The 57671-nt window shown below is 63.8% G+C and carries 52 protein-coding genes (2 of these 52 only partly in view); 17 read left to right on the top strand and 35 right to left on the bottom strand.

All coding sequences use genetic code 11. From position 1 onward, the window contains the following. From ABMA59_RS15715 to ABMA59_RS15705, 3 genes are all read left to right on the top strand, one after another. Positions 1-312, top strand: partial view of an ureidoglycolate lyase gene (locus ABMA59_RS15715; protein WP_349006306.1) — the 3' portion only. Its footprint begins 189 nt before the window's first position; 312 of the gene's 501 nt are visible here — the last part of the coding sequence; its start codon lies beyond the left edge, outside the window; the stop codon is at positions 310-312. Positions 313-343: 31 nt separating this feature from the next. Continuing rightward, the gene (locus tag ABMA59_RS15710) at positions 344-937 is read left to right on the top strand and encodes a nucleoside deaminase (RefSeq protein WP_349006305.1); all 594 of its coding nucleotides are present in this window, start codon (positions 344-346) and stop codon (positions 935-937) included. Positions 938-1046: 109 nt separating this feature from the next. Further along, entirely contained in the window at positions 1047-1991 is a 945-nt protein-coding gene (locus tag ABMA59_RS15705) for a cation diffusion facilitator family transporter (RefSeq protein ID WP_349006304.1), read from the top strand. 36 nt (positions 1992-2027) lie between these two features. Here the strand turns inward: ABMA59_RS15705 and ABMA59_RS15700 are convergent, their stop codons facing one another. The 6 genes from ABMA59_RS15700 to bcoG all read right to left on the bottom strand — a co-directional run bounded on the left by ABMA59_RS15700 (position 2028) and on the right by bcoG (position 9505). Next, positions 2028-2867 carry an alkaline phosphatase family protein gene (locus tag ABMA59_RS15700; RefSeq protein WP_349006303.1) on the bottom strand — a complete coding sequence of 280 codons (840 nt, stop codon included), beginning with the start codon at positions 2865-2867 and terminating at the stop codon, positions 2028-2030. 52 nt (positions 2868-2919) lie between these two features. Then, complete coding sequence (locus tag ABMA59_RS15695; protein ID WP_349006302.1) at positions 2920-3702, bottom strand: carnitinyl-CoA dehydratase; 783 nt, start codon at positions 3700-3702, stop codon at positions 2920-2922. A gap of 88 nt (positions 3703-3790) precedes the next feature. Then, a complete protein-coding gene (locus ABMA59_RS15690) occupies positions 3791-6025 on the bottom strand; it encodes an acetate--CoA ligase family protein (RefSeq protein WP_349006301.1) in 2235 nt (744 codons plus the stop codon). A 172-nt stretch (positions 6026-6197) separates the two neighbouring features. Further along, positions 6198-7361, bottom strand: coding sequence for an acyl-CoA dehydrogenase family protein (locus tag ABMA59_RS15685; RefSeq protein WP_349006300.1), 1164 nt, complete (start codon positions 7359-7361; stop codon positions 6198-6200). Between the two features lie 123 nt (positions 7362-7484). Next, positions 7485-8567, bottom strand: coding sequence for a 3-hydroxyacyl-CoA dehydrogenase NAD-binding domain-containing protein (locus ABMA59_RS15680; protein ID WP_349006299.1), 1083 nt, complete (start codon positions 8565-8567; stop codon positions 7485-7487). An 11-nt stretch (positions 8568-8578) separates the two neighbouring features. After that, positions 8579-9505, bottom strand: coding sequence for a 3-dehydrocarnitine:acetyl-CoA trimethylamine transferase BcoG (bcoG, locus tag ABMA59_RS15675; RefSeq protein ID WP_349006298.1), 927 nt, complete (start codon positions 9503-9505; stop codon positions 8579-8581). 70 nt (positions 9506-9575) lie between these two features. Here bcoG and ABMA59_RS15670 point away from each other — a divergent pair, with 70 nt between their 5' ends. From ABMA59_RS15670 to ABMA59_RS15660, 3 genes are all read left to right on the top strand, one after another. Beyond that, positions 9576-10556, top strand: a complete 981-nt coding sequence (locus ABMA59_RS15670) for a GlxA family transcriptional regulator (RefSeq protein WP_349006297.1) — start codon at positions 9576-9578, stop codon at positions 10554-10556. A 103-nt stretch (positions 10557-10659) separates the two neighbouring features. Further along, complete coding sequence (locus ABMA59_RS15665) at positions 10660-10926, top strand: antitoxin (protein WP_349006296.1); 267 nt, start codon at positions 10660-10662, stop codon at positions 10924-10926. Beyond that, on the top strand, positions 10916-11320 hold the full coding sequence (locus ABMA59_RS15660; protein WP_349006295.1) for a type II toxin-antitoxin system VapC family toxin: 405 nt from the start codon (positions 10916-10918) through the stop codon (positions 11318-11320). The genes ABMA59_RS15665 and ABMA59_RS15660 overlap by 11 nt, the downstream gene beginning before the upstream one ends. Before the next feature lie 51 nt (positions 11321-11371). On the opposite strand, the gene ABMA59_RS15655 is transcribed toward ABMA59_RS15660, so the two are convergent. After that, positions 11372-11617, bottom strand: coding sequence for a hypothetical protein (locus tag ABMA59_RS15655; protein WP_349006294.1), 246 nt, complete (start codon positions 11615-11617; stop codon positions 11372-11374). Positions 11618-11742: 125 nt separating this feature from the next. Next, a complete protein-coding gene (locus ABMA59_RS15650) occupies positions 11743-13080 on the bottom strand; it encodes an adenylate/guanylate cyclase domain-containing protein (RefSeq protein WP_349006293.1) in 1338 nt (445 codons plus the stop codon). 307 nt (positions 13081-13387) lie between these two features. On the opposite strand from ABMA59_RS15650, the gene ABMA59_RS15645 reads away from it, so the two are divergent. From ABMA59_RS15645 to ABMA59_RS15630, 4 genes are all read left to right on the top strand, one after another. Beyond that, a complete protein-coding gene (locus tag ABMA59_RS15645; RefSeq protein WP_349006292.1) occupies positions 13388-13591 on the top strand; it encodes a KGG domain-containing protein in 204 nt (67 codons plus the stop codon). A gap of 537 nt (positions 13592-14128) precedes the next feature. Beyond that, complete coding sequence (locus ABMA59_RS15640) at positions 14129-14950, top strand: transporter (protein ID WP_349006291.1); 822 nt, start codon at positions 14129-14131, stop codon at positions 14948-14950. 37 nt (positions 14951-14987) lie between these two features. After that, positions 14988-15689 (top strand): hypothetical protein, encoded by a 702-nt coding sequence (locus tag ABMA59_RS15635; RefSeq protein WP_349006290.1) that lies wholly within the window; start codon positions 14988-14990, stop codon positions 15687-15689. Positions 15690-15755: 66 nt separating this feature from the next. After that, positions 15756-17198 (top strand): DUF1254 domain-containing protein, encoded by a 1443-nt coding sequence (locus ABMA59_RS15630; RefSeq protein ID WP_349006289.1) that lies wholly within the window; start codon positions 15756-15758, stop codon positions 17196-17198. A gap of 229 nt (positions 17199-17427) precedes the next feature. Here the strand turns inward: ABMA59_RS15630 and ABMA59_RS15625 are convergent, their stop codons facing one another. Continuing rightward, the gene (locus ABMA59_RS15625; protein ID WP_349006288.1) at positions 17428-18240 is read right to left on the bottom strand and encodes a L,D-transpeptidase; all 813 of its coding nucleotides are present in this window, start codon (positions 18238-18240) and stop codon (positions 17428-17430) included. 478 nt (positions 18241-18718) lie between these two features. Here ABMA59_RS15625 and ABMA59_RS15620 point away from each other — a divergent pair, with 478 nt between their 5' ends. Further along, the gene (locus tag ABMA59_RS15620; protein ID WP_349006287.1) at positions 18719-19342 is read left to right on the top strand and encodes a LysE family translocator; all 624 of its coding nucleotides are present in this window, start codon (positions 18719-18721) and stop codon (positions 19340-19342) included. Between the two features lie 635 nt (positions 19343-19977). After that, a complete protein-coding gene (locus ABMA59_RS15615; RefSeq protein WP_349006286.1) occupies positions 19978-21294 on the top strand; it encodes a tetratricopeptide repeat protein in 1317 nt (438 codons plus the stop codon). A 144-nt stretch (positions 21295-21438) separates the two neighbouring features. Here the strand turns inward: ABMA59_RS15615 and ABMA59_RS15610 are convergent, their stop codons facing one another. After that, entirely contained in the window at positions 21439-21675 is a 237-nt protein-coding gene (locus ABMA59_RS15610; protein WP_349006285.1) for a hypothetical protein, read from the bottom strand. Positions 21676-22040: 365 nt separating this feature from the next. On the opposite strand from ABMA59_RS15610, the gene xylB reads away from it, so the two are divergent. Then, positions 22041-23492, top strand: coding sequence for a xylulokinase (gene xylB, locus ABMA59_RS15605; RefSeq protein WP_349006407.1), 1452 nt, complete (start codon positions 22041-22043; stop codon positions 23490-23492). Positions 23493-23686: 194 nt separating this feature from the next. Here the strand turns inward: xylB and ABMA59_RS15600 are convergent, their stop codons facing one another. After that, entirely contained in the window at positions 23687-24046 is a 360-nt protein-coding gene (locus ABMA59_RS15600; RefSeq protein WP_349006406.1) for a nuclear transport factor 2 family protein, read from the bottom strand. Positions 24047-24192: 146 nt separating this feature from the next. Between ABMA59_RS15600 and xylA the strand changes: the two genes are divergently transcribed. Then, complete coding sequence (gene xylA / locus ABMA59_RS15595) at positions 24193-25503, top strand: xylose isomerase (protein WP_349006284.1); 1311 nt, start codon at positions 24193-24195, stop codon at positions 25501-25503. Between the two features lie 420 nt (positions 25504-25923). Here xylA and ABMA59_RS15590 read toward each other — a convergent pair whose 3' ends face one another. Continuing rightward, a complete protein-coding gene (locus ABMA59_RS15590; protein ID WP_349006283.1) occupies positions 25924-27030 on the bottom strand; it encodes a DNA alkylation repair protein in 1107 nt (368 codons plus the stop codon). Between the two features lie 135 nt (positions 27031-27165). Then, positions 27166-28452, bottom strand: a complete 1287-nt coding sequence (gabT, locus tag ABMA59_RS15585; RefSeq protein WP_349006282.1) for a 4-aminobutyrate--2-oxoglutarate transaminase — start codon at positions 28450-28452, stop codon at positions 27166-27168. Between the two features lie 222 nt (positions 28453-28674). Between gabT and ABMA59_RS15580 the strand changes: the two genes are divergently transcribed. Further along, positions 28675-29841, top strand: coding sequence for a diphosphate--fructose-6-phosphate 1-phosphotransferase (locus ABMA59_RS15580; protein ID WP_349006281.1), 1167 nt, complete (start codon positions 28675-28677; stop codon positions 29839-29841). Between the two features lie 18 nt (positions 29842-29859). After that, positions 29860-30690 (top strand): potassium channel family protein, encoded by an 831-nt coding sequence (locus ABMA59_RS15575; protein WP_349006280.1) that lies wholly within the window; start codon positions 29860-29862, stop codon positions 30688-30690. Between the two features lie 12 nt (positions 30691-30702). Here the strand turns inward: ABMA59_RS15575 and copM are convergent, their stop codons facing one another. The 3 genes from copM to ABMA59_RS15560 all read right to left on the bottom strand — a co-directional run bounded on the left by copM (position 30703) and on the right by ABMA59_RS15560 (position 34171). Continuing rightward, complete coding sequence (copM, locus tag ABMA59_RS15570) at positions 30703-31086, bottom strand: CopM family metallochaperone (RefSeq protein WP_349006279.1); 384 nt, start codon at positions 31084-31086, stop codon at positions 30703-30705. 32 nt (positions 31087-31118) lie between these two features. After that, positions 31119-31511 carry a Cu(I)-responsive transcriptional regulator gene (cueR, locus tag ABMA59_RS15565; RefSeq protein ID WP_349006278.1) on the bottom strand — a complete coding sequence of 131 codons (393 nt, stop codon included), beginning with the start codon at positions 31509-31511 and terminating at the stop codon, positions 31119-31121. Positions 31512-31687: 176 nt separating this feature from the next. After that, positions 31688-34171: a heavy metal translocating P-type ATPase gene (locus ABMA59_RS15560; protein WP_349006277.1), complete on the bottom strand. Its 2484-nt coding sequence runs from the start codon at positions 34169-34171 to the stop codon at positions 31688-31690. Between the two features lie 175 nt (positions 34172-34346). Between ABMA59_RS15560 and ABMA59_RS15555 the strand changes: the two genes are divergently transcribed. Next, positions 34347-36458, top strand: coding sequence for a calcium-binding protein (locus ABMA59_RS15555; protein WP_349006276.1), 2112 nt, complete (start codon positions 34347-34349; stop codon positions 36456-36458). Between the two features lie 62 nt (positions 36459-36520). Here ABMA59_RS15555 and ABMA59_RS15550 read toward each other — a convergent pair whose 3' ends face one another. From ABMA59_RS15550 to pstA, 19 genes are all read right to left on the bottom strand, one after another. Then, positions 36521-36922, bottom strand: a complete 402-nt coding sequence (locus tag ABMA59_RS15550; protein WP_349006275.1) for a nuclear transport factor 2 family protein — start codon at positions 36920-36922, stop codon at positions 36521-36523. 63 nt (positions 36923-36985) lie between these two features. Continuing rightward, positions 36986-37681, bottom strand: coding sequence for an urea ABC transporter ATP-binding subunit UrtE (urtE, locus tag ABMA59_RS15545; RefSeq protein WP_349006274.1), 696 nt, complete (start codon positions 37679-37681; stop codon positions 36986-36988). Positions 37682-38128: 447 nt separating this feature from the next. Beyond that, positions 38129-38875 (bottom strand): urea ABC transporter ATP-binding protein UrtD, encoded by a 747-nt coding sequence (gene urtD / locus ABMA59_RS15540; protein ID WP_349006273.1) that lies wholly within the window; start codon positions 38873-38875, stop codon positions 38129-38131. A gap of 4 nt (positions 38876-38879) precedes the next feature. After that, complete coding sequence (urtC, locus tag ABMA59_RS15535; RefSeq protein ID WP_349006272.1) at positions 38880-40091, bottom strand: urea ABC transporter permease subunit UrtC; 1212 nt, start codon at positions 40089-40091, stop codon at positions 38880-38882. A 328-nt stretch (positions 40092-40419) separates the two neighbouring features. Continuing rightward, positions 40420-41991 carry an urea ABC transporter permease subunit UrtB gene (gene urtB, locus ABMA59_RS15530; protein ID WP_425475922.1) on the bottom strand — a complete coding sequence of 524 codons (1572 nt, stop codon included), beginning with the start codon at positions 41989-41991 and terminating at the stop codon, positions 40420-40422. A 488-nt stretch (positions 41992-42479) separates the two neighbouring features. Next, on the bottom strand, positions 42480-43784 hold the full coding sequence (gene urtA / locus ABMA59_RS15525) for an urea ABC transporter substrate-binding protein (protein ID WP_425475921.1): 1305 nt from the start codon (positions 43782-43784) through the stop codon (positions 42480-42482). A gap of 340 nt (positions 43785-44124) precedes the next feature. After that, complete coding sequence (mtnA, locus tag ABMA59_RS15520) at positions 44125-45228, bottom strand: S-methyl-5-thioribose-1-phosphate isomerase (protein WP_349006271.1); 1104 nt, start codon at positions 45226-45228, stop codon at positions 44125-44127. After that, positions 45225-46499: an S-methyl-5-thioribose kinase gene (gene mtnK / locus ABMA59_RS15515; protein WP_349006270.1), complete on the bottom strand. Its 1275-nt coding sequence runs from the start codon at positions 46497-46499 to the stop codon at positions 45225-45227. The genes mtnA and mtnK overlap by 4 nt, the downstream gene beginning before the upstream one ends. Before the next feature lie 21 nt (positions 46500-46520). Continuing rightward, a complete protein-coding gene (locus tag ABMA59_RS15510; protein ID WP_349006269.1) occupies positions 46521-48575 on the bottom strand; it encodes a bifunctional aldolase/short-chain dehydrogenase in 2055 nt (684 codons plus the stop codon). An 81-nt stretch (positions 48576-48656) separates the two neighbouring features. Then, entirely contained in the window at positions 48657-49622 is a 966-nt protein-coding gene (locus tag ABMA59_RS15505; protein ID WP_349006268.1) for a sugar-binding transcriptional regulator, read from the bottom strand. A 231-nt stretch (positions 49623-49853) separates the two neighbouring features. Next, positions 49854-50303 (bottom strand): acyl-CoA thioesterase, encoded by a 450-nt coding sequence (locus tag ABMA59_RS15500; protein WP_349006267.1) that lies wholly within the window; start codon positions 50301-50303, stop codon positions 49854-49856. 38 nt (positions 50304-50341) lie between these two features. After that, positions 50342-51664, bottom strand: coding sequence for a UDP-glucose dehydrogenase family protein (locus ABMA59_RS15495; protein WP_349006266.1), 1323 nt, complete (start codon positions 51662-51664; stop codon positions 50342-50344). 197 nt (positions 51665-51861) lie between these two features. Further along, on the bottom strand, positions 51862-53103 hold the full coding sequence (locus tag ABMA59_RS15490) for an MFS transporter (RefSeq protein WP_349006265.1): 1242 nt from the start codon (positions 53101-53103) through the stop codon (positions 51862-51864). Between the two features lie 124 nt (positions 53104-53227). Next, positions 53228-53404 carry a hypothetical protein gene (locus tag ABMA59_RS15485; protein ID WP_349006264.1) on the bottom strand — a complete coding sequence of 59 codons (177 nt, stop codon included), beginning with the start codon at positions 53402-53404 and terminating at the stop codon, positions 53228-53230. 513 nt (positions 53405-53917) lie between these two features. Then, entirely contained in the window at positions 53918-54136 is a 219-nt protein-coding gene (locus tag ABMA59_RS15480; RefSeq protein ID WP_349006263.1) for a hypothetical protein, read from the bottom strand. A 156-nt stretch (positions 54137-54292) separates the two neighbouring features. Further along, a complete protein-coding gene (gene phoB, locus ABMA59_RS15475; RefSeq protein ID WP_349006262.1) occupies positions 54293-54982 on the bottom strand; it encodes a phosphate regulon transcriptional regulator PhoB in 690 nt (229 codons plus the stop codon). Between the two features lie 11 nt (positions 54983-54993). Next, the gene (gene phoU / locus ABMA59_RS15470) at positions 54994-55701 is read right to left on the bottom strand and encodes a phosphate signaling complex protein PhoU (protein WP_349006261.1); all 708 of its coding nucleotides are present in this window, start codon (positions 55699-55701) and stop codon (positions 54994-54996) included. 22 nt (positions 55702-55723) lie between these two features. Beyond that, positions 55724-56548, bottom strand: a complete 825-nt coding sequence (gene pstB / locus ABMA59_RS15465) for a phosphate ABC transporter ATP-binding protein PstB (protein WP_349006260.1) — start codon at positions 56546-56548, stop codon at positions 55724-55726. Between the two features lie 15 nt (positions 56549-56563). Continuing rightward, positions 56564-57671: the 3' portion of a phosphate ABC transporter permease PstA gene (pstA, locus tag ABMA59_RS15460; protein WP_349006259.1), read on the bottom strand. The gene runs 209 nt beyond the window's last position; 1108 of the gene's 1317 nt are visible here — the last part of the coding sequence; the start codon falls outside the window, past its right edge — the gene reads right to left on this strand; the stop codon is at positions 56564-56566.

Below are 57671 nucleotides of genomic sequence, written 5' to 3'. Positions count from 1 at the left end.
ACGCCCTATGAATTCCCGCTGACGCTGACCATGGTCGAGCGCCATCCCTTCGGCAGCCAGGCCTTCATCCCGCTTGGCGCGCGGCCGTTCCTGGTCGTCGTCTGCCATGACGAGGGGGGAAAACCCGGCACGCCGCATGCCTTCCTCGCCGCACCCGGCCAAGGTATTAACTATCCTCGCAATTCCTGGCACGGTGTACTGACGCCGATCGGCGAGCCGCAGGATTTTGCCATTGTCGATCGCGGTGGAGACGGCAATAATCTGGAAGAGTTCTTCTTCGACGAACCCTACGAAGTCCGGCTGCCAGCCTGACCATCACCACTGACCATCACCGGGTGAGGCCATGACCGACGTTTCGCTGATCGACCGGCTTCTCGACGTGATCGAGGGTGACATCGTGCCGAAGACAGCCGAGGGCGTCACCCACGGCAACAAGCTGTTCGGCGCCGCCATCCTGCGCAAGGACGACCGCTCGCTGGTCATCGCCGAGACCAACAACGAGACGGAAAACCCGCTTTGGCACGGCGAAGTCCACTGCCTGAAGCGGTTCTATGAAATGCCGAAGGCCGACCGCCCCGACACCAGGGATTGCCTTTTCATCGCCACGCATGAGCCTTGCTCGCTCTGCCTCTCGGCCATCACCTGGACCGGCTTCGACAATTTCTACTACCTGTTCAGCCACGAGGATTCGCGCGACAGCTTTGCCATCCCGCACGACCTGAAGATTTTGAAGGAGGTCTTCACCCTCGGCCCCGGCGGCTACAACGCCGAGAACGCCTACTGGAAAAGTTTTTCGATCCGCCGGCTGGCGCGCGCGCTTCCCGACGCCGACCGTGAACGCTTGGAATCCCGCATCGCCGGCATCTCGCGGCGCTACGACAGCCTCTCGGCCGTCTATCAGGACGGCAAGACGGACAATGATATCCCCTTGAACTGATCTTTTCGCCTCGCCGGAGTACCTCCGGTTCAGCCGCGCAGGCCTTTCGATGCAACGACTTGCCGTTTGCTTTATTCACTGATGGCAAACAGGCAACGAGGGCGCCGACATGGCCGCGCATTCGGGATCGAAGACCGTCATCTACGCCGCGCTCGCGGGCAATTTCCTGATCGCCGCCACCAAATTCGTCGCCGCCTTCTTCACCGGCAGTTCTGCCATGCTGTCGGAAGGCGTGCATTCGCTGGTCGACACCGGCAATGGCGGCCTGCTGCTGTTCGGCATGCATCGCGCCGCGCGCCCGGCCGATCGCACCCATCCGTTCGGACATGGCCGCGAACTCTATTTCTGGAGTTTCATCGTCGCGCTGCTGGTCTTCGCGCTCGGTGCCGGCGTCTCATTCTACGAAGGCGTCATCCACATCCTCGAACCGGAACCGATCCGCAATGTCAGCGTCACCTACATCGTGCTCGGCTTGTCGATGCTGTTCGAAGGTTTTTCCTGGTTCGTCGCGCTGAAGGAATTCCGCATCACGAAGGGCCGGCTCGGTTACATCGAGGCGGTCCGGCTGAGCAAGGATCCCAGCGTCTTCACCGTGCTTTTCGAGGACAGCGCAGCCCTTCTTGGCCTCGGCATTGCATTCGCGGGCATCGTCGCCTCGCAGATCTTCGAAATGCCCGAACTCGACGGCGTCGCTTCGATCGGCATCGCCGTCATTCTGGGTCTAACGGCCATCTTCCTGGCGCGCGAGAGCAAGGGCCTGCTGATGGGCGAGGCCGCCCTGCCGGAAATGCAGGAGGCCATCCTCGGGATTGCGCAGGCCGACCCGGCTATACGCGGCGCCAACGGTGTCATCACCGTGCATCTCGGCCCCAACCAGATCGTCGCCGCCCTCAGCCTCGAATTCGAGGACCATGCCAGCGCTCCCGACATCGAAGCTTGCGTGATCCGGCTCGAGACGACGGTCCGCACCGAATTGCCGGAGGTCGTTGCCTTGTTCGTCAAGCCCCAGACACCGGCCACCTGGCAGGAGCGCCGCGCGGCCCTGGCGGATTGAAGCCGGGCAACCAGTTGAGGCCGACCTAGCCTCGGCTCAAGTCAGGAACGGCTTAGCCCGCATCGTTTCAGGCACCGGTACACCCAGCCGCGTCAGCACACTCGGCGCAAGCTGCAGCTGATCCAGCAGCACGTCCGACGCCAGCCCCTCGCCGCCGCCGAAATAATAGAGCGCCACGTCCTGCATCTCCTCGTCATGGCCGCCATGGTGGCCGCGATGCGTCTGCCCATGGTCGGCGGTGACGATCACCTCGTAGCCCGCGTCGCGCCAGCGTGGCAGGAACCCGGCAAGCGCCGAGTCGAGATAGTAGAGCGCATTGTCCATCTCCACGCAGTCCTGGCCATAGCGGTGGCCCATGGAATCCACCGTGCAGGTGTGCAGGATGCCGTAGTCGATGCCCTTGACCTCGGCCAGCCGCGTCAGCGTGGCGAACAGGTCGACGTCGCTTGGCGTCATCTGGTTGGTGTGGTTGTAGCCGGTCATGGTGTGGAACCGGCCATGCGTGATCGGCCCTTTGGGCTCGTCATATTCGATATCGCGCACAGGATCGAACGGATAGCGGTTGAAGAATTCCGACCAGTAGGAATGCGTCACCGCGCCAGTCTTGCCGCCGGCCCTCGTCACCTCGGAGAAAATGTCGGGCTGGCTCACCCTCATCCGGAACTCGTTGGAGGTCACGCCATGCACCTGCGGCGAAACGCCTGTGTGGATCGAGGCGTAGCAGCACGCCGAAGTCGACGGCAGCACCGAGCGCATCCGCCATTTGCGCGCCTCGCCGGACTGCACCCAGCCTTCAAGATTACCCATGAACGGCTTCCAGTTTCGCCAGGGCAGGCCGTCCAGGATGATCAGCAGAAGTTTTGAGGACAGGGGCATGGGCGTTCCGAAATGAATTCAGGACGTCTTCAACGATAGAACAGCCGCGCTTTCAACGCCCCTTCCACACCGGATCGCGTTTTTCAGCAAAGGCGCGAAAGCCTTCCTGCCCATCTTCCGAAGCGTAGAGTTCGTCGACGGTGCGGAATTTGCGCTTGGTGATCCAGTTCATCGCGTCTTGGAAAGTCATGGCCTCCGCCTCGCGCGCCACTTCCTTGATCGAAGCGAACACCAGCGGCGGCCCGGAAGCGAGCAGCCGCGCGATCTCCCACACGCGGTCCTCAAGCTTGTCCTTGGGCAGCACCTCGTTGACCAGCCCCCAGCGATGCGCCTCCTGTACATCCATCCAGCGGCCGGTGAGCAGCAGGTCCATGGCGACATGGTAGGGGATGCGCTTCGGCAGCTTCACCGTCGCCGCATCGGCGAGCGTGCCGGCGCGGATTTCGGGCAGGGCAAAACTCGCATGATCGGCGGCGTAAATCAGGTCGCAGGACAGCGCCAGTTCAAAACCGCCGCCGACCGCCATGCCGTTGACGCAGGCGATCACCGGCTTGTTCATGTCGCGCAGTTCCTGCAGCCCGCCGAAGCCGCCGACGCCGTAGTCGCCGTCGACCGCGTCGCCGCCCGCCGCCGCCTTCAGGTCCCAGCCGGCCGAGAAGAACTTGTCGCCGACCGTCTTCACGATTCCCACCCGAAGCTCGGGATCGTCGCGCAGGGCACGGAACGTCTCGCCGAGCAGCCGAGAGGTTTTCAGGTCGATGGCGTTGGCCTTCGGCCGATCCAGCGTAACTTCGAGGATCGCGCCCTCGCGGCGGGTGGTGATGAATTCGGTCATGAAATGGCTCCTGCGTCTCCCTCCCCCTTGAGGGGAGGGTGGCCGGGCAAAGCCCGGCCGGGTGGGGTCATAGCGGCAGCGCGCGACTTCATCTTGTGGCGGCGCGGAGCCCGGAGGTGCCTTCTGCGGCAACCCCCTCCGGTCGCTTCGCGACCACCTCCCCCTCAAGGGGGGAGGAAACAACCATCAACGCATCCGCGACCCAGGCGCCCTGCCCTTCGGCGCAGACGATCAGCGGATTGATGTCCAATTCGTCGATCTCATCGGCATGCGCGAGCACGAAACCCGCCAGGCTTTCGATCGCTCCGATCGCCGCGGCCATATCGGCCTTCGGCCGGCCACGAAACCCGTCAAGCAACGGGAAAAGCTTCAGCCCGCGCAACGCCGCCTCGATCTCGGCCCGCGACGCCGGCAGCAGCAAAGTCGCTGAATCCTTGAGAAGCTCAACCAGCACGCCGCCCGAGCCCAGCGTCATCACCGGCCCGAATAGCGGATCGCGGGTAAAACCGACGATCAGTTCCGCCACACCGCCCTGCACCATGCGCTCGACATAGAGCCCGCTGCCCAGCGGCAGCAGCGAACCGGCTGCCTCTCGGACGGACTCCACGTCGCGCAGGTTGAGTTTCACCGCGCCCGCTTCCGACTTGTGTGCTACGCCCATCGCCTTCAGCGCGACCGGAAAACCCAGCGCCTCGGCGGCGGCCTCGGCCCACGCGATGCTTGCCGCGCGCCGGCCGGCCGGAACGGAGACACCGGACTTGGCGAGAAGCGATTTTGCGGCGGCCTCGTCGAGCGTTCCCTCCCCCTTGAGGGGGTCCGAAGGACGGCCCGAAGGGCCGGGTGGGGTCGCTGCGGCAGCACGAGAGACAAAGGCGGCGCCTTCTGAGAGTACCCCCTCCGCCCGCTTCGCGGGCACCTCCCCCTCAAGGGGGGAGGACCTTCCCCATGCCTCGCCGATCGTCGCCGCCGCTTCCGCCGCGTCGAGCGCCTCGGCAATGCCGTAGAGCGGCACCATGCCGCGCGCCATCAGTTTCGGCGCATAGTCCTCCGGTAAGTTCTCCGGCAGAGAGGCCAGCACCGCGCCCTTGGCGCCATGCGCCTTCAGCCCGCTTTCGAAGGCCGCCAGCGTCGTCCACCAGTCGACATCCGAGCAACGGTCGCGGCGCGGAAAGTCCAGCACCAGGATGTTGAGGTCGAACCCGCCCGACACCATCGCCCCGAAGGTCGCGGTCATGGCCGGTTCGTTGTTCCAGATGAAGGTGTGGTAGTCGAGCGGATTGGCCACCGCCACCAGCGGCCCCAGCGTGGCTTTCACCCGCGCTCGATGTTCATCGGTCAGCGGCGGGAAAAACACCTTTCGACCCTCGGCGCTGTCGGCCATGACGGACGCCTCGCCGCCGGAACAGCTCATCGACGAGAGCCGGTAGCCGCCGAGCGGCCCATGCGCGTGCAGCAGCTTCAGCGCCTCCAGGAAGGATGGGATCGAGTTCACCCGCGCGATGCCCAACCGTTTCAGGAAAGCGTCGGACGCCGCGTCCGACCCGGCGAGCGAAGCAGTATGCGACACCGTGCCGGCGCGCGCCTGCTCGGAACGGCCGATCTTCATGGCAACGATCGGCTTTTTCAGGTCCCGCGCCCGTGCCGCCAGTCTTTCGAACCCGTCGACCTTGTCGAACGCCTCGATATGCAGGCCGAGCACCGAGACGCGGGAATCCTCGATCAGCCCCAGCGCCATTTCAGACAGGCCGGTCTGCGCCTGGTTGCCCGCGGTCATGATGTAGGCGACAGGCAGGCCCCGCGCCTGCATGGTCATGTTGATGGCGATGTTGGACGACTGGGTGATGATGGCGACGCCGGTCGCGCCGTCCTCCAGCCTGATGCCGCCATGCTGGTCGGGCCACAGCAGTGCGCCGTCGGCATAATTGATCAGCCCGTAGCAGTTCGGCCCGATTACGGCCAAGTCGCCGGCCGCTTCCAGCAGCGCGTCTTGCAGACCGTCGCCCTCGGGATCGTAATGACCGGTTTCGCGAAAGCCCGAGGCGAAACACACCGCGCCACCAGAGCCCTTTTCGCGTAGCGCCTTTACCATCTCGATGGTGAGATGCCGATTGACGCCGATGAAGGCCGCGTCCGGCGCGCCGGGCAGTTCGGCCACGGTCTTGTAGGCTTTTACGCCCTCGACTTCCGTCTTGCTTGGATGCACCGGCCATATGTCGCCGGCGAACCCCATCTTCAGGCACTGTTTCACGACATTGGTGCCGAACGCGCCGCCGCCGATGACGGCGACGGATTTCGGCCGCAGCATGCGTTCGAGGCGGTTCATCTTTTCCCTCCCCCTTGCGGGGAGGGTGCCGCGCGCAGCGCGGCGGGTGGGGTCGGTGACGAAATGTGAGGGGCTGACAGGCGTCGGCCCGCTGCCGCACCGACCCCACCCGACCGCTTCGCGGCCGTCCTCCGGACCCCCGCAAGGGGGAGGGAAATCTGCATCAACCCGCTCATCCGCCCACCGCCCTCAGCAGCGCACGCGAAATGATGTGCCTCTGGATTTCGCTCGTCCCCTCCCAGATGCGCTCCACCCGGGCGTCGCGCCAGATGCGCTCCAGCGGCAGGTCGTCCATCAGTCCCATGCCGCCATGGATCTGGATCGCCTCGTCGGCGACATAGGCCAGCACCTCGGTGGCCTTCAGCTTGGCCATTGCCATGTCCTGGTCGGTCACCGTCCCCTGGTCGTATTTCCAGCCGGCCTCGAACACCATCAGGTCGGCGGCCTTCAGCTCGGTCGCCATGTCGGCCAGTTTGAACGACACGCCCTGGAATTTGCCGATCTGCTGGCCGAACTGTTCGCGCTGCGCGGCATATGCGATCGCATGCTGAAGCGCGCGTTCGGCACGGCCGAGACAGGTGGCGCCGACCTGCAGGCGCGTCGCGCCGAGCCAGCTGTTTGCGACCTCGAAACCCTTGTGGACCTCGCCGAGGACCTGCTCCTTCGGCAGCCGGCAGTCGTCGAATTCCAGCACCGAATTGGTGTAGCCGCGATGCGACACGTTGCGATAACCCTCGCGGACGGAAAAACCTTTCGTGCCCTTGTCGACAAAGAACGCCGTGATCTTTTTCCGTTTTCCCCGCGAAGAGTCCTCCTCGCCGGAGGCCATGAAAACGATGGCGAAATCGGCGAGGTCGGCATGGCTGATGAAGTGTTTTGTGCCGTTGAGCACGAAATCATCGCCGTCCTGTACGGCACTCGCCTTCATGCCGCGCAAGTCTGACCCCGCCCCCGGCTCGGTCATGGCGAGACAATCCCACTTCTCGCCACGGATGCATGGGAACAGGTATTTTTCGCGCTGTTCCGGCGTGCCGGCGAGCAGGATGTTGGAGGGACGCCCCACGCAGGTCCAGTGCAGCGCATAATTGGCGCGGCCAAGTTCCTTCTCGTAGAGCAGCCAGGTCACCGTATCGAGCCCCGCGCCGCCGACATCCTCGGGCATATTGGCGGCATAGAGCCCAGCTTCCATCGCCTTCGCCTGCAGCTCCTTGATGAGGTCCATGCGAAGATGGCCGGTGCGCTCAACCTCCCGCTCATGCGGATAGAGCTCGTTCTCGACGAAGGCGCGCGTCGTCTCGACGATGAGTTTTTGTTCCTCGGAAAGGCCGAAATTCATGGCGTCGCTCCCGGGGACAGTTTACTTTTTTCCGCGGAAAGGCGGCGAGGCATCAATGCTCGTGCAGGCGGAAAGAAAGTAAACTGTCCCCTGCACTCTTCCCGAAGAGCGAAATTCATCGCTTCAGCCTTTCTTGCTGGCCTTCGCCGATGCGGCCTTCTTCGGCTTATCAGCTTTTGCCTTGGCGGCGGCCTGCGAGACCTTTGCCTTCGCCGCCTTGCCGAGCTGCTTGACGTAGCTGTTGTGCAGTTCGCCCGCGCCCCAGCCCTTGCCCTTTTCGGCCTTGGCCAACGCTTCCATGATGCCGACCAGATTTTCGTCGCGGATGCGCTCCAGTTCGCGGATCGACCATCGGCCGGACTGGTCGTCGGACTGCGTGGCGATCAGATCGACCAGTTCCTCGTTGAATTCCGGCACGTCCATCAGTTTTGTCCATGGCCAAGCAAGCGCCGGGCCGAACTGGGCCATGAAATGCCGCATGCCGGCCTCGCCGCCGGCGATGCGATACGTCTGGAACATGCCCATCTGCGCCCAGCGCAGGCCAAAGCCGTAGCGCATGATGTCGTCGAGTTCCTCGACCGTGCAGATGCCGTCCTTGACCAGCCACAGCGCCTCGCGCCAGGCGGCCTCCAGCAAGCGATTGCCGACGAAAGCGTCGATCTCCTTGTTGATCACGACGCATTTCATCCCGATCGAGGTGTAGGCCTCGCGCGCCCGCTCGACGAAGCCCTTGCTGGTCTTCTCGCCGGGCACGATCTCGTTGATCGGCAGCAGGTAGACCGGGTTGAACGGGTGCGCGACGAGGAAACGCTCAGGATGCTTCATGTCCTTCGCCATGTCGGTCGCCTTGAAGCCGGACGTGGACGAGCCGATCAGCGCGTCCGCCGGCGCGGCGGCCTCGATCTCGGCCAACGTCTTCAGCTTGAGATCGAGCCGTTCCGGCACACTTTCCTGAATGAAGTCGGCGCCCTTGACCGCGTCCGCGATGGACGCAGTGAAGGTCACCCTGCCTTCCCTCGGCAGGCCTTTGGTCGCCATGCGCTTGTAGGCGCGGCGCGCATTTGCCATCACCTCGTCGACCTTGCGCTTGGCCTCGGGGTGCGGATCGAACACCGCGACGTCGATGCCGTTCAGCGCCAGCCGCGCGATCCACCCGCCGCCGATGACGCCGCCGCCGATGGCGGCTGCTTTCCTGATCGTGTTCATGCGGATGGTCCTTATGCCGCCTTGGCCGCGACGGGCGCGCGCTTGGTCAAATTGAGCTTCCCGCGCACCTCATCCGGCCCGAGCACCCGCGCGCCCATATTCTCCACGATCGACACCGCCCGCTCGACCAGTTGCGCATTGGTCGCCAGCACGCCTTTGTCGAGCCACAGATTGTCCTCCAGCCCCACGCGCACATTGCCGCCGGCCAGCGCAGCCGCCGCCGCATAGGCCATCTGGTTGCGCCCGATGGAGAAGGCCGACCACGTCCAGTCCGACGGCACATTGTTGACCATCGCCATAAACGTGTTGAGGTCGTCCGGCGCCCCCCACGGCACGCCCATGCAGAGCTGCACCAACGCGTCGGGCTTCAAGACGCCTTCCGACACCAGTTGCTTGGCGAACCACAAATGCCCGGTATCGAACGCCTCGATCTCCGGCTTGACGCCCATCTCGGTCATCATGCCGCCCATGGCGCGCAACATCCCTGGAGTATTGGTCATCACATAGTCGGCTTCGTTGAAATTCATCGTGCCGCAGTCGAGCGTGCAGATTTCCGGCAGGCACTGGCGCACATGCTCGACGCGGTTCGACGCGCCGCCCATGTCGGTCCCCTTCTCGGCGAGCGGCAGCGGGCTCTCGACCGGACCGAACACCATGTCGCCGCCCATGCCGGCCGTCAGGTTCAGCACCACGTCGACATTGGCCTCGCGGATGCGTTCGGTCACTTCGCGGTAGAGATGCACGTCGCGGCGCGGCTTTCCCGTCTCGGGGTCCCGCACATGGCAGTGGACGATTGCCGCCCCAGCCTTGGCCGCGTCGATCGCCGAGTCGGCGATCTGCTTGGGCGAACGGGGCACATGCGGGCTGCGGTCCTGCGTTCCGCCCGAACCGGTGACGGCACAGGTGATGAAAACCTCGCGGTTCATTTCGAGCGGCATGAAATCTCCTCCAGTTCGCGCGACAATGCCCCACTTGCGGAGAAACGTCTTTGCATTTTACGAAATGCAGATGGTAAAAAGCGAAAAGCTTTCCATCTTCCAGCCCGAGCGCACGCCGCTATCGGTCACTTTCCTGATTCTGTCGGGCTCCTCCATCATGTGCGTCGCCTCGGCGATCGATCCGCTGCGCGCCGCCAATCGGGTCACCGGCGAGACACTGTTCGACTGGAAGATCGTTTCCGTCGACGGCACCCCCCCGGTCACCACCTCCGGCCTGCCGGTCGCCGTCTCCGGCCGGTTCGACCCGACCGTGCGGACTGACATGCTGGCCATCATCGGCGGATTTGGCTCGCGCGACCACGGCGCGCCGGCGCTGCTTTCCGGTATCCGCCGCGTCGCCCGCTCCGCCCGCGCCTGTGGCGGCATCGAGGCCGGCTCCTGGCTGGTCGCCCGCGCCGGCCTGCTGGAAGGCCGCGCCGCCACCACTCATTGGGAAGACATGGAGGATTTTGCCGCCGCCTTCCCCGGCGCCGACGTTCGCCCCGACCGTTACGTCATCGACGGCCCCGCCTTCACCGCCGGCGGCGCCTCCCCCACCTTCGACCTGATGCTCCACCTCATCCGTTCGCGCCTCGGCATGGCGGTGGCGCTCGATGTTGCGAGTGTCTTCATCTATGATCAGGCGCGCGCCGCGACCGACGCCCAGCCGCTGGTTTCGCTTGGCCGCCTCGACGGCTTCGACCCACGTCTGGCCCAGGCCATCCGGCTGATGGAAACCCACATCGACCAGCCACTCACCACGGCCGCCATCGCCCGGCGCGCCGGCGTGACGGCCCGCACGCTGGAAGGCATTTTCAGCCGCTCGATCGGCGAGACTCCCGGCGCCTATTACCTGCGGCTGCGCCTCCACGCCGCGCGCCGCCTGGTGCTCGACACCCGCCTTGCCATGGCCGACGTCGCCGCCCGTTGCGGCTTCTCCAGTTCCGCCGCCTTTTCCCGCGCATTCTCGCGGGCATTCGGCGAGGCTCCGGTTCGCATGCGGCGTGGATAAGGCGAACGGCCAAGCTGCAGTGCGGCCGGCGGCCGCATATGCCGCGTTGAACACGAGGCGGAAATGGTATATATCATGGTCTATACCAGTCTGGGCACGCCAAATGACCCATGTCGCAAAACTGTTCAAGAATGGCCGCAGCCAAGCCGTCCGGCTGCCCGCGGAATTCCGATTTGAAGGAACCGAGGTCGAGATACGACGCGACCCTGAAACAGGGGATGTGATCCTTTCTCCTGTGAGGAAGGATGCGACGTCCTGGAGTGAATTTTTCCGGCTGCGCGATGAGATCGCGCCGGAGGAACTGAGAAACTTCATGACGGATCGCGAGCAGGGAGCGCAGGAACGCGACGATATCTTCGATGACCTATAGGTTCATGCTCGATACGAATACCGTCAGCATGGCGGCACGTGGAGAGTCCGCTCGCATCGATGAGCGTCTCGCCGGCTACGGATTAGGCGAACTGTGCATCTCCGTCATAACCGAGGGCGAAGTTCTCTTCGGCATCGCAAAATCTCCCGGCGCTACCCGGGTCGCCCGGATGATGGCGGCGATGTTAAGTCGCCTCACGATATTGTCTTGGACACGCGAAACGGCTGCCGAGTATGGGCGACTGAGAGCCGAGATGCGGTTGCATGGCCGTGCTCTAAGCCCTCTCGATATGCTGATCGCGGCTCACGCCCTTTCGCTCGGCTCGACGCTGATTACCTCTGACCGTGCATTTCGGCACGTTCCCGGGCTGCAGGTGGACGATTGGAATGGTTAGTCGAGCGACCCAACAGTCGGTAGCCACGGTCTCTTGGGGAGCAAAAGGGGTTCACGCCGCCCGATCCGTCGAGTGGTCGCCGTGCCCTTCGATCCGTTCGCGCATGCGGTCGGCCAGCACCTTTTCCAGCCGGCGCGCCACGCCGGCGTCCCAGGCGTTGCGTTTGCCTTCGCTTGTCTGCGGCACGACCGGCAACGCAAGCAGGCGGTCGACGATCGAGTCGTCCTCGCCGAAACCCTCGAAAATCTCGGCATCGAGACGGCCCGGCAGCGCGTGATCTGTACGATTCGGTTCCATGGACTAAAGTATAGAAGCGCTTCATGACGGACCGAAGGCACGCCCGTGCCGGAAATGTGGTCCGCCGCGCCGATATGTTTCCAAACCCGTGACATTGCTGGAAAAAATCGCTTCCCGGATTTTTTTCAGAAGGCCGCTGCCCGGTCGGGAATGCGCCCTTCGATCCGCTTCACCGCCTCTGCAAACAGCTCTACCGGTTCGGAGCGGCCACGCAGGTGGCGCGGCCCCATGCTGCGCCATTTGTCCGGCGGCTCGCCGGCCAGCGAAAGCGCATGCGCCGAGATCAGCAACGGTTCGCTGAGCACCTTCGTCTCGCTCTCGACGCGGCTGGCGACGTTCACCGCGTCGCCCAGCACCGCGAATTCGAGCCGGGCAGCCGCCCCGACGATGCCGACGAAGGCCTCGCCCGCATGGATGCCGATGCCGACGCGGATCGGCTGGTCACCATTCAGCCCGCGCGCATCGTTCCAGGCGCGGATCGAGGCCAGGATCGCCCTGGCGCAGCGCACCGCGCGGGCCGCGTCGTCGGGCCGGGCCTCCGGAACGCCGAACACCAGGAAGGCGCCGTCGCCGATGAACTTGTCGACCACGCCGCCATGGGCTGCCGCCGCATCGAGGATCAGTGCCCGGTAGTCACTGATGATGCCCACCAGTTCTTCTGGCTCGGCGTTCTCCTCCAGCGCGGTCGAATCGCGCATATCGACGAACATCAGCGTGACCTCGGCCTTGCGCCCGGTGCGCAGCGCGCCGGCCGTACCCGCCGCCATCAGCGGCGCAAGTTCGGTCGGCACGAAACGGCTGAGGTTGACGCGGTTGGCGGTCTCCTCGACCGCGTTCCTCAGCATGCGGCGGCCGCGCGCGGCGGCCAGGATGAACACGCAGGCGGTCAGCGCAAGCATGACCAGCCGCATGATGTTCGGCGGCAGGCTGAACAGCATGTCCAGTGTTTCGGACGCCTGGTGGAGGGAACCGTCTCCGGGATGAGCCGCCAGCACCGCCACGGTCGACCCCACGGCAAACAGCAGCGATGCACAGACCTGCACGGCCGGCCGGAACCGCAGCATGTTGACGGCCAGGAACAACGGTATGGCGGTGACGATAGGAAAAGCAAAAGCGAAATCGGCGGGAAGCAGCGATACCCAGGAGGTGAAATAGAGCAGGGTCGCCACGAGCACGGCATCGACCAGCGCGGCGAGATAGGCCATCCAGGAACGCCAGATGCCGATCCTCAGGAACAGCAGCGAGGCGAAGCCCGAAGCCACCACGATGCCGGTCATCAGCGTCGCGTTGGCGAGCAGCGGCTCGAGGGCGTCGAGATGCTCCGGGTTCCTGCGGGCCACCGACCGCAGGCCGACCAGCAGCACGAACCCGGCAATGACACGCACCGCGCTGGCGATGCGCTCGGTCGTGGTGTCGGCCTTGGCCAGAAGCGCGGAAGCGGTCTGATCGCTCAGGGATCGCATGGCGGAAACTCCCAAGGATGTCGCCGGGGGAGGGATATGCAGCAGCCATGCGCCTCGGGCAAGCGTCCTGAGACGTCGGCCGAGCGACCGGACAGGAAGCCCGATTAAGGCAATTCACCTCCGCGCGACACGCCGGCGCCGAACCTGGACGGCGGATACGAACAGGCCGCGTGCAATCCTGTCTTCAGAAGATGGAAGGCAGCCGACAGACGTATGATCACGAAATCTTGCAGCCGGAACCGCCGCCGGCCCCACCGATTAGGCTCGCGAGGCGATGGTGCCTCGAACAATCCCCAAGGAGATGAAGATGGCCAATCAAGGCGGAAGTCACGAACAGCATGTGAAAGCCGGCCAGCAGAGCCACAAGAACGATGACAACCGCAAGCGCGACCAGCAGCGGGCCGAAGGCGGCGGCAGCCGTCAGCAAGGCGGCGAGCGTGGTGGCTCCGGCAACTTCGCAAACGACCGCGAACGTGCGTCGGAGGCGGGACGGAAAGGCGGCCAGTCCTGACGATGGCACGGGGCCTCGCAACGAGGCCCCAGCCGTCCCGAAAACGGTTGCCGGCAGGTATGGAAAAAATCACCGCAATCGAAAGAATACGCCGACGACCAAAGTTCCCACGGAAGGCGGCATGTCTGGATTGATCAGCGCGGGAAAATGTCCGCCAAAGGCCCGGTCGCCGATTTACCTTGTTACCCGAATGATCTCGAGCCGGGGTGCGACCGACGAGAGTCTTTCCGATCCCCCTTTATTTCTTCTCCGTCCAGCAAGGCGCGGCGTCGATCGGCATGCTGCAAACAGCCTCCCCTGCACGCCGGACGCGAAAATATCGCTGGCCACGATCGCCCTGAGATAGCTCGGCGTTATTTACCAGACCCCACGTCGTCAGCTGATCATTGCGAAAAACCGGCATTCCGCCGGCAAATCGACGGTAGCCCACGTAAATTACACCCTGCGACTGGCTCCACAATCATGGCGGGCGTAGTCTGGTTGGCAGTCGAAGCCGCGCTGGCGGCCGAGGCAGTTCGTGAATGATCGAGTGTGGCAATGAACCGTCGACCGGCCCGTCTCGCAGCGAAGATCGCGGCTTTCCTTGTGATCGTTCCGTGGTTCGGCGGCCAGGCGCTGGCACATGAGGACACGCAGGAACTCGCCAAGAAACTTGCCAACCCGATCGCCTCGCTGATCAGCGTCCCTTTTCAGTTCAACTATGATGGCGGCTATGGCCCGAACGACGGCGACAAGGCCTATGTCAATGTCCAGCCGGTTATCCCCTTCTCGCTCAACGCGGACTGGAACCTGATCTCCCGGACCATCCTTCCGGTTGCATGGCAGCAGGATATCGCCGGGCCTTCCGGTGACCAGTTCGGCCTCGGCGACACCACGCAGAGCCTTTTCTTCTCGCCCGCAAGGCCGACGCAAGGCGGCATCATCTGGGGCGTCGGGCCGGCTATGCTGCTGCCGACCGCGACCGACGATTTGCTCGGCGGGGGAAAATGGGGAGCGGGACCCACCGCCGTCGTGCTCAAGCAAAGCGGCGGATGGACCGTCGGCATGCTGGCAAACCATATCTGGTCCTTCGCCGGCGAGAGCGACCGGCCGGATGTCAACTCGACCTTCATGCAGCCCTTCGTGTCCTACACGACCAAGGACGCCTGGACGTTCACGCTCAACACCGAAAGCACCTACAACTGGGAAGCGGAGGAATGGTCGGTCCCGATCAACTTCCAGGTTGCCAAGCTGCTGGTCATCGACAAGCAGCCGATCAGCCTCTTCGCCGGCGTCCGCTATTGGGCCGAAAGCCCGGACAGCGGGCCCGACGGGTTCGGGGTTCGCACCGGAATTACGTTCCTGTTTCCGAAGAAATGACCTTTGCGTCACCTTTTCCAACGTGAGGAGTAGTCCAATGAAAATCAAATATGCATCCGGCCTCGCGATAGCGCTCGCGGGCCTGCTGTGTTCGTCGGGACTGGCGCTTGCGCAGGACGCGATTGCCGCGCCCGCGCAAAAGACCATAGGCGCGCACAGCACCCAGATGGTGCCGTCGCTCGCCGTCCTCAACTCCGGCGGCGCCAAGCTCGAGGGCGGCAAGCTGACCATGAGCAGCATCGCCCCCAACTCCATCGTGTTCGCCGATCGCCCGGTGAGAGCGGCGGGGCATGTGCTCACCTCCGAGTTCATCAAGCAATGGGACGAAGGCAACGACAGCTTTGCCAAGGACCCGCCCAATGCGACGATCTCGGTGATGAACAGCGACGGCACGGCCATCGAGGACGCCGTCGTCGTACTGAAGTCGCCAAAACTCGAAGGCAACACTCTGACGTTCGACGTCGCTGTTCTCGAGGGTGAGGTCAAGTCGGCGAACGGACCTGCTTCGCTGTTAATCGACTGGTTTGCCGCGCGCGGCGGTTATGGCCACGTCGCTGTGGCCGGCGGCGTCGGCTGGCATGCTCCCGTGTGGCACGGCGGCTGGTATGCCCATCCCGGCGCCTATTACGGCGCGGGATTGGCCACGGGCGCGATGATCGGGGCGGCCGCCGCCTCCGCCTACCACCCGTATTATCCGCCGCCTGCCTGCGGCTACTACCCGTATCCGCCCTGCTATTAAGTCTCTGGGTCAGTAACTATCGATCGTTGAACAGGGCACCGGCCCTGGCAAAATCTCGAGGATGAAATGAACGTATCACGTCGCACTGTTTCGCTTGGTGGCCTGGGCCTGCTGGCCGCCACGTCGTTGAGTTCTACCGCTGCATCGGCCGAAGGCCTGATTTCGGACCTGATGGAAGGATCCGACGAATTCGCCGACGCCGTCGAAGCCTACATCTACGGCTATCCCTTGGTGACGATGGAAATGACCCGCCGGGTCATCACCAACGTCGCCGAGCCCGTGGGAACGAAGGGGCCGATGGGCCAGCTCATCAAGCTCAGGGAATACCCGAACGCGTCGTTCCGTGATGTCACCGCGCCGAACGCCGACACGCTCTACACGACCGCCTTTCTCGATGTCGGCGACGAGCCGTGGGTCGTTAGCCTTCCAGACCTGAACGATCGCTACGCATTGTTCCCGATGCTCGACGGCTGGACGACCGTTTTCGACGTCCCTGGAAAGCGCACCACCGGAACCGAGGCGCAGACCTTCGCCATCACCGGCCCGGGCTGGGAAGGCGCGCTGCCGGACGGCGTCAAGCAGTACAAGTCGCCGACCAGCATCGTCTGGCTGCTCGGCCGCATCTACTGCACGGGCACGCCCGAGGACTACGCCGCGGTCCACAAGATCCAGGACGAGGTGAAGCTCTACCCGCTGAGCGCCTGGGGCAAGGAATGGACGCCGCCGGCCGGCAAGGTCGATCCTTCGATCGACATGAAGACGGCGGTTCGCGACCAGGTCAACAAGATGGACGCGGTCGAGTACTTCACCTTGCTCGCCGAGCTCCTGAAGCGCAATCCGCCGAATGCCGCCGACGCGCCGATGCTTGAGAAGCTGGCCCAGATCGGCATCGTTCCCGGACAGGACTTCGACAAGTCGAAATTCGATCCGGCTTTCGCCAAGCGCATTCCCGAGCTTGGTTTTGCCAAGATCATGCTGCACTTCAAGTTCAGCGATGGCGACATCAAGAACATCGACGGCTGGGGTTTTACCACCAAGACCGGCATCTACGGCACCAACTATGTCCAGCGTGCCCTGATCACGGCGATCGGCCTGGGCGCCAACCGGCCGCAGGACGCGGTCTATCCGACGTCGCAGAAGTCGGCCGGCGGGATCGTCAGGCGGAAATATGACGGCGCCGAAAAATACGTGCTGACCTTCAAGAAAGGCCTGACGCCGCCCGTTTCGGGTTTCTGGTCGCTCACCATGTATGACGAGAACTACTTCTTCGTCGACAACCCGCTGAACCGCTATTCGATCAGCGAGCGTCAGCCGCTGAAGGCCAATGCCGACGGGTCCATCGATCTCCTGATCCAGAACGAGTCTCCCGGCGCGGACAAGGAATCCAACTGGCTCCCGGCGCCGAAGGGCAGGTTCATCCTGATGATGCGGCTCTATTGGCCGAACGAAAGCGATCCTTCCATCATCGACGGGTCGTGGACCATACCGCCGGTCAAGAAGGTGGGTTAAGCGACCGCGCGGCCGTCCTCTGACGGGGCGCTTCGCCAATCGACACGGCGTCCCGCGGCCGAAAGGCCGCGGGGCTTTTATCATCCGGGGTTGGGAAAACGGCCACGGTCCGCCCTATGGGCCGGCGACGCGATTGGCGAACGGCCTGGGCGGCACGTTTGAGCGCCACGCCATCGCTTTCAGGCGCGGCAGTGCCGGTTCTTATCCATTTCGGTAGGGTCCAACCCGCCTAAGCCACCACCACGATCGGCGTCTTGCCCTTCACCTTCACCCGGTCATAGAGGTCGATGACGTCCTGGTTGATCATGCGCACGCAGCCCGACGAGGCTGCCTTGCCGATCGAGCGCCATTCCGGCGTGCCGTGAATGCGGAACAGCGTGTCGACGCCGTCCTTGTAGATATAGAGGGCGCGTGCGCCGAGCGGGTTGTCCAACCCGCCAGGCTGGCCCCCGGCATATTTCTTCAGCGCCGGCTTGCGCGCCACCATTTCGGCCGGCGGCGTCCAGGTCGGCCATTTGCGGGTATGGTCGACCACGGCGCGGCCCGACCAGACGAACCCTTCTTTGCCGATCGACACGCCGTAGCGGATCGCGTCGCCGTTCTCCTGCACCAGATAGAGATGGCGCTTCTGCAAATGCACCACGATGGTGCCCGGCGCTTCCCCGGTGGGGTCGACCACGAGGCGCCGAAGGTGAATCGGCTTCAACTCGTCCGGCGGGATGGCCGGCAGACGGAAGCCGTTGTCGGTGACGGAGGCGTACATCAGCTCGGGCTTGCCGAGATTGCCGTAGCCGCCGGGATTGGGACCGACCGAGGCGGTCTTGATCTCCGCGGACACCGCAGGGGGCGCGGGCTGAGGCGGCGCCGGCGGCGTCATTGCAGTCACTTTGGGCTGGCTTCCGGGCAGGCCGATGTCGATCGTCCGGCTGCACCCGCCAAGCATCAAGGCCCCCAGACCAACCAGCGCCGCGCGCCGGCTGACGGGCACGGATATGGACGGTTCGAGGGTGTCCGCGGTCGAGGAAAGGGCAAGCTTCATCATGCCCGGGAAGCTACACCAGAAGGTCCGAACGTACTGTGTCCGTTCACCCTCTCTGTCGAATCTTCACGAAACGTGGTTGATAAAATGTAAATGAGTTAACATATTGATATAAAACAACTTTATACGAATCAGGGCGTGGAAAAGCCGCCTTTGCCGTCATTCTGCACGCCTCGACACCAGAACTCCTCCATTGCGTCACAATCTCGGCCACAGCCGTTCCTACCTGTCCGCCGAAACATCATGAGGGACGTTATGACCGAGTCGCTGAAGAACCAGTTCGCACTGCTTTTGGCCGGGGTGCTTGCCGTCGGCCCGCTGCTTGCGGCCAGCGCCGGCCTGATCGCGCTTCTGTCTGTGGGAGTGTTCTGATGGACGCCCGCCAACGCCCTTCCCTGCCTGCTCCGTCACGCACGCAAGGCCCCTTTACATCGCCGCGCTGGCAGGGGTTTATCCTCTCCTTTGAAGAGAGGAGACATCCATGTCGTTTGAAGCCTGGGCGGCCTTCACTGCCGCGTCTGCCGTCCTTCTGATCATTCCGGGACCGACGATCCTGCTCGTCGTGTCCTATGCGCTCGGCCAGGGCTGGCGCACCGCCCTGCCCATGGCGGTCGGCGTCGCGCTCGGCGACTTCACCGCCATGACCCTATCGATGCTGGGCATCGGCGCGCTGCTCGCAGCCTCCGCCACCATCTTCACCGTGCTGAAGTGGGTCGGCGCCGCCTATCTCATCTATCTCGGCATAAAACTCTTCCGCGCCGGCGGCACGCTCAATGCCGAGCCGCGCACCGACAAGGCATCCGCCGCCAAGATGATGGCGCATGCTTGGCTTGTCACCGCCCTCAATCCGAAAAGCATCACCTTCTTCGTCGCCTTCCTGCCGCAGTTCCTCAGCCACGAAGCAGATTTCTGGACGCAGATGCTGGTGTTCGAATCGACCTTCCTGGCGCTCGCCTTCGCCAATGCCTTCGGCTACGCGCTGGTGGCCGCCCGCGCCCGCGACCTCGTGCGCAACCCGCGCGCGCTGCGCATCTTCAACCGCACGGGAGGCACGCTGCTGGTCGGCGCCGGCATCGCCACGGTGGCCATGCGCCCGGCGGCATAAACAATCTCGGCAGACCCCGCGGCCTGATCCACCTCGGCCTGTTCCACGTAGAAGGATGCGGCTGGTTGGGTATTGGATGCGGCGCGAAGCGGATTTCGTGCCCGGCAAGGCGACAAGGCCTGCGTGGTGCCGGCCACGAAAGGCCTTTCAACCTGGCCGGGTGCGAGATCCGTGCTTCGCGAAGGAGATGCGCAAGATCACCCGCGTTCGGAGTGGCCAACCCACGGCACATGTCGACGCCTCCATCGGGCCGGCTCCTCGAAACGGACGTTTTTTGGCCGTACCATGCTCAGGTCGGCAATTGCACGCACGGCTTGGTGCCGCCAGGGCGTTGGCGCAAACATTTGTGATCGGCAGGTTCAACCAGAGGCTTTATCTGCGCGCCGTTTGCGATCAGGATGGCCGGCGGGACATTGCCCTTATCGCTGCCAAGGCAGGACATGGCAGCGTGTTTAGGGCGAAGCCGGATGAGAAGGTTCCGACGATGCCTTATACGGCGGCTCGCCGCCGTATAAGGCATCTCGGCCGGCTCTCGGGCTTGGGGGTCGCGATCCTGCGTGCCGGCGTTCGACGACGCTAACCATGTCGACGTCCGGCACGCAGCCGTATTCGCGACGGGAGGCGGGTGGAAGGGAATGGCATTCAAGGACAGGCTTGGGCTGGAACTCACGGGTGCGGGGCCTGACAGCGTCGCCGCCTACGAGAGCGCGCTGCATGAGCTCCAGTGTTTTGCCGGCGATCCCGTCGGCTCGGTCGACCGCGCCATAGGCTCAAGCCCGCGCTTCGTGATGGCGCATGTGCTGATGGGCTATCTCTACGGTCTCTCGACCGAGAAGGCTGCTATGGCGATTGCCGCGTCCTGCCATCTGGCGGCGACGAGGCTGCCGGCGACGGCCCGCGAGCGTGGCCACGTCGCAGCCCTCGGCCATCTCGCCGCCGGCTCGTGGCACGAGGCGGGTCGTGTCCTGGCGGAGGTGTCGGCCGACAATCCGCGCGACGCACTGGCCCTGCAGGCCGGCCACCAGATCGATTTTTTCACCGGCAATTCGACGATGCTGCGGGACCGCATCGCCGCCGCGATGCCCTTCTGGTCGGTGGATATGCCGGGCTGCCATGCCATCCTCGGGATGCAGGCGTTTGGCCTCGAGGAGAATGCCGACTATGCCGCTGCCGAAAAACTCGGACGCCAGGCCGTCGAGCTGGAACCGCGCGACGGCTGGGCGCAGCATGCCGTCGCGCATGTCATGGAGATGCAGTGCCGCCAGCGCGACGGCATTGCCTGGATGCGCGGCAATCAGGCCGGCTGGACCGGACGCAGCTTTTTGCAGATCCACAACTGGTGGCACCTCGCGCTGTTCCACTACGATCTCGGCGAGACGGAAGAAGTGCTGGCGCTGTTCGACGGGCCGATTTACGGCGGCCGTCCGACTTTGGCGCTCAACCTGCTCGACGCTTCCGCCATCCTGTGGCGCCTAGCGCTCGGCGGCATCGATGTCGGCACTCGCTGGGCGCCGCTTGCCGAAAGCTGGCTGCCCAAGGCGCGCGACGGCAACTACGCCTTCAACGACATGCACGCCATGATGGCCTTCGTCGGCGCCGGCCGCGAGGATGCCGTGAGTAGCCTGCTTACGGCGCAGCAGGATGCGATGCGCGGCGACAGCGACAACGCCGCCTTCACCCGCGATGTCGGCTACCCCGCCGCGCTCGGCATCAAGGCCTTCGGCGAAGGCCGCTATGCGGACGCAGTCACCGCCTTGCGCCCGCTGCCGGCAATCGCCCATCGGTTCGGCGGCAGCCACGCCCAGCGCGACGTCATCGAGCTGACGCTGATCGAGGCGGCGCTACGCGCCGACGACCGGGCGCTGGCACACACGCTTACCGCGAAACGTCTGGCGGCCCGCCCGGCCAGCCCACTGTCGGCGCTGTTGGCAAGGCGGGCGGCAATCATCTGACGTCGCGAGACGCCGGCCGCCTGATTGCACCAATTTCTTTCTGTCAGCGCCCCTGCAGGACGCGGATGACCGTCGGGCTTGGATGCCCGCGTTCGGCCGCGACGAATTCCGCGTGCGTGATGCGTCCGTTGGATATTCCATTGATCACCCGCCGACAACGCCAACGACTGATTTGGTCGGCACGTTCATGATCGCCGCGAGCATTTCCTTGCTGTCGGCGGATTTTCGGTCCAGCCGCTTGCCGCATTCTGCTATGGTCATGGCCCGCAGCTTCGGGCTGCCCTCAAGCGCCGTCTGTGCTGTTGCGTACTCTTCCTTGCCTGTCGTGCAGCCCGCCAACACCAAAAGCGCGGCCCCAACCAGGATTGATACTCGCTTCATTGCTCCCCCAGATTGTCGATATCGCCCGCGAAACCCCTACTTTCAACCGGAGGACGAGACAAGTCCTTCGATCGGTCGATGTCGCACGACCCTCCGGTGAAGTGACGCGCCGATCTCTCCCTGCGCACCTCGGCATAGTCTTGCCGGCGGAAGGGCGGCTACGGGATGTCGGGCACCTCATTTTTCATCATTTTTTCCGAGCGTCGAAAAAAATATTCACCGAAGCCGCTTTTGCCCATTCGCAGAGGCGGATTTTTTGTTATGAAAAGGTCCTTCTCCGGCGAATGGCCTTCGCGGCCCGACCGCCGGGGCTGCAAAACGACTGCCAGGACATGCAGCCTGGCGGCGTGGGGGAGGATGATGCGATGTATCTCGGCATAGACCTCGGCACGTCCGGCGTGAAATTGCTGCTGATCGACCGGGATCAGCGGGTGATCGGTTCGGCCAGCGCATCGATCGAAGTATCGCGGCCGAATCCCGGCTGGTCCGAGCAGGACCCGGCGGACTGGATCGAGGCGACCGGGGCCGCCTTCGCAGCGCTGAAGAAGAAGCATCCGAAAGAGACGGCGGCAGTGAAGGGCATCGGCCTCTCCGGCCACATGCACGGCGCAACCATTTTGGGCGACGGCGACGTGGTACTGCGGCCCTGCATACTCTGGAATGACACCCGCAGCTTCCGCGAGGCGGCCGAACTCGACGCCGACCCGCGGTTCCGGAAAATCACCGGCAACATCGTGTTTCCCGGCTTCACGGCGCCGAAACTGGTGTGGGTCAGGAACAACGAACCGGAAGTCTTCGACAAGGTGCGGAAGGTGCTTCTGCCGAAGGACTATCTGCGCCTGTGGCTGACCGGCGAGCATCTTTCGGAAATGTCCGATTCAGCGGGCACCTCATGGCTCGACACCGGTGCGCGAAAATGGTCGGCGCCTCTGCTTGAAGCCACGCATCTCGACGAAAAGCACATGCCGTCGCTGGTCGAGGGCACCGAACACGCAGGCACGTTGCGGGCCGAACTGGCCGAGCGCTGGGGCCTGCCGTCCGGCGTCGTGGTGGCCGGCGGTGCCGGCGACAACGCCGCTTCGGCCTGTGGTATGGGTACGGTCAGGGCCGGTCAGGCCTTCGTCTCGCTCGGCACTTCGGGCGTGTTGTTCGCGGCCAACGATTCTTACCTCCCCAATCCCGAAAGCGCGGTGCATGCCTTCTGCCATGCCTTGCCCAACGCCTGGCATCAGATGGGCGTTATCCTGTCGGCCACGGATTCGCTCAACTGGCTTTCCTCGATCACCGGCCGCGGCGCCGCCGACCTGACCACCGATCTCGGCGAGGGGCTGCGGAAACCGACCGGCGTGACCTTCCTGCCATATCTCTCCGGCGAACGCACGCCGCACAACGACGCGGCCATCCGCGGCTCCTTCACCGGACTGGCGCATGAATCGGATGTCGCGGTATTGACACAGGCCGTGCTGGAAGGCGTCGCCTTCGCCTTCCGCGACAGTCTGCAAGCGTTGCAGGCCGCCGGCACCGAATTGAAGCGCGTCACCGCCGTCGGCGGCGGCTCGCGCTCGCACTACTGGCTGAAGGCCATTGCCACGGCGCTGAAAATTCCGGTCGAAATCCCCGCCGACGGGGATTTCGGCGCGGCCTTCGGCGCCGCCCGCCTCGGCCTCATCGCCGCCGAAAAAGCCGATCCGCACCATGTGCTCACCCCCCCCGTCACTGCCGAGACGATCGAGCCGGTCGAAAAGCTCACCGCCGCCTACGACGAAGCCTACGCCCGCTATCGCGCGCTCTATCCGGCGATCAGGGGCACGATGTGAGGGTTTTATCACCCCCCTCTGTCCTGCCGGACATCTCCCCCTCAAGGGGGGAGATTGGCAGCTTTGCCGTCCGGCTCTCTCTTGCGACGATCGAGGTTGGCGAAAACCGAGCGGCCGGCCAATCTCCCCCCTTGAGGGGGAGATGTCCGGCAGGACAAAGGGGGGTGACCGCCTCGCCTAAACATCGACATGCCCTACCCCGGCACCTTATCCAAAAATCCCCGCACCATGCTGAGCTTGCCACCTTTGATGATGCCAACATCGGTGCCCTCGATCACCGATTCCATGCCTTCCGGTCCGAGCGCCCACGAAAAGCGGATATAGTCGGCAAAACCGTCCGGCGTTCCCTTCAGCGAGAACCGGAAGCCGGCAAATTTTTGCTGCACACCCGCGATCAGCGTACTCAGCCCGTCATGGCCCTCTCCCTCCATAACCGGATCGGCGTAGCTGATGTCGGCGGTGAAAGCCGGACCGAGAAGCGTTTCCCGTGCGGCTGCATCGGTCTCGTTCCACGCCGCGATGTAGCGTTCGGCGATCATGTTCAGTTCGGTCATGGTTCTGTCTCCTGTTGTTTCGACAGGAGCCTTTTGCGGCATCGCCTGCGGCAAACCAATTACGCGCGACGTAATCGGGGCGCACGCCATTCATCCAATCCACTGCGGCTGAAACGGCCGGCTGAAATTCGAGAGGAGAAAAAATCATGAGCACCGGATTTTTCGGCGACATCAAGCCGGCCAAATACGAAGGCCCGGAATCCACCAATCCGCTGGCCTACCGCTTCTACAACAAGGACGAGGTGATCGCCGGCAAGCGCATGGAGGACCATTTGCGCTTCGCCGTCGCCTATTGGCACTCCTTCGCTTGGCCGGGTGGCGACCCGTTCGGCGGCCAGACCTTCGAGCGCCCTTGGTTCGGCGACACGATGGAGCTTGCCAAGCTGAAGGCCGACGTCGCCTTCGAGATGTTCTCGCTGCTCGGCGCTCCCTACTACTGCTTCCACGATGCCGACGTTCGCCCCGAGGGAAAGAATTATGCGGAAAGCGTCGCCCGGCTCGACGCGATCGCCGACATCTTCGCTCAGAAGCAGGCCGAGACCGGCGTCAAGCTTTTGTGGGGCACGGCGAACCTGTTCTCCAACCGGCGCTTCATGGCGGGCGCGGCCACCAATCCCGACCCCGACGTGTTCCTCTATTCGGCGGCGACGGTGAAAAAGTGCATCGACGTCACGAAGAGGCTAGGCGGCGAGAACTATGTGCTGTGGGGTGGCCGCGAGGGCTATGAGACCCTGCTCAACACCGACCTGAAGCGCGAGCGCCAGCAGGCCGGCCGCTTCCTGCAGATGGTCGTCGACTACAAGCACAAGATCGGCTTCAACGGCACCATCCTGATCGAGCCGAAGCCGCAGGAGCCGACGAAACACCAGTACGACTACGACGTCGCCACGGTCTACGGCTTCCTCAAGGATTTCGGGCTGGAGAACGAGGTCAAGGTCAATATCGAGCAAGGCCACGCCATCCTCGCCGGCCACTCCTTCGAGCATGAACTCGCCCTGGCCGGCAGCCTCGGCATCTTCGGCTCGATCGACATGAACCGCAACGACTACCAATCAGGCTGGGACACCGACCAGTTCCCCAACAACGTGCCGGAAATGGCGCTGGCCTATTATTATGTGCTGCAGGCCGGCGGCTTCACCACGGGCGGCACCAATTTCGACGCAAAGCTGCGCCGCCAGTCGCTCGACCCGCAGGACCTGCTGATCGGCCACATCGGCGCCATGGATTGCTGTGCCCGCGGCCTCAAGGCGGCGGCGAAGATGATCGAGGACAAGGCGCTCTCCGGCCCGCTCGCCGAGCGTTACGCCGGCTGGGATGGCGCCGAGGCGCGGAAGGTCCTGGCCGGCGGCTACACGCTGGAGGAGATTGCCCACTATGTGGAAAGCCGCGGCATCGAACCCCAGCCCCGCTCCGGCCGCCAGGAGCTTTTGGAGAACGTCGTAAACCGCTACGTTTGAGATGTGCCGCCAAGCAACGATCGTCGGCCGCTTGCTTGCATTGGGTCCGCAAAGTCCCCTCCCGCTTACGGGAGGGGTTAGAGGCAACGGTACAAGACGATCCCTTCCCGTCGTTTTCAGATGTGACCGCTTGAGCCCTGGGGCCGCGAAAAGGCAAAACCGAAGGAACAAGAAAGCCGGATCACTTCTTGCGATTTCACGTCACGCCAAAATCACGAAGCGGCCGGCCATGGCACGCGAAAACCCGGCAAGACGCTCCCCCGGCAAGTCCGCGGCACCTTCGCGTCAGGCCAATCGGCGGTTGGCAGCCGTGAAATTCCGACAAGCATTTGAAACAATTTGATACTCCGAACTTGACGCGCGAACTGAAAGCGCTGGCGCTGCGAGCGCGGCCGCGGCACCCAGTTTCGAAAAACCCAATCAGATCAGCAGGTTGAAGCCACTCTGCGCAAGCGTCTCGCCATTGACCAGAAGGTCGACGCGATGATGACCGGCAAAATGCTTCCGCGTCGTGAAATCCTTCACCGTCTGGCTGATCGACAGGTCGCATGTACTCTTGGGAGCGAGGTCGACAACCCTGAGCTTGAACACTTTCCGGTTCGCCGCGCCGTTTTTCTTCACGTAATGAACGGCATAGTCCACCACCAATCGCTGGCTCTCGTCCGAGGTCGAAACCACTTTTGCTGTGACTGATAGCCGGCCACCGAGCCGGATTTCCGGGGGCGCCACAGCCATTGTCTCGACGCGAACCAGCGGCTTTCCGCCGGCTCCGACCAGCGCCAAAGCGCGCGAATCTCCCTTTTTTATCAATGACCTGAGGGCATGTTTAGCAATCCATGCCGTACGCGGGTCGTCAAGCGGCCAGCGCTCCAGCCGCTCGAGCATCCAATCGGCATGATCCTTGCCGATATCGTTCAAATGGTTGGCGACCGACTTGCGTACGTAGAGGCTCGGATCGCTTTTCAGCCTTTCAAGGATCGGCGCGACCGGCGACGGATCTTTGATGAGCGCCGGAATGCGCGCCGCCCAGGGCAGGCGCGGTCGGCAGCCTTCGCTGGCCAGTCGTCGCACATGCTCGTTCTTGTCCTCGGCCCAGCCTTCCATTACGGCCAATGTCCGGTTCAGGTCGCGCAGGAGAAAGGGCCGGACGGCGAACTCCGCCGAGCCGAAGCGCGTAAAAAAGTTCAACGCTTTCATGGAGATATCGAAATCGTCGAGGCCATAAAGCGCCACATATTCGGCCAGCGAGATCGCAACGAAATCGTGTCCCAGCCGCGGCGCAAGCGCTTCCAGAACGTTGATGTTTTCTGCGAAATCGCCCGGCAGCGCGGCATGCAGGCCCATCGCCACCTGCCGCATCCGCTGCATGATGCCGAGCGCATCGAGGTTCTCGCTCGCCCGCGTCAAAAAAACATCCGCATCGAAGCCGGCGGAAACGGCGGCGGCCTCGCGCGCGATATGCGCAAGGCGGGGGCGGTCGAAAATTTCCTTCAGCGCCGGCGCACCTGTATCAGCTTGTTCCTGCATGCTTTTCCACGCCGACTGAGATGACCCCTTGGGTCATCTCATAACACGGCCTGCCGCCAACACACTGTCAGGAGGATGCCGCCCGTGCGTGGAGCCTGTCGAAAGTCAGGCCTAATCTATCCGGCTCACACCAGCCTAGGCGTTCGCCGCAACCAGCGCCTTCTCAAGCTTGCCCATGCCTTCCGCCAAAATCTCGTCGGAGATCGTCAGGGGCATGAGGATCCGGATCGTGTTGGCATGCACGCCGCAGGAAAGCAGCACCAGCCCTTCGGCAAGCGCTGCCTGCGTCACCCGCTTGGTCGCGTCGGCGTCGGGTTCGCTGGCGCCGCGCCCCTTCAGCACATCGAACGCCACCATCGCGCCCGGCCCACGGATGAACCCCATCGCCACCGTGTCGTTGCGCCTGGAAATCCGCTCCAATTCGCCCTTGATGCGCTCGCCCAGCGCGTTCGAACGCGCCAGAAGCCCTTCTTCTTCAATGACATCCAACACTGCCAGTGCCGCCGCGCAGGCGATCGGGCTGCCGGCATAGGTGCCTCCCAGGCCGCCCGGGTCGGGCGCGTCCATGATCGCCGCCTTGCCGACGACGCCCGACAGCGGGAACCCGCCAGCCAGCGACTTGGCAATGGTGATCAGGTCCGGCTCGACGCCGGAATTCTCGATGCCGAACAGCTTTCCGGTGCGTGCAAAACCCGTCTGCACCTCGTCGGCAACCAGCACGATGCCGTGGTCGTCGCAGATTTTCCGCAGCGCCTGCAGAAGCTCGACAGGCGCCGGATGGAACCCGCCCTCGCCCTGCACCGGCTCGATGATAACAGCCGCGACATTGGCGGGATCGACGTCGGCCCTGAACAGATATTCGATCGCCCTCAGCGAATCCGCCACCGTCACATTGTCCTGCGGCATCGGGAAAGGCACGTGCCAGACGCCTGCCGGCATCGGCCCGAACTTTTTCTTGTATGGCGCAACCTTGCCCGTCAGCGCGCTGGTGAAAAGGGTTCGTCCGTGGAAGGCGCCGGAGAATGCGATGACGTTGGTGCGTCCGGTATGGGCGCGGGCGATTTTCATCGCGTTTTCAACCGCTTCGGCTCCGGTCGAGAACAGGATGGACTTTGCCTCGCCCTTGAAAGGGGCCAGCTTGTTGAGCTTTTCGCACAGCGCAATGTACGGCTCATAGGGAACGATCTGGAAGGCCGTATGGGTGAAGGCGTCAAGCTGCGCCTTGACCGCGGCGATCACCTTCGGGTGGCGATGGCCGGTGTTGAGCACCGCTATGCCGCCGGCGAAATCGATGAAGCGGCGGCCGTCCCTGTCCCACAGTTCCGAATTCTCGGCGCGCTCGGCGAACACCGGATAGGCGGTTGCGACCCCACGCGGGATCGCGGCGACGCGGCGGGCTTGAAGCGATGCGTTTTCGGACATGGTTTCCTCATGGCTCGTCGATTGTTTGCGGCGGATGTTTTCCGCGCTTTCCTTGCCCCCACTATAGCGTGGCGACCCGGCTTTGTATGGCGCACAGGCAAAAATCCGCTGCGGCCAGGAATGAAAGACTTTCTTCTCCCACTCACTCGAAGAAGGAAGGGAAGCCGGTTGCGCCGTCATGAAACTACGCTAAACCTGCGGCAGGACCACACGGAGGGATTTATGGCCGGGACATTCGTGATTGCGCAGGGCGGCGGCCCGACCGCGGTTATCAACCAGACCATGGTGGGCGCCGCGCTTGAGGTACGCAAGCGGCATCCCGGCGCAAAGGTGCTCGGAGCGCTGCACGGCGTGCGCGGCATCCGCGACGGAAACTATGTCGATCTCACTGAGATTCCCGAAGCCGAACTGCGCCGCATCGCCGGCACGCCGAGCGCCGCCCTTGGCTCTACCCGCGACAAGCCGGACGCCGCCTATTGCGAAGTGGTTTTGAAAGGTCTGCAGAAGATCGATACGCAGGCCTTCATCTATATCGGCGGCAACGACACGTCGGGCACGCAGCAGATCCTGACCGATGCCTCGGGCGGAAAAATCGCCTTCGTGCATGCGCCCAAGACCATCGACAACGATCTGGAAGAAAACGACCATACGCCGGGTTTCATCTCGGCCGCCGAATATGTCGCGGGCGCCTTCCTCACCGCCGACCTCGACTTCCGCGCCTTGCCCGGCATCTATGTGGCGATCGTCATGGGCCGCCATGCCGGCTTCCTCACCGCGGCCTCGGCCGCCTGGCGCATCGACGGGGAGTCCGGCCCGCATTTGATCTACGTGCCCGAACGCGCCTTCTCGCCAAAGCAGTTCGTCGACGACGTCAAACGTACGCTGGCGAAACACAAGCGCTGCATCGTCGCGGTGTCGGAAGGCGTCACCGCCGAAGATGGCCGCGCGCTGGTCGAGACGCTGGTGCCGGCGGAAAAGCTTGAGCGCGACGCGCATGGCAATCTGAAGCTGTCGGGCGGCGATCTCGGCATGGCCTTCGAGCACGCGCTGAAGGAAGGGCTTCCTGGCGCGCGCGCCCGCGTCGATGCGCTGGGCTACATGCCGCGCGGTTTTGTCGGCGCGATTTCCAAGGTTGATCAGCAGGAAGCATTCGATGCCGGCGCCTTCGCGGTTGCCGTGGCCGGCGAGGGCGGCGGTTCGGTGGCGCTGCAGGTGGAGAACGGCAAGACGGTGTTGCGAAAAGTGCCGCTGATCAATGTCGCCGGCAAGACACGGCACATGCCCGAAGATTTTCTCGACGCAGCCGGCACCGGTCTGGCGCCGGCCGGAAAGGCCTATTTCGAGCGGCTGGTGCCGAAGAAATACGACGTCGGCAAGCCGTTCGTCTAAGAGTCCGCCGAGGCACCGATGTCCCGTCACATCCGGCTGCGGCGCTGGCTCTACATCCGCCTGCAGCCGACGGCGTGGCACCGGAAAGGCCTGTCGGCGCTCAACAAATTCATCGTGCTGGTCATTGCCGCCGCCGTGCTGGTGGCGATCCTAGAAAGCGAGCCGACGATCTATGTCGGCAACGAGAATCTGTTCCTGGGGCTCGAACTGGTCTTCGGCTCGATCTTCCTGGTCGAATATCTGGCGCGGCTGTGGACCTCGGCGGAAGATCCGCGATATGGCGACGGTTTCCTCGGCTATGTCCGATACGCCCTGTCGCTGCCGGCGATCATCGACCTGCTAGCCATGTCGACGCTATTCCTCACCTTCTACGGTAACGAAACCTCGATCCTGAGATTGTTCCGGCTGCTGCGTATCCTGTCGCTGGCAAAGCTGGGGCGCTATTCCAGAGCCTTCAACGCCATCGGCCACGCCGTCTATTCGCGGCGATACGAACTGCTGATGAGCCTGATGATCGCAACCGTGCTGCTGCTGGTGTCGTCGACGCTGCTTTACATCATCGAGGGCGAAGGCCAGCCGGCGGCCTTCGGCAGCATTCCGCGCGCCATGTGGTGGTCTATCGCGACACTGACCACGGTCGGCTATGGCGACGTCGTTCCACAGACACCGCTCGGAAAGATGCTGGCCGGGCTGACGGCGATCACCGGCATCGGCCTGATCGCCATGCCCACCGGCATCCTGGCCGCCGCGTTCAGCGACGCCATCCAGCAGCACCGGCTGGCGCAGGAAAGGGAACGGGAAGAGCGAGAGGCCCGACGCGCGGACGAAACTCCGGAAGGACCCGTATAGGCTGGAATATCCCTACTTCGGCGCGTTGGCCTTCAGCCAGGCCTCCATCTCGTCGATCTCCTTCTCCTGGGCGGCAATGATGTCCTGGGCCAGTTTGCGGATTTCCGGATCCTTGCCGTACTGAAGCTGCACTTTCGCCATGTCGATCGCCGCTTGATGGTGCGGGATCATGCCTCGCACGAAATCGACATCGGCATTGCCCGAATAGGGCATGTTCGACATCGTGTTGTGCATGGCATCCATAGCACGCTTGTAGCCGGTCTCGGCAGGAGTCGCCGGTGCGGCCGTCTCCTGGGTCATGGTGTGGCCGCTGTGGTCCATCTGCGCTAAGGCAGCCGATAGCGGCAGGGAGAGCGTCGCTGCGACGATGGCGGCGCGAAGCATAGAATTGGTCATTTCAGTTCCTTTGTGATGATCGAAGGGGGCCATCAATGATGATGGCCGGCGAGGTCCTCGAGGATCGGGCATTCCGGCCGGTGGTCGCCGTGGCAGGCGTGGACCAGATGGCTGAGGGTTGCGCGCAATGCGTTGAGTTCGGCGATCTTGCGATCGATCTCGACGAGCTTGGATTCTGCAATCGCCTTGACCTCGGCGCTCTCGCGATGCGTGTCTCCGTAGAGCGACAGGAGTTGCCGGCATTCCTCGACCGAAAATCCCAGCCCGCGCGAACGCTGCAAAAATCTCAGCCGATGCACGTCGGCCGTCGAATAATCGCGATAGCCGTTGTCGGCGCGGCCCGGGCTGAGCAGGCCGATGTCCTCGTAGTAGCGAATGGTTTTTGGCGGCAGGCCGGATTTCTCCGAAGCCGTTCCAATGTTCATGAAGTGTCTCCTAAGGTCTCGGCGCAGGGGACAGTTTACTATCTTTCCGCTGTAGGGCCGCGACGCACGAAGGTTGGCGCAGGCGGAAAAAAGTAAACTGTCCCCGGCATTTGTCCTTCTTGCAGCCTAAGGCTTCCACCAAGTGGAAGCTCAAGCCCTTTCGCTGCGGCAGCGGGTCACAGCTTGAGCGTCCGTAATCTCAGCGCGTTGCCGATGACCGATACCGACGACAGGCTCATGGCGGCCGCGGCCAGCATCGGCGACAGCAGCGCGCCGAAGACGGGATAGAGCACGCCCGCCGCAACCGGCACACCGATGACATTGTAGGCGAAGGCGAAGAACAGGTTTTCGCGGATGTTGCGCATGGTCGCCTGGGAGAGCCGCCGCGCCCGCACGATGCCGGAAAGGTCGCCCTTGAGCAGCGTGATCCCGGCGCTTTCCAGCGCAACGTCGGCGCCCGTGCCCATGGCTATGCCGACATCGGCCGCCGCCAGCGCCGGCGCATCGTTGACGCCGTCGCCCGCCATCGCCACCGCCGCGCCATTTTTGCGCAGTTCCTCGACCAGCGCGTGTTTGGCTTCCGGCGTCATGTCGGCCCGAACCTCGTCGATGCCCAGCCTTTTGGCCACCGACTTCGCGGTCAGCGCATTGTCGCCGGTCGCCATGACGATCTTCACGCCTGTTTCGTGGAGCACCCGGATGGCGTCGGCGGCATTGCCCTTGACCGGATCGGCGACGGCGACGAAGCCGGCGAGACGGCCCTCCAGCGCGACGAACATCACCGTCCGGCCTTCCGCGCGCAGCGCGTCGGCCTGACGTGCGAGCGCTGCGGCGTCCACCCCGATGTCCTGCATCATCGCGGCATTACCGAGCGCCACCGCGTGGCCCGCGACAAAACCCTTCACGCCCTTGCCTGTTATCGCCTCGAATGCCGAAACCTTGTCGATGGCGACACCGCGCTCGCGCGCGCCTTCGACGATGGCTTCCGCCAGCGGGTGTTCGGAACCCTGTTCCAGCGCGGCGGCGAGGCCGAGCAGCGCGTCGTCGTCCAGCCCGCCGGCGGCCACCACGTCGGTGAGACGCGGCCGGCCCTCGGTCAGCGTTCCGGTCTTGTCGACGATCAGCGTGTCGACCTTGGAAAGACGCTCCAGCGCCTCGGCGTCCTTGATCAGCACGCCGGCCTGCGCGCCGCGCCCGGTCGCCGTCATGATCGACATCGGCGTCGCCAGCCCCAGCGCGCAGGGACAGGCGATGATGAGTACGGACACGGCCGCCACGATCGCGAAGGTCAGGTCCGGCCCGAAGATTGCCCACACCGCGAAGGCTACAATCGCCACCAGCACCACCGCCGGAACGAAGTAGTAGGAAACCGTGTCGGCCAGCCCCTGGATCGGCGCGCGGCTGCGCTGCGCCTTGGCCACCATCTCGACGATGCGCGACAGCATGGTGTCGGCGCCGACCTTTTCGGCGCGTATCACCAGCGTGCCATTGCGGTTGAGCGTGCCGCCGGTCAGCGCATCGCCCTTGGCCTTCTCGATCGGCAGCGGCTCGCCGGTCAGCATCGATTCGTCCACGGATGAGCGGCCGTCCTCGACGATGCCGTCGACCGGCACACTCTCGCCGGGGCGGATGCGCAGGAGGTCGCCGGCCTCCACCTGGTCGAGCGGCACGTCGGTCTCGCCGCCGTCCTTGCCGATCCGCCGCGCGATCTTCGGCGCGAGGTCGAGCAGCGCGCGGATCGCCGAGCCGGTGCGCTCGCGCGCCTTCAGCTCTAGCACCTGGCCCAGGAACACCAGCGCCACGATGACGGCGGCCGCCTCGAAATAGACGGGCACGGCGCCCCCATGCCCGCGCATCTCGTGCGGAAAAATGTCCGGGAACAGCGTGGCGACGACGCTGAACACATAGGCCGCGCCGACACCGATCGAGATCAGCGTCCACATGTTCGGGCTGCGATTGACGATCGATTCATAACCACGATGGAAGAACGGGATCGCCGCCCACAGCACGACGGGCGTGGCGAGCACAAGTTCGATCCAGACCGATACCTGCTCTCCAAGCCAATCGCGAACCGGCAGGCCGAGCATCGGGCCCATGGTCAGCACCAGCAGCGGGATCGACAGGATTGCGCTGACCCACAGGCGGCGGGTGAAGTCGACGAGTTCGGGGTTCGGCCCCTCCTCGCCGGTCGGCACGCCCATCGGCTCCAGTGCCATGCCGCATTTCGGGCAGGAGCCGGGTCCGTCGCGCACCACTTCCGGATGCATCGGACAGGTGTACTTCGTGCCCTTCGGCGCCGGCGGCTCGGGCTTTCGTTCGCCGAGATATTTTGCCGGCTCATTTTCGAACTTCGATTTGCATCCGGTCGAGCAGAAATAGTTGCCCGTGCCTTCATGGCGCACATAGTGTTTCGCGCTGGCGCGCTTCACCGTCATGCCGCAAACCGGGTCCTTTGCTTCCAGATAGCGCTCCGGATCGGCCTCGAACTTGGCTTTGCAGCCGTTGCAGCAGAAGTGGTAGGTGCGGCCGCCATGCTCCAGCGACGGTTTTCCCGCAGCCGGGTCGACGGTCATGCCGCAGACCGGATCGCGCACGACCTCGGATGCCGTCCCGCCCTCGTGCCGGTGATTCGTATGGTGATGATGGTTCAAGGCCGTCATTCCCGTGTCATTCCTATGTAGGTTCGGACCGTAATCTTTCCAGTCACTGGAAGGTCAAGCGGTTTTTTCCCACAATTGCCGGCTGGTCCAACCGCAGGAGAGCCGGCTGTGATTGACACGTCATGGTTGCGCTTTAAGCATGCCACCCCCTCAACAGCCCAAAAAGGAGTCCTGAATGGCTGTGATCGAAGGCACGATCGGCGACAACACACTCACGGGCGGTTCCGCCAACGACTACATCTATGGCTACGGCGGAAACGACACGCTGCTGGGGGGCGGCGGAAACGACACAATTGTCGGCGGATCGGGCAACGACACCATGACCGGCGGCGCCGGCAGCGACATTTTTGCCTATGATTCGCGCGGCTTCGGCGCCGACACGATCACCGACTTCACCACCGGCGACAAGATCGATCTCAGCGGCATCAATGTCGGCGACCTCGACAGCATCAAGCCTTATGTCACGCAGGTCGGCGACGACGTCGTCATCGGCACCTTCTATGGCGGCAACATGGAACGCATCACCGTCCAGAACGCCACGCTGGCCGACGTGCTGGCCTCGATCCGCCTCAATCCGAACAGCGACCCGCTGACCATTTCCGGCACCATCAGCGACGACGTGCTGTTCGGCGGACGCGGCCAGGACCGCATCTATGGCGGCGGCGGAGACGACGAGATCAATGGCGGCGTCGGCAACGACTACATCTATGGCGAGAACGGCAATGACCTCCTGCGCGGCGGCGCCGGCAACGACTTCTTCGGCTATGGCAGCCGGGGCTTCGGCTCGGACACCATCGCCGACTTCACCACCGGCGACCGGCTCGACCTGCGCGGCATGAATGTCGGCGATCTCGACACCATCAGGCCCTACCTCGTCCAGTCCGGCAGCGATGTCGTCATGACCACCTCCTGGGGCGGCAATGTGGAGCGCGTCACCATCCAGAACGCCACGCTGGCCAATGTGCTCGCCCAGATCAAGCTCAACGCCGATACCGATCCGCGCACGGTCTCCGGCACGATCAGCGCCGACACCCTGTTCGGCGGGCGCGGCCAGGACCGTCTCTACGGCGACGGCGGCAACGACCAGCTCAACGGCGGCGTCGGCAACGACTACCTCACCGGCGGCAACGGCAGCGACCTGCTGCGCGGCGGCGCCGGCAACGACCTGTTCGTCTATGACAGCCGCGGCTTCGGCGGCGACACGATCGGCGACTTCGCCGCCGGCGACAAGATCGACCTGCGCGGCATCCACGTCGGCGACATCCAGAGCATCACGCCCTACATCGTGCAGTCCGGCGACGACGTCGTCATCAGCACCTATTGGGGCGGTAATCTGGAGCGCATCACCATCCGCGACGCCACGCTGGACGCGGTCAAGGCCGCCATCAAGGTCGACCCCGACACCGATCCGCTGACACTCTCCGGCACGATCAGCTCCGACTACTTGTTCGGCGGGCGCGGCCAGGACCGGATCTATGGCGAAGGCGGCAACGACCACATCAATGCCGGCGTCGGCGACGACTATCTCTATGGCGGCAACGGCAGCGATCTGCTGCGCGGCGGCACCGGCAACGACGTCTTCGTCTATGACGAGCGCGGTTTTGGCGGCGACACCATCGGCGACTTCGCCGCCGGCGACAGGATCGACCTGCGTGGCATGCATGTCGGCGACCTCGCCTCGATCGATCCGTATATCGTGCAGTCGGGCGCCGACGTCGTCATCAACACCTACTGGGGCGGCAATCTGGAGCGCATAACCGTCCGCAACGCGACACTTGCGGACGTCAGGTCGGGCCTGCTGCTCGACACCGATGGCGACCCGGACACGGTGTCGGGCACAATCAGCACCGACTATCTGTTCGGCGGACGCGGCCAGGACCGCCTGTTCGGCGACGGCGGCAACGACAAGCTGATGGGCGGGCTTGGTGACGACTATCTCACCGGCGGCAACGGCGCGGATCAGCTTTTCGGCGGCGCGGGCGCCGACCGCTTCGTCTTCGACGCAGGCGACTCGCCTGTCTCCGGCACCCTCGACAAGGTGATGGATTTCTCCCGTGCCGAGGGCGACAAGATCGACCTCAGGCCGATCGACACCGATCCCAATGTGTTCGGCGACCAGCCGCTCAGCTATGTCAACGGCGCCTTCTCGGCGGCCTACCAGGTGCGGATCACCTCGCTATCCGGTGACAATTTCCTCGTCGAGGTCAACCTGGATACGGACATCGACCCCGAGATGGCCATCCATGTCGTCGGCACGACCTTGAACTCGTCCGACCTGCTGCTCTGACCGGAACAACCGGCTCGCTCGGCGACCGAGGCGGCCTCCGGGCCGCTTCGACGTCCCGCTGGCTACGCCGCTACCTTGTCGATTTCGGCCACCATGGCGCTGTCGAAATACTCGGCGAGTTCGGTGACCTTGCCGTCCTTGACCGTCCAGAAATGCGCGTTCTCCAGCCGCACCTGCTTGTTGCTGGCCTTATGAGTCAGTTCCAGCTCGGTCACGGCGGCAACTCGCTCATCGTCGCCAAAGATCGAAACAATCCGGAAGGAATTGTAGTGGAAGACTTCTTGAAGAAGCTGGAGTCGTTGCCGAAATTGATCCAGCCCGGTTCCAGTTCCGCAGAACCGTGTATAGCCGGGATCTGCTTTCCATGCGTAGCAGGCTTCGGGTGCGCATAACGACAATGCACCTTCCATGTCTCCACCCACATAAAGCTCGTAGACTTTCTTGACGGTATCGACGGCGTTCATGCGTTACCCTCCTCCCGTTGAGAAGAGAATAATGCGTCTTTCCCCAGCGCAAGAAAAGTCCGGTTATACTGTCAGGAACTTCCTCACGTCCGGCCGGTCGAGATCTTCCGCGGGGCCGGTATGGACCACCTGGCCGCGGTCCATGATGTTGACCTCGTCAGCGAGTTCGCGGCAGAAATCCAGATATTGTTCGACCAGCAGGATGGCGATGCCGGCCGTGTCTCTGAGGTAGCGGATGGCGCGGCCGATATCCTTGATGATCGACGGCTGGATGCCCTCTGTGGGCTCGTCCAGCACCAGAAGCTTCGGCCGCATCACCAGAGCCCGGCCGATGGCGAGTTGCTGCTGCTGGCCGCCTGAAAGGTCGCCGCCGCGCCGCGACAGCATCTGCTTCAGCACCGGGAAAAGCTCGAACACATGCGGCGGCACGGTGCGGTCCGCCCGTTTCAGCGGCGCGAAACCGGATTCGAGGTTCTCCTTGACCGTCAGCAGCGGAAACACCTCCCGCCCCTGCGGTACGAATGCGATGCCCGACCGGGCGCGATCATACGCCGCGCTCCGGTCGAGCGCCTTCCCCTCGAAGGCTATCGTGCCGCTCGTCAGCCTGTGGTGGCCGACGATCGATCTCATCAAACTGGTTTTTCCGACCCCGTTGCGGCCGAGCACGCAGGTGATCTTTGCCGCGTCGGCCTTCAACGAAACGCCGCGCAGCGCCTGCGCCGCGCCGTAGTGGAGCGTGGCGTCCTTGACCTCAAGCATGATTGGGCTCCGGGGATTGCGGGGTGAATGCCCGGGGACAGTTTACTTTCTTGCCCCACTTTGGCCGCAGCAGTTCCAGCGTTCGCGCAAGGGGCAAAAAGTAAACTGTCCCCTGCACCTGGTCCCCCCGCGCCCCCGCCGCCTCGACGGCGGGGGTGGCGAACCTTCCGGCGCGCCAGGGGAGGTTGGTGAAACTGCTCGAAATGTGGGGCCGAGTAATTATCTCTCGAATGCCTTCGCCCGACACCTTCCTCAAAATGGGAAGAAAGCGAGATCGGGCAGCAACCGTTCGATAAATGTCCATCATCGACGATTGGCCGATGCCTATGCATGGCCTTCCCTCCTCTCCTCTTTTTGGAGAAGGGGGAAAGCGAAGCGACCTACGGGATGATGAGCGCTGGTCCGGCGCGGCGTGAAATCTCTCGAGGCAAACCCGCCACATCGCCATCACCGCCCCAGATAGACTTCGACGACACGCTCGTCGGACGACACAAAATCGAGCGTGCCTTCTGAGAGCACCGAGCCCTCGTGCAGGCAGGTGACCTTGACCCCAAGCTCGCGCACGAAATGCATGTCGTGCTCGACCACCACCACGGAATGCGTCTTGTTGATTTCCTTCAGCAGCCGCGCCGTCTCTTCCGTCTCCGCGTCGGTCATGCCGGCGACAGGTTCGTCGACCAGGAGTAGCTTCGGGTCCTGCGCCAGGAGCATGCCGATCTCCAGCCATTGCTTCTGGCCGTGCGACAGGTTGGCAGCGAGGTCGTGCCGCTTGTCGCCGAGGCGGATGGTGGAGAAAATCTCGTCGATGCGCCGCTGCTCCTCGGCCGACCGCCGGTGAAACAGCGCCGGAAAGATCGAGCGAGGCCCTTTGAGCGACAGCACGATATTGTCCTCGACCGTATGGCTCTCGAAAACCGTAGGCTTCTGGAATTTCCGGCCGATGCCCATCATGGCGATCTCGGCCTCGTCGTGCTTTGTGAGGTCGATCTGACCGTCGTAGAAAACCTCGCCGGTATCCGGCCTGGTCTTGCCGGTGATGATATCCATCATCGTCGTCTTGCCGGCCCCGTTCGGACCAATGATGGCGCGCATCTCGCCCTTATCGAGCACCAAGGAGAGATTGTTGATCGCCTTGAAGCCGTCGAAGGATCGCGACACACCGTCGAGATAGAGGATGGTTCCGCTTTTCGACATCGCTTCACTCCGCCGGCTGCGGTGCCAGCCCGCCATGCGGTGGCCTGAGTACGGGAACGTGTTTCGTCTCCGCGCGCGGTGCCTCAGGTCCTTCGCCCTCGGCAGCCGGCTTTGCGCCGCGTTTAGCGCCGGCTCGCCACTGGTCCCAGGCACCGATCACGCCTTTCGGCAGGAACAGGGTGACGAACACGAACAGCCCGCCCAACGCGAACAGCCAGAATTCCGGCAGCACGCCGGTGAACCAGCTTTTGCCGGCATTGACGAGCAGCGCGCCGATGATCGGCCCGACTATTGTTGCGCGGCCGCCGACGGCCGTCCACACCACCACTTCGATCGAGTTGGCCGGATCGAACTCGCCCGGATTGATGATGCCTACCTGCGGCACGTAGAGCGCACCGGCGATGCCCGCCATGACCGCCGACACGGTGAAGGCGAAGAGTTTTACGTTCTCCGCCCGCCAGCCGAGGAAGCGCGTGCGACTCTCGGCGTCGCGCACCGCCATCAGCAGCTTTCCGTATTTCGAGCCGATGATACGCCAAGTGACATAGACGCCCAGTGCCAGCGCCAGCGCGCTGGCCGCGAACAGCGCCGAGCGCGTCGTGTTGGCCTGCACGTTGAAGCCGAGAATATCCTTGAAATCGGTCAAGCCGTTGTTGCCGCCGAATCCCATGTCGTTGCGGAAGAAGGCGAGCAACAGCGCATAGGTCATCGCCTGGGTGATGATCGACAGATAAACGCCGGTGACCCGGCTACGGAATGCAAACCAGCCGAACACGAAGGCGAGCAGGCCGGGCACCAGCATCACCATCACAGCGGCGAACCAGAACTGGTCGAAGCCGTACCAGAACCAGGGCAGCTCCTTGTAGTTCAGGAAGACCATGAAGTCCGGCAGGGTCGGGTTGCCGTATACCCCCCGGTCGCCGATCTGGCGCATCAGATACATGCCCATCGCATAGCCACCAAGCGCGAAGAAGGCGCCGTGGCCGAGCGAGAGGATGCCGCAATAACCCCAGACCAGGTCGAGCGACAGCGCCAGCAGCGCATAGCAGAGATATTTTCCGGTCAGCGCCACCATGTAGGAAGGCACGTGGAGCGCAGAATCCGGCGGCACCAGAATATTGAGCGCCGGCACGATGATCGCGATGGCGACCAGGATCATGATGGTGATGGCGATGCGGCGGTCGGCGCCGGCGGCGAAAAACTTTCCGGAGATCATGGTTGGGATCTCCGGGAAGAAGCACAGAGTGCAATTGCATGGGCAACCATCCGATCCGATCCAGCTTCGCTGGCTCGTCTCGGCACCACCCCCTCTCCGTCTCGGCTTCGCCTCGACACCTCTCCCCCTGCCCGGGGGAGAGGATTGGCGGTGCCTTTTGAAGCGCCCTCATTGCGGCCGGCTATCCTCTCCCCCGGGCAGGGGGAGAGGTGCCGAGCGGAGCGAGGCGGAGAGGGGGTGGTGCCGGCGTGGAGGATGGCCTGACGGCGCGAGCCGATATGCGGCTGCCTTGCCCCTTGGAGGGAAAGAGTGGCGGCAAAATCCTCGATCATGCTTCCACCGCCCGCCCCTTGAGCGCGAACAGCCCGCGCGGGCGCTTCTGGATGAACAGGATGATCAGCACCAGAACCAGGATTTTTCCGAGCACCGCCCCCGCGTAAGGTTCGAGGAACTTGTTGAGGATGCCGAGCGACAGCGCGCCGACCAGCGTGCCCCAGAGATTGCCGACGCCGCCGAACACCACGACCATGAAACTGTCGATGATGTAACCCTGGCCGAGATTGGGCGAGACGTTGTCGATCTGGCTGAGCGCGACGCCGGCGATACCTGCGATGCCGGACCCGAGCGCGAAGGTCAGCGCGTCGACCCATGGCGTGCGGATGCCCATCGATGCGGCCATGCGACGGTTGGCAGTCACGGCCCGCATCTGCAGGCCCCAGGGCGTGCGCTTCATGACAAAAAGCAGCACGAAGAATACGGCGAGCGCGAAGCACAGGATCCACAACCGGTTCCAGGTGATCGAAAGCTGGCCGAGTTCGAACGCGCCGGACATCCAGGACGGGTTGCCGACCTCGCGGTTGGTCGGCCCGAAAATGGTGCGCACCGCCTGCTGGATGATCAGCGACACGCCCCAGGTGGCGAGCAGCGTCTCCAGCGGGCGGCCGTAGAGGAATCGGATGATGCCGCGCTCGATGGCGAAGCCGACGGCGGCGGCGACAAGGAAGGCGAGCGGCAGGGCAATCGCCAGCGACCAATCGAACAGGCCGGGCGCGGAACTGCGGATCACCTCCTGCACGACATAGGTCGTGTAGGCGCCGAGCATCACCATCTCGCCATGCGCCATGTTGATGACGCCCATGACGCCGAAGGTGATGGCGAGCCCGATCGCCGCCAGGAGCAGCACCGAGCCGAGCGAGATGCCGTACCAGACGTTCTGGCCGGCGGCCCACAGCGCCAGCGACGAGTTGATCGTGTTGATGGCGGCCGTAGCGGCATCCTTGACCGCGCCGTCGGACTTTGCCTGGACCGCCGTGAGTTGCGACAGCGCGTCGCGGTCGCCGCGCGCCTCCAGCACGGCGATTGCCGCCAGCTTCTCGCTGGCGGGCAGGTCGGACACCAGAACGGCGGCGGCGCGCGCCTGCTCAAGTTGCTTTTTCACGCTGGCGACGGTCTCATTGAGGATCGCGGCGTCGAGCGCTTCGATGGAATTGGCGTCGGGCGCCTTGAACATGGTCTGCGCGGCGGCGAGCCTGGCAGCCGGGTCCGGCGAGCTCAGGGTCAGCCCACCCAATGCCTCGCGGATCGCGCGGCGCAGGCTGTTGTTGACCTTGACCTTGGCGACTTCCGCCTTCGCCGCCGTGCCGGCCTCGGCGCCGGTCAGCGGATCGGCGAGTTTCACCGTCTGGCCGCTCTCCTTGCCGATGAGAACGGCCGCGTCCGCTTTCCGGAAATAGAGATCGCCGTCGGACAGCGCCGTGAGCGGCCTCGCGACGGCCGGATCACCGGTCGCAGCCAGTTCCCGGACGACCGCCTCCGTCTCGGGGAAATTTTTCACCGTCGCGAATTTTGCAACGGCTGTCCGTAGCGCCGCTTCGTCGGCAGCGGCGGGGGAAAGGAACACGGCAAATAGCGAGAGAAGAAACAGTAAGATTGCGAAAAACGTGCTCTGCAACCGTCTTGCCAGACAAACTCGCTGCCACACGGTCAGGAAACGGGCAGCGCACTCCTTGTTTGCGTGGCGCTCCGTCCAACACCCCTCATCCGACCTCGCTTCGCGAGGCGACCTTCTCCCACAAGGGGAGAAGGTGGAGTTTCGCGACAATGCCGCCGCAAATTGCCAACGTTGGAGATTTGCAGAGCCGGAACTGCAGCACTCCACCTTCTCCCGCTGTGGGAGAAGGTGGCCTCGCGAAGCGAGGTCGGATGAGGGGTGTTGGACGGAACTCGCCCCGGACCGAGTACGATCACCCTGCCTAAACTGTCGGCAGGCAAGCGAGGGGTACGAAGGAATACTGCAAGTCATTGCAAACAGGGGCCTTTGGGAAAGAGTTCCCCGTGCGAGGGAGGGAAAGCCCGCCCGGGGTCGCGCTGTCACTTGAGAGGATGCGCTTAGTTGACGCCCTTGCCGCCGCATTTGCCGGTAGCGACGTTGAAGTTGCCGCAGGACATCGGCGCGCGCCAATCCGAGATCAGGTCCTTGGAGTCGGGCAGGTAATCGGACCACTCGTCGCCGACCACCAGGCCGGAGGTCTGCCACACCGTTTCCATCTGGCCGTCGGCCTGGATTTCGCCGATCAGCACCGGCTTGGTGATGTGGTGGTTCGGCATCATGGTGGAGAAGCCGCCCGACAGGTTCGGCACCGACACGCCGACGATGGCGTCGATGACGGCGTCCGGATCGGTGGTTCCGGCCTTCTCGACCGCCTTCACCCACATGTTGAAGCCGATAACATGGGCCTCCATCGGGTCGTTGGTCACGCGCTTCGGGTTTTTCGTGTACTCCTTCCACTTGGCGATGAAGTCGGCATTCTCAGGTGTGTCGACCGACTGGAAATAATTCCAGGCGGTCAGATGGCCAACCAGCGGCGCGGTATCGAGGCCGGCGAGTTCTTCTTCACCGACCGAGAAGGCGACGACCGGGATGTCCTCGGCCTTGATGCCCTGGTTCGCCAGTTCCTTGTAGAACGGCACGTTGGCGTCGCCATTGATGGTCGAGACGACAGCGGTCTTCTTGCCGGCCGAGCCGAAATTCTTGATGTCGGTGACGATGGTTTGCCAGTCGGAATGGCCGAACGGCGTGTAGTTGACCATGATGTCTTCCTTGGCCACGCCCTTGGATTCGAGATAGGCCTGCAGGATCTTGTTGGTGGTCTGCGGGTAGACGTAGTCGGTGCCGGCCAGCACCCAGCGCTGCACGCCCTCCTCGTTCATCAGATAGTCGACGGCGGGAATGGCCTGCTGGTTCGGCGCGGCACCCGTGTAGAACACATTTCGCTGGCTCTCCTCGCCCTCATACTGGACAGGATAGAACAGCAGATTGTTCAGCTCCTCGAACACCGGCAGCACGGACTTGCGCGACACCGACGTCCAGCAGCCGAAAACGGCGGCAACCTTGTCCTTCTCGATCAGCTCGCGCGCCTTCTCGGCGAAGAGCGGCCAGTCGGACGCCGGATCGACGACAACGGCTTCAAGCTTCTTGCCCAGCAGGCCGCCCTTCTTGTTCTGCTCGTCGATGAGGAACAGCATCGTGTCCTTCAGCGTCGTCTCGGAAATCGCCATCGTACCCGACAGCGAATGCAGGATGCCGACCTTGATCGTGTCATCCTGCGCCATGGCCGGCGCGGCCATGCTCAAGCCGGCCGCCAGCGCCCCCGCCGCGAACAGACTTCTTATGGTTGTTTGGAAACCCCTCATATGGACACCTCCGGAACTGGGTTGTTGCACCGCAGCAAGCGATGCAACCCCCGTGCCAGTTGTCGGAGACGTCGCGGAAACCCAGAATTAACGGATTGTTTACAGGCGTTTACCGTGCCGCCGCTTGGATTCGCCCTGCAAGATGCTTGCGCGGCTTAGTATCGGCGTGAGATTTTTTTGCGCAGGCTCGGCGGCAGTGTGCCTATCTTTGCATCAAAAAACGGATACTGGATATTTTTTGGGCAGAAGCGAGGGGCAACGTGTGACGTCGGAGCCAAGCCCGTCACAGGCATGGCTCCCACAAAACATTCGCCGGCTTCAAACAGGTCGTTGACGGTGCCTAGGCAGCCTGGCGGCGTTCCGGAAACAGCTCCAGCAACCCTTCGCGCGAAGCTTTCGCCACTCCGCGCTCGGTGATCAGTCCGGTCACCAGCCGCGCCGGCGTCACGTCGAAGGCCGGGTTGCGGGCCGGCGTCGCGTCGGGCGAGATGCGGACCTGCGCGATCTCGCCATTGCCCGCCCTGCCCCATACCAGCGACACCTCGTCGGCGGAGCGTTCCTCGATCGGAATTTCCTTGAGCCCGTCGGCCACCGTCCAGTCGATCGTCGGCGACGGCAGCCCGACATAGAACGGAACGCCGTTGGCGGCGGCGGCGAGCGCCTTCAGATAGGTGCCGATCTTGTTGCAAACGTCACCATTGGCGGTGGTGCGGTCGGTGCCGACGATCACCATGTCGACCTCGCCGTGCTGCATCAGATGCCCGCCGGCATTGTCGACGATCAAAGTGTGCGGCACGCCGAGCCCGGCCATCTCCCAAGCCGTGAGCTGGGCTCCCTGGTTGCGCGGCCGCGTCTCGTCGACGAAGACGTGCACCGGAATGCCCGCCTCCACCGCGAGATAGACCGGCGCGGTCGCCGTGCCGTAGTCGACGGTCGCCAGCCATCCGGCATTGCAATGGGTGAGGATGTTGACCGGTTCGCCTGGCTTCTTGCGGGCTGCGATGTCGCGGATGATCTTCAGGCCGTTGCGGCCGATCGACCGATTGAGCTCGACATCCTCGTCGGCGATTTCTGCCGCGCGTTTATAGGCAGCCTTGGCCCGTTCGGAAGCCGGCAAAGCTTTCAGCACGCGCGTCATCTCGTCCAACGCCCAGCGCAGATTGATGGCGGTCGGGCGCGTCTCGTGGAGCTTATGCCAGACGGCTTTCAGCGCCTCGTCGGAGGGATCGTCCGCCATCTGCAAGGCGACGCCATAGGCGGCGGTCACCCCGATCAGCGGCGCCCCGCGCACCCACATGTCGCGGATCGCCGTGGCGATGCCGTCGACCGTGTCCACTGTCTCGATTCGGAAAGCATGGGGCAGCCAGCGCTGGTCGATGATGTCGACCGAGCGGCCATCCTTGTTCAGCCAGATGGTGCGGTAGTGCGTGTCGCCGACCTTCATAGGGCGGGCTCCTTCTCGATCAGCTCAGCCAGATTGTTAACTTCCTCGATGCCGTGGATGTTCCGGCGGTTGACAACCAGATGCCGGCCGAAACGCAGCGCCTTGGCCTCGCAGGAGGCGCGCAGGTCCGTGTCCTCGATCGCCTCGAAATCGGCATTGTGGGCGAGGCCGAGGATGCGCCGGTGGCACTCGACGCCGGCAAACCCCAGCATGTCGTCGAAGAGCTGATGCAGCACATGGCCGAGCGCCTGCTCGGCGGCGAGCACATCATCCTGATCCTCGAACAGGCTCTTCTGGTAGAGGATGCCGGTGCGCTTGGTACGCCAGAGGTTGGAAAACTCGGCGCGGAACACCGACCACGCCTGGATGACCACGTCGAGCAAGTACGCACGCATGGCCTCGCGGTCGCCCGGCGCCTTTTCATGGCCGCGCTGCGAGAAGAAGGCCATCCAGAAATTCGCCAGCGCCATGCCGACGTCGAACGCCATCGGCCCGTAGAAAGCGAATTCCGGGTCGATCATGCGCGTGTCGGCATCGGTGACCATGATCGAGCCGGTATGCAGATCACCATGTACCAGCGTCTCGGCATTGGCCGCGAACAGATGCTTCAGCCGCTGCGCCTCGACCTTCAGGTCGCGGTCGGCCCGCAGTTCAGCAACCAGCGGGTCGAGTTGCGGTGAGGTGTGGCGGTTGAGTTTCGCATCGAAATACGGATCGGAGAAGACGAGGTTTTCGGTGATGTCGCAGAGCTCGACATTGTCCGCGAACAGCGCCAGGTCCGCTTTGCGCTGCCGCGTCTCCATTTGAAAATCGGAGCCGCGGAACAGCGTGCGGGCCATGAACACGCCGAGGTCTCGCCCGACCTTGGGGTAGATGTTGCCAGCGATCAGCCCGCGCCGAAGGATGATGTGCGGCGTGAGGAACTCCATCACGATCAGCGCCTGCGACTCGTCGAAATGAAAAATCTTCGGCGTCGAGCCCGGATTCCGCGCCTCCTGCCGGGTCAGCGCGTGATATTCGAAGAAGGAACGCTTCAGCGGCAGCGGCCAGGAATCGCCGACGAGACGGACATAGGGCAGCGCCTGCTTGACCACGACGCCGCCCACAGGCCCCTCGACGATGAAGACGAGATTGAGGTTGCCGTCGCCGACCTCGCGCACCCGCCACGCTGCCGTATCCGCCCCGACCCGCGACCGCATAGCCTCGAGCCCGCCCAGCCGAGCCGGCAGCGTCTCAACCGTCAATGCCTTGAAGGCATCATGAGCCGTCATCGTGGTCCTCCCTTCTTCGGCCTATCGCAGCGTCGCCGCGATATTGCCGCCGTCGACTGTGGTCACGTCGGCGGTGGTGCGCTCGGCCAGAGCATGGTGCAAAAACGCCTGCGCAACGTCCTGCGCGGTGACTTCCTGGCCGAGCAGATTGCCCGACATATAATCCTTCTCCGACAGCCCGCGCGCCTTGGAGCGGCTGGCGATCATCGCATCGGTCAGGATGCCGGAACGGATGCGGTCGGCGTTGACCGCGTTGGAACGGATGCCGAGCGGACCGTATTCCAGCGCATACTGGCGCGACAGGAACAGCGTCGCCGCCTTGGGCAGGCCGTAGGCGCCGAATTTTGCGCCGGGGTTGATCGCCTGCTTGCTGGTGTTGAACAGCAGCACACCGCCCGTGCCCTGCTCCTTGAAGATGCGCACGGCGTTCTTCGCGGCATTCTGGTGGGCGAAGAAGTTCAGTTCGAAACTCTTGCGCAGCAGCGCGTCGTCGAGGTCTCCGATGACGCCTTCCCAGGCAGCACCTGCATTGGACACCAGGATGTCCAGTCCGCCGAAAACCTCGATCGCCCGGTCGAATGCGGCGCGCAGTGCGACGGGATCGGTAATGTCGCAGCCTACGCCGATCGACTGGTTGCCGGCCTTCTTCGCCGCGTCGGCCGCCCGCTCGGCGTCGAGATCGACCACCACCGCATGGGCGCCATAGTCGGCAAAGAGTTTTGCCGTGGCTGCGCCGATCGCGCCGGCGCCGCCTGTGACGAGAACGACTTGCCCCGTCAGCGGCTTCGGCTTGTTGGAGGCGAGCTTTGCCTGTTCTAGTGACCAGTATTCCAGCTCGAACAGGTCGGAATGGGCGAGCGGCTGGAACGTGCCGATGGCCTCGGCGCCCTTCACTGCCTCGATCCACATCTCGCCGACATCGGAAGCGATCTTGGCGTCTTTCAGCGTACGGCCATGGCCGAACATGCCGAGTCCCGGCACCAGCGACAGGCGGGGCATCGGGTCGAGCATGGTACGCTTGACGTCGTCGCGCGCGTCATTGCTGGTGAAATAGGTCTCATAGTCCCTGGCGAAGCCCGCGACCCGCTCAAGCACCGCCGCCTGATAGCCTTTCAGGTCGCCGGCGTCCGGCGCGGGCAGCACCATCGGCCCGGTCTTGATGCGGATCGACAGGTCCGGCGTCGATACGCCGGTCTTCGCCAGCGCCTCCAGCCGCGGTCCGCGCAGGAAGTCGAGGATGGCCGGCGAGGTGCGGAAATCGCTGATCATCCGGTCGAAACGGCCCTCGCCGTTCGACACCGCAACGGCGCCGCGCAGCATCGGCGCGATGTCGGCGGGTTTTGCAAGGCTTGCCGGCAGCACCGTCGACGCGCCCGCCGACTTACCTTGCTTCACAACGAACTCCTCGGCCAGCGTCACCGCATCGATCATCCGGCCGTAGGCCTCCTCAGCGGAATCGCCAAAGGTGAAAATGCCATGCTTGTCGAGGATCAGGCCGATGACGGAGGTATCCTGCTCGAACACCTCGGCGGCCGCCTTGGCGAGGTCGAAGCCGGGCTTGATGTAGGGCACGAACCCAAATGTCTTGCCAAACACCTTTTCGCAGATCGGCTGGCTTTCTGCCTGGTCGATCAGCGACAGGATGGCGGTGGAGTGAGTGTGGTCGACGAATTTGTGTGGCAGGAAGGCGTGCAGCAGAGTTTCGACCGACGGATTCGGGCCGCTCGGGTCGATCAAATTGGCGCGCTGCAGCGAGACCATGTCCTCATCTGAGAGCTTTTCCAGCTTGCGCGCCTTGAGCAGCGGCTTCAGCTTCACCGCCGGCAGGCCCTGCGGCTCGATCACGCCCATGTCCCAGCCGCTGCCCTTGACGCAGAGCACGTCCCATTCATCGCCGACGAGGTCGGTCATGGTCTGCTTGACCGACGTATTGCCGCCACCATGCAGCACCAGTCGCGGCTCGCCGCCCAGCAGACGGGTCGTATAGACGCGTAGCGCCAGCTCCCGCCCGATGCCTTTTCCGGCATAGGCCTCTACCAGCTTCTCCGCTTCGGCGTCGTTCCACAAATTCTTCATCGTCTTCGTCCCAATATCGTTTGATGGCTTTGGCGTGACCGGATCGGCAGACCTAGCAACCGATCGTGACCGCCAGATTATTCAGATCCTCTTCGTGGGCGTTGCCCGCGTATAATCCAACAGCCGCCGCGCCATGCTGGCACCAAGCACCAGATGGGTGCAGAGCCCGCCGGCGAGAGCGGCCTTCAGCGGCTCGAATTTATTGTCCTCCTGCACCACGACCAGCCGCTTAGGGATTGCCCGCAGCGCATCGATGTCGGCTGAGATCAGGCGACGATTGTAGGCGCAATCCAGCGACGCCCCCTGGCTGTCGATGATTCGCCCGGCGACAACCCCGGCGGCTCCCGCGGCCTGAAGGGCGTGGAGTCCGTCAAGATCGACCGCGCCGCATTTGACGATATGGCTGTCGGGTCCGATCGTGCCGATCGAATAAAGCGCCAGATCGCAGGTCTTTATGCCGTCGAGCTGCTCGCGGATGACTGGTTCCGCCCGCAAGGAAATCGCAAGTTCCTCGCTGCTCAGCACCAAAGGTGCATAAAGATTCAACCCCTTGGCATTCAGCCGCCTCGCGATCTCCATCGTGCATTCGTCGGGCCGGTAGGAATAGGGCGCGCCGAGATTGCCGCAGAGTTGCACCACCGTCACGCCCTGCAGGTCGGCATGCGCCATCTGGTCGGCGATGGTGTAGACGGTGCGCCCCCAGGCAACGCCGATGCGCGCGCCGCGTCCGATCAGGCCAAGGAAAACAGTGGCGGCGACCAGTGGCACGTCGGCGGTCGGATCGGAGGAATGCGTACTGTCGGGCACCACCCAGACGGCATCGAGCTTCAGCGCATCCTCGAGTTCGCGGGCCAGAACGTCGTCGGCAAACAACTGCGTCGAGGTGGAGATGGTGACGATCCCGGTATCGCGCGCCTTGCGCAGATACATGGCGACCGACGCCCGCGAAATGTGGAGTTCGCGCGCGACTTCGTCCTGTCGCATCCCGTGGGAATAGTAGAGCCACGCGGCCTTGTGTATGATCTGGTCCGCCGGGCGGATTGGCATGTTTCCTCCGGTTTCGACAATAGTCACGGTCGCTGACAAAAGTCAAATGGCGAGCCGGATTGATCTATATTTTTGGCAAACAAAGCCGGAAATAGCCTATCTGGAGACCCGGCAAGTCCAAAAGAATCTGGGATCTCATCGGGTTACCGAAAATCAGGCGGGAAATTTCGGTTTTGCGCTGACGCGGCCCCCTCGCGAGCATGACGCTGCCCCCCTTCGGGGTGGCCGCAATTACGCTTTTGGCGTCCGCGAGAGGGTTTCGAGGACCTGACGCGAGACGCTGTCGAACGGTGTCGGTTTGCGCGTTTTGCGGTCGACATGGACATGGACGAAAAAGCCCTCGGCCGCCGCCTGTTCTTCATCGTTGCGGAACAGTCCGATCTCGTAGCGGACCGACGACGTGCCGAGTTTCGCCACCCGGATGCCGGCGGTGACCACATCGGGGAAAGCCAGTTCGGAAAAATATCGGCAGCCGGTTTCGACGACGAAGAACACGGTCCGGCCTCGTCGGATATCGATGATGCCGCGTTCGAGCAGCCAGCCATTCACCGCCGTGTCGAACAGCGAATAATGAACGACATTGTTCATGTGCCCATAGATGTCGTTGTCCATCCAGCGGGTCTGGATGGTGCGGAACAGCGCATAGTCCGCCCGGACGGAAGGCTTGCTCCGATCGCTCATCCGTCCTCCTTCTCTTGCCATGCTGGACCAGTCGCCGTTCACGCCGCCCGCTTCGGCCTTGGCCGGCCGACGCTGGTGTAGGTGAAGCCGTATTTCTCGACCTCGCCCTGCTTGTAGATATTGCGCAGGTCGACCAGCACCGGCGTCTTCATCGATTTGCCGATGCGGTCGAGATCGAGCGCCCGGAACGCATCCCATTCGGTGACGATGACCAGCGCGTCGGCGCTTTCGGCGATCTCGTAGGGCGAGTTGCCGAACGTGACGCCGTCGAGCAGCGCCCTCGCCCCTTCCATACCCTCCGGATCGTAGGCGCGGACACGCGCGCCGCCGTCTTGCAGCGCCTGGATCAGCGCCAGCGACGGCGCCTCGCGCATGTCGTCGGTGTTCGGCTTGAAGGTGAGGCCGAGCACGGCGACGGTCTTGCCGCGCACCTCGCCGCCGCAGGCCGCCGTCACCTTGCGGGCCATCGCCCGCTTGCGGGAATCGTTGATGGCGACGGTCGCCTCGACGAGGCGGACGGGGCTGGCTGCATCCTGCGCCGCCTTGGCCAGCGCCATCGTGTCCTTGGGAAAGCAGGAGCCGCCATAACCCGGCCCGGCATGCAGGAATTTCGAGCCGATACGCTGGTCGAGGCCGATGCCGCGCGCCACATCCTGCACGTCGGCGTCGAGCGCCTCGCAGAGGTCCGCCATCTCGTTGATGAAGGTGATCTTCATCGCGAGATAGGCGTTGGCGGCGTATTTGATCAGTTCGGCCGAACGGCGCGCCGTGTACATGATCGGCGCGGCATTGAGATAGAGCGGCCGGTAGACCTCCGCCATGACTGCCCGCGCCCGCTCGTCCTCCAGGCCGATGACGATGCGGTCGGGCCGCTTGAAATCGGATATCGCAGCGCCTTCCCGCAGGAACTCCGGATTGGACACGACGGCGAAATCGGCGTCCGGATTGGTCTCGCGGATGATGCGCTCGACCTCGTCGCCGGTGCCGACCGGAACCGTCGACTTGGTGACGATGACGGTGAAGCCGCGCAGGGCGCCGGCGATCTGCCGGGCCGCCGCATAGACATGGCTCAGGTCCGCATGGCCGTCGCCGCGGCGCGACGGGGTGCCGACCGCCATGAACACCACGTCGGCATCGGCGATGGCTTCCTTGAGATCCGTCTCAAAGCTGAGCCGCCCGGCCCGGAGATTGGTGGAGACCAGTTCGCCAAGGCCCGGCTCGTAGATCGGGATTTTTCCACCGCGCAAAGCTTCGATCTTGCCGGCATCGCTGTCGATGCAGACGACCTGGTGTCCGAAATCGGCGAAACAGGCCGCCGAGACCAGCCCGACATAACCGGCGCCAACCATCAATACGCGCATAGTCTACCTTCTCTTGGATAAGGGCGCGTTTTTGCTGGAAAACGCGCCGGCGCGAGGTCCTTTGCGGCGGCATCCCTACGCCGGATCGACGCACCGGCCAACAGAAACATTTGCCGCGTAATTTCCCATGCGAATGCGACAGAGGAATAAACGTCGCGGCCGAAAGAGGTACGGGTCAAATGTCGGACATCGATGCGTCAGTCCCGCCCGTCCAGATGGCGGATGTCACGCAGCTTCGGGAAGAGCCAGGCCCACAGGCCCGCGACCGCGATGGCACCGACACCGCCGAAGACGACGGCGGGAACCGTGCCAATGATGGCAGCCATGGTGCCGGCCCGGAACTCGCCGAGTTCGTTGGACGCACCGACGAACACCATGTTCACGGCATTCACACGGCCGCGCAACTCGTCCGGCGTCCATAGCTGGATCAGCGTCTCGCGCACATAGACGCTGACCATGTCGGTGGCGCCGAGCATGGCGAGCGCGAAGATCGACAGCCAGACAATGGTCGAGACGCCGAACACGATGGTGAAGACGCCGAACAGGCCGACGAAGACCAGCATGATGACGCCGGCGTGGTCGCGCAGCGGATGGCCGGCGAGCCACACCGCGACCAGCAATGCACCAATGCCCGGACCGGCACGCAGCAGGCCAAGGCCCCAGGGGCCGAGTTCGAGAATGTCGCGCGCGTAGACGGGCAGGAGCGCCACGGCACCCGAGAGCAGGACCGCGAAGAGGTCGAGCGAGATGGCACCGAGGACCACCTTTTCCCCCCAGATATAGCGGAAACCTGCAAAGAGCGTATCGATCGAAGGGCGCTCCGTGCCGGTTCGCTGTGCCGGCTTGGGAATGCTGAAGATGAGCACGGCTGACGCCAGCATCAGCAATGTCGCAACGCCATAGGCCGCTTCGGCGGAGACGCCGTAGAGCAGGCCGCCGGCGACAGGGCCGACGATGGTCGCGGTCTGCCATGCCGAGGAATTCCAGGCTACGGCATTGGCGAAATCTTTGGGCGGCACGAGATTGGCCACCAGCGAGGCAGCAGCAGGACCGAAGAAAGCCCGTGCTATGCCGAACACGGCAAGCACCGCGAACACAGGCACGACACTCGTCAACCCGCGCAGCGAAAGCAGAAGCAGCGCCAGCGCGCAGAGAGCCTCCAGCCCCGCCGCGAGCCCCATGATCAGGCGGCGGCCGAAACGGTCGGCGATCGCCCCGGTGATCAGCACCAGCAGCAGCGAGGGGATGAACTGGATAATGCCGACAAGGCCGAGATCGAACGGATCGCGCGTCAGGTCGTAGACCTGCCAGCCAACCGCGACGGACACGATCTGGGTCGAGAACGTCGCCAGGAAACGCGCCGCCCAGAAGGCGAGGAACGGCCGGTGCCGGAAGGCAGCATAACGCTGGCTTGCGGCGGTCGCGGTGTTGGAAGACATCGGGCTCGAAATACGAGAGAAGAAACCACGCCGTCTTTAGCGCGGTTCGCCGCCTTTAGCGCCCCCAATTCACAGCTGGACCAAGAATAATTGCGAAAGTCGCGTCGCCATTGCGCCTTTGGCCCTAGCTCTCGGCCTTGAATGTCTCCGCTTCCTTGCGGATCTTTTCCCAGTCGTTACCGTGGCGCTTCAGAAGTTCGCGCGCCTGTCGAGGCGAGAGGTCGGTCGTCTCCGCCAGATGCTGAACTTCGAGTTCCTGACCGGCTGCGAGTTGGCCGCCTTGCTTCACTTTCCTAGCCATGAGTTCTGCCTCCGTTGGCCGGTTCAACGCACGGGCGGCGAAAAGGTCGCATGGCTTTTTCTGCTGATTGGAAAGCGCCGGCACGGACCGCCAACATTCCCGGAACCTCTCCGCATACATGCGAGTTTCCACCGCAACGAATGGAGGTTTTCGATGTTCAAATGGCTTGTACGGCTTGGGCTGGCAGTGGTGGCGACCCGGCTCGCCGCGAAATACATGACACCTGACGTTGAAGCCGAACCCGTTCCGCCAAATCCATCTCGCACCGGGCCGAGGAAACGGAGGGCCACCAAATGACACGCTTGGGTTTGGCAACGGCCGCGCTGGCCGGCTATGTGGCCTACAGGATCGGCCGGCGACTGGTCGCGGAAAATAGCGGAGCGCGCGTAACGAGCGCCAGGATGTCGCGAGGGCGCAAAATCCATCGCGCTCCGCCTGAACATATTGGAGTGGACGTCAGCGCAAGGACTGTCGAAGCGTAGCAGTCCATATTTCGCCTGAAAAGCCGGGCGTTCAGTGTTCCGTCAGCGCTTCGTTGAGCAGGTCGAGGTCGACATAGAAATAGCGCACCAGGCAGCGCTGGACCTCTTCGGTATCGAAGCCGTGGCTCCTGAGATAAGAAACCGATTCATGGATGGCGCGACGGTCGACCAGCTTGGTCTTGCGGTCGTCCTGGGCGTCCATGAGGGCGTCCATCTCGGCGATGTTCCGATCCTTGGACAGGATTTCCATATGGTTTCCCGCAGGCTTCATGCCTGCCAGAGTGGCGCATTAAGGATAACAAAAAGCTAACGCCCGCGGGACAGCAGGCTCGGGCATTTCAATGGTGGGAAACGGAGGGTATTGCCCAAAGACGGCGCTCGCCGCGACGACGCGGCGGGACGACGATCATTCATCGCTGATGGCGTAGCCCGCGCCGCGCACGGTGCGGATGACGTCGGGCAGGCGGTTGGTGTTGACCGCCTTGCGCAGCCGGCCGACATGCACGTCGACGGTACGCTCGTCGATATAGATCGTCTCGCCCCAGACATTGTCGAGCAGTTGCCCGCGCGAGAACACGCGGCCGGGATGGCGCATCATGAATTCCAGCAGCCGGAACTCGGTCGGGCCGAGCTTGATCTCGCTCTTCTTGCGGTAGACGCGGTGCGACTCGCGGTCGAGCACGATATCGCCGACCTTGAGCACCGACGAAAGCACTTCCGGCTTGGCGCGGCGCAGCAGCGCTTTTACACGCGCCACGAATTCGGGGGTCGAAAACGGTTTGACCAGATAGTCGTCGGCGCCGGTGGCCAGCCCGCGCACCCGATCGCTTTCCTCGCCGCGCGCCGTCAGCATGATGATCGGCAGGCGCTCGGTTTCCGGGCGCATCCTCAGCCGCCGGCACAGTTCGATGCCGGAAACCGCCGGCAGCATCCAGTCCAGCACCAGAAGGTCCGGCACATTCTCCTGCAGCCGGATCTCGGCCTCGTCGCCGCGCATGACGACCTCGACCTGATAGCCCTCGGACTCAAGATTGTAGCGGAGGAGGACGCCCAACGGCTCCTCGTCCTCGACCACCATGACCTTCGGTGCGATCATCGCGCCTGCCTTTATTCGGCGAGGACGGTCGTCGCCGTCTCGTCGAGTTTCGGACGGTTCGCCGGAAGCTGCGAACCGGTCAGCACATAATAGGCGTTTTCCGCGATGTTGGTCACGTGGTCGCCGATACGCTCCAGGTTCTTGGCACAGAACAGCAGATGCGTGCAGGTGGTGATGTTGCGCGGATCCTCCATCATGTAGGTCAGGAGTTCGCGAAACACCGAGGTGTATTTGAGGTCGATCTTCTCGTCCTCGGCGCGCAGCCGGTCGAGTTCGGCGGGCTCGCGCCCGGTATAGGCGTCGACGACGCCGCTGATCTGGGCAAGGACCATCGTCGCCATGTCGTCGATGCCGTGGGACAAGCCACGCGGCGTCGTCCCCTCACCGATCGCGCCGACGCGCTTGGCGACGTTCTTGGCAAGATCGCCGATCCGCTCCAAATCGCCCGCCATGCGGATGGCGCCGAGCACGGCGCGCAGGTCCTGGGCCATCGGCTGCCGCTTGGCGATCAGCGTGATGGCGCGGTCGTCCAGCTCACGCTGCTTGGCGTCCATGATGGCGTCATCGGAGATGATCCGCTGCGCCGCCGCGGCGTCGGTGTGTAGAAGCGCCCGGATGGAGGCGCCGACCATCGACGTCGACAGGTCCGCCATGTCGCGGATCAGTTGGTCGATCTGTTTCAGGTCCTGATCGAAGGACGCAACGGTGTGTTCGCGCATTCTGGTGTTCCTCGGGCCGGGATCAGCCGAAGCGGCCGGTAATGTAGTCCTGGGTGCGCTTGTCATCGGGGTTGGTGAACATCTTGTCCGTCGCCCCTTCCTCGACCAGGTAGCCCAGATGGAACATCGCCGTGCGCTGCGACACGCGGGCGGCCTGCTGCATCGAATGGGTGACGATGACGATGGTGTAGTTGGCCCGCAACTCGTCGATCAGCTCTTCCACCTTGGCGGTGGCGATCGGGTCGAGCGCCGAGCACGGCTCGTCCATCAGGATGACCTCGGGCGACACCGCGATGGCGCGGGCGATGCAGAGACGCTGCTGCTGGCCGCCGGAAAGCCCGGTTCCCGGCTCGTTGACGCGGTCCTTGACCTCGTTCCAGAGCGCGGCTTTCTTCAGGCTCGACTCGACGATCTGGTCCAGGTCGGCCTTGCTCTTCGCGAGCCCGTGGATCTTCGGGCCGTAGGCGACGTTTTCGTAGATCGACTTCGGGAACGGATTGGGTTTCTGGAACACCATGCCGACACGGGCGCGCAGTTCGACCACGTCGATCTTCGGATCGTAGATATCCTCGTTGTCCAGCGTGATCTTGCCGGTGACGCGGGCCGAGTCGATCGTGTCGTTCATGCGGTTCAGGCACCGCAGAAAAGTCGACTTTCCGCAGCCCGACGGGCCGATCAGCGCCGTCACCTGGTTTTGCCGCACGTCGAGTTCCACATCGAACAGCGCCTGCTTCGGGCCGTAGAAGACGCCGACCTTGCGGCCTTGCATCTTGATCACTTCGTTGGTTTTCGCAGTCATGCTGCCGCTCACTGCCTGCTCGAGTTTCTGTTCGGTCATGATGTTCATGATGCTTGCTCCCGTCTACCAGCGCCGTTCGAAGCGGCGCCTGAGCACGATTGCGGTGATGTTCATCACCATGAGGAATACCAGAAGAATGATGATGGCGCCGGACATGCGCTCGACGAAGGCGCGCTCGGCCTCGTTCGCCCACATGTAGATCTGCACGGGCAATGCCGTGGCCGGGTCGAGCGGCGTCGCCGGATAGTCGGCGACGAAGGCCACCATGCCGATCAGCAGCAGCGGCGCGGTTTCACCGAGCGCGCGGGCCAGGCCGATGATGGTGCCGGTGAGGATGCCGGGGGTGGCGAGCGGCAGCACATGCTGGAACACCGCCTGCGTCTTGGATGCGCCGAGCCCGAGCGCTGCCGAGCGGATCGACGGCGGCACGGCGGCGAGCGCGGCGCGGGTGGCGATGATGATGGTCGGCAGCGTCATCAGCGTCAGCACCAGGCCGCCAACCAGCGCGGCCGAGCGCGGCATGCCGAGGAAGTTGATAAAGACGGCCAGGCCGAGCAGGCCGAAGACGATCGACGGCACGGCGGCGAGGTTGTTGATGTTGACCTCGATGATGTCGGTGAGCCGCGTCTTCTTGGCGAACTCCTCCAGGTAGATGGAGGCGGCGACGCCGATCGGCAGCGCCAAGAGCAGCACGATCAGCATCATGTAGAACGAACCGATGATGGCGACGCCCATGCCGGCCATTTCCGGGCGGCTCGAGGCGCCGTTGACGAACAGACCGGTGTTGAACTTGCCGGTCAAGGCGCCCTCGTCGCGCAGCTTGGTGATGAAGGCGACCTGCCGGTCGGAAACCTTGCGGTTGGTCTCGGCGACTGTGAGGTCGATCTGGCCCTTGTAGGCGGAATCGACGTTGGCGCTGGTCAGCACCCAGACGTCGCGGGTCGTGCCGATGATCGAGGGATCGGCGACCACCATGTCGCGAAGCTGCGTGCGCACGCCCTCGGAGAGGAAGCCCTTCAGCGCCGCCATCTGCGGCTTGTCGTCGGGCGAGATGCCGAGCTTGGCGGCCAGCGCGTCGCGCGCCAGGTTCGGATAATTGGCGGTGATCAGCACGTTCGGGTCCGTCGCCCGCTTGTCCTGCGGATCGATCACCTTCGCGTCGAAGGTGATC

The sequence above is a fragment of the Mesorhizobium yinganensis genome (assembly GCF_040081985.1).
In the GTDB taxonomy this organism is placed as follows: domain Bacteria; phylum Pseudomonadota; class Alphaproteobacteria; order Rhizobiales; family Rhizobiaceae; genus Kumtagia; species Kumtagia yinganensis.
This window is presented reverse-complemented; position numbering and strand designations above follow the sequence as displayed.

Bases quoted from the DNA above. Each gene is read 5' to 3' on its own strand.
- ABMA59_RS15620 (WP_349006287.1), top strand. From the start codon at position 18,719: ATGTCGTTTGAAGCCTGGGCGGCCTTCACTGCCGCGTCTGCCGTCCTT.
- ABMA59_RS15625 (WP_349006288.1), bottom strand. From the start codon at position 18,240: ATGATGAAGCTTGCCCTTTCCTCGACCGCGGACACCCTCGAACCGTCC.
- ABMA59_RS15695 (WP_349006302.1), bottom strand. From the start codon at position 3,702: ATGACCGAATTCATCACCACCCGCCGCGAGGGCGCGATCCTCGAAGTT.
- ABMA59_RS15630 (WP_349006289.1), top strand. From the start codon at position 15,756: ATGAACGTATCACGTCGCACTGTTTCGCTTGGTGGCCTGGGCCTGCTG.
- mtnA (WP_349006271.1), bottom strand. From the start codon at position 45,228: ATGAAGGTCGGCGACACGCACTACCGCACCATCTGGCTGAACAAGGAT.
- ABMA59_RS15705 (WP_349006304.1), top strand. From the start codon at position 1,047: ATGGCCGCGCATTCGGGATCGAAGACCGTCATCTACGCCGCGCTCGCG.
- ABMA59_RS15635 (WP_349006290.1), top strand. From the start codon at position 14,988: ATGAAAATCAAATATGCATCCGGCCTCGCGATAGCGCTCGCGGGCCTG.
- ABMA59_RS15690 (WP_349006301.1), bottom strand. From the start codon at position 6,025: ATGAACCGCCTCGAACGCATGCTGCGGCCGAAATCCGTCGCCGTCATC.
- urtD (WP_349006273.1), bottom strand. From the start codon at position 38,875: ATGTCGAAAAGCGGAACCATCCTCTATCTCGACGGTGTGTCGCGATCC.
- cueR (WP_349006278.1), bottom strand. From the start codon at position 31,511: ATGAACATTGGAACGGCTTCGGAGAAATCCGGCCTGCCGCCAAAAACC.
- ABMA59_RS15580 (WP_349006281.1), top strand. From the start codon at position 28,675: ATGGCCGGGACATTCGTGATTGCGCAGGGCGGCGGCCCGACCGCGGTT.
- ABMA59_RS15645 (WP_349006292.1), top strand. From the start codon at position 13,388: ATGGCCAATCAAGGCGGAAGTCACGAACAGCATGTGAAAGCCGGCCAG.
- ABMA59_RS15710 (WP_349006305.1), top strand. From the start codon at position 344: ATGACCGACGTTTCGCTGATCGACCGGCTTCTCGACGTGATCGAGGGT.
- ABMA59_RS15640 (WP_349006291.1), top strand. From the start codon at position 14,129: ATGAACCGTCGACCGGCCCGTCTCGCAGCGAAGATCGCGGCTTTCCTT.
- ABMA59_RS15685 (WP_349006300.1), bottom strand. From the start codon at position 7,361: ATGAATTTCGGCCTTTCCGAGGAACAAAAACTCATCGTCGAGACGACG.
- ABMA59_RS15670 (WP_349006297.1), top strand. From the start codon at position 9,576: ATGGTAAAAAGCGAAAAGCTTTCCATCTTCCAGCCCGAGCGCACGCCG.
- urtE (WP_349006274.1), bottom strand. From the start codon at position 37,681: ATGCTTGAGGTCAAGGACGCCACGCTCCACTACGGCGCGGCGCAGGCG.
- ABMA59_RS15655 (WP_349006294.1), bottom strand. From the start codon at position 11,617: ATGGAACCGAATCGTACAGATCACGCGCTGCCGGGCCGTCTCGATGCC.
- ABMA59_RS15490 (WP_349006265.1), bottom strand. From the start codon at position 53,103: ATGTCTTCCAACACCGCGACCGCCGCAAGCCAGCGTTATGCTGCCTTC.
- ABMA59_RS15485 (WP_349006264.1), bottom strand. From the start codon at position 53,404: ATGGCTAGGAAAGTGAAGCAAGGCGGCCAACTCGCAGCCGGTCAGGAA.
- ABMA59_RS15590 (WP_349006283.1), bottom strand. From the start codon at position 27,030: ATGCAGGAACAAGCTGATACAGGTGCGCCGGCGCTGAAGGAAATTTTC.
- ABMA59_RS15505 (WP_349006268.1), bottom strand. From the start codon at position 49,622: ATGCCAATCCGCCCGGCGGACCAGATCATACACAAGGCCGCGTGGCTC.
- ABMA59_RS15480 (WP_349006263.1), bottom strand. From the start codon at position 54,136: ATGGAAATCCTGTCCAAGGATCGGAACATCGCCGAGATGGACGCCCTC.
- pstB (WP_349006260.1), bottom strand. From the start codon at position 56,548: ATGAACATCATGACCGAACAGAAACTCGAGCAGGCAGTGAGCGGCAGC.
- ABMA59_RS15650 (WP_349006293.1), bottom strand. From the start codon at position 13,080: ATGCGATCCCTGAGCGATCAGACCGCTTCCGCGCTTCTGGCCAAGGCC.
- ABMA59_RS15555 (WP_349006276.1), top strand. From the start codon at position 34,347: ATGGCTGTGATCGAAGGCACGATCGGCGACAACACACTCACGGGCGGT.
- ABMA59_RS15680 (WP_349006299.1), bottom strand. From the start codon at position 8,567: ATGAACACGATCAGGAAAGCAGCCGCCATCGGCGGCGGCGTCATCGGC.
- bcoG (WP_349006298.1), bottom strand. From the start codon at position 9,505: ATGCCGCTCGAAATGAACCGCGAGGTTTTCATCACCTGTGCCGTCACC.
- ABMA59_RS15600 (WP_349006406.1), bottom strand. From the start codon at position 24,046: ATGACCGAACTGAACATGATCGCCGAACGCTACATCGCGGCGTGGAAC.
- ABMA59_RS15510 (WP_349006269.1), bottom strand. From the start codon at position 48,575: ATGAAGAATTTGTGGAACGACGCCGAAGCGGAGAAGCTGGTAGAGGCC.
- ABMA59_RS15560 (WP_349006277.1), bottom strand. From the start codon at position 34,171: ATGACGGCCTTGAACCATCATCACCATACGAATCACCGGCACGAGGGC.
- ABMA59_RS15615 (WP_349006286.1), top strand. From the start codon at position 19,978: ATGGCATTCAAGGACAGGCTTGGGCTGGAACTCACGGGTGCGGGGCCT.
- ABMA59_RS15575 (WP_349006280.1), top strand. From the start codon at position 29,860: ATGTCCCGTCACATCCGGCTGCGGCGCTGGCTCTACATCCGCCTGCAG.
- urtA (WP_425475921.1), bottom strand. From the start codon at position 43,784: ATGAGGGGTTTCCAAACAACCATAAGAAGTCTGTTCGCGGCGGGGGCG.
- ABMA59_RS15700 (WP_349006303.1), bottom strand. From the start codon at position 2,867: ATGCCCCTGTCCTCAAAACTTCTGCTGATCATCCTGGACGGCCTGCCC.
- ABMA59_RS15550 (WP_349006275.1), bottom strand. From the start codon at position 36,922: ATGAACGCCGTCGATACCGTCAAGAAAGTCTACGAGCTTTATGTGGGT.
- ABMA59_RS15500 (WP_349006267.1), bottom strand. From the start codon at position 50,303: ATGAGCGATCGGAGCAAGCCTTCCGTCCGGGCGGACTATGCGCTGTTC.
- phoU (WP_349006261.1), bottom strand. From the start codon at position 55,701: ATGCGCGAACACACCGTTGCGTCCTTCGATCAGGACCTGAAACAGATC.
- urtC (WP_349006272.1), bottom strand. From the start codon at position 40,091: ATGATCTCCGGAAAGTTTTTCGCCGCCGGCGCCGACCGCCGCATCGCC.
- copM (WP_349006279.1), bottom strand. From the start codon at position 31,086: ATGACCAATTCTATGCTTCGCGCCGCCATCGTCGCAGCGACGCTCTCC.
- xylB (WP_349006407.1), top strand. From the start codon at position 22,041: ATGTATCTCGGCATAGACCTCGGCACGTCCGGCGTGAAATTGCTGCTG.
- gabT (WP_349006282.1), bottom strand. From the start codon at position 28,452: ATGTCCGAAAACGCATCGCTTCAAGCCCGCCGCGTCGCCGCGATCCCG.
- ABMA59_RS15660 (WP_349006295.1), top strand. From the start codon at position 10,916: ATGACCTATAGGTTCATGCTCGATACGAATACCGTCAGCATGGCGGCA.
- ABMA59_RS15610 (WP_349006285.1), bottom strand. From the start codon at position 21,675: ATGAAGCGAGTATCAATCCTGGTTGGGGCCGCGCTTTTGGTGTTGGCG.
- ABMA59_RS15665 (WP_349006296.1), top strand. From the start codon at position 10,660: ATGACCCATGTCGCAAAACTGTTCAAGAATGGCCGCAGCCAAGCCGTC.
- mtnK (WP_349006270.1), bottom strand. From the start codon at position 46,499: ATGACGGCTCATGATGCCTTCAAGGCATTGACGGTTGAGACGCTGCCG.
- xylA (WP_349006284.1), top strand. From the start codon at position 24,193: ATGAGCACCGGATTTTTCGGCGACATCAAGCCGGCCAAATACGAAGGC.
- phoB (WP_349006262.1), bottom strand. From the start codon at position 54,982: ATGATCGCACCGAAGGTCATGGTGGTCGAGGACGAGGAGCCGTTGGGC.
- ABMA59_RS15495 (WP_349006266.1), bottom strand. From the start codon at position 51,664: ATGCGCGTATTGATGGTTGGCGCCGGTTATGTCGGGCTGGTCTCGGCG.